A 57,671-nucleotide genomic window follows, 5' to 3' on the forward strand; every position below is an offset into this window, starting at 1 on the left:
CCACTGCTTTCGCATATGTGGTAGTTTTACCGCTTGTTATTTTTGCTGCCAGTGCCTTAATTTGTGCATTGGTTACCTGACAGTTTGCAGTTGCTGAGAGGTATTTCTGTAACTCTGCTGGCACTACAGTGCTCGCAGTACTTTGAGAAATTGTGCTCCATGGAGCCACTGTTACATAGCTTGGTAATCGATTGTTTGTTTTCTGGAAGTTCAGTATCTTGGAAAACATGTAAATCATAGAGTTATAATTTAATTTACCAAGAGTACTGGTTGCGTAGTTTGGTAAAACACCATTTGCATCGATGAAGGAATTAACTCTTTTAGCAAGATCAAGATAACTTGCTTTAGTTATACTCCCACTTTTAATGCTTTCTGTTGGTTCTGTTGGGGTATTTACGTTTTTGAGTGTTATTGGAGTTGTTGCTCCGCTGTTTACCTGTAGTAATCCTGCAGTAAGTAGCTTCAAGAAATCAGGCATTTGTACCTGAGTTGTACCAATAGTCACATAATTTGGAAGTCTGTGATTGGTTTCAATGTATGATTTAACTCTGGCTGCAGCGTCTTTAATCTGATCAACAGTAAAACTGGTTGAAGTCACTGTTTGATCAGCACTTGCAGTTTTTACTTCTCCAGCAGCAGCTTCTTGTTTTTGAGTACTGTTAGCATCGTTTACTGTATTTGGAGATGTATTCACTGAATTTTGATTGTTACTATCTGCATTTGAAACTGCATTTTGTGTATTTGTTTCTGTACTTGCCGAATTTTGGCTGTTTGAACATTCACTTGATGTAAAATTTATATTCTGTTTAGTTTGATTAGTTTTGATACTTGCTGTAGAAGTACATTTATTGTTTACTGTTTTTACTTCTTTATCGGCTGAATTTTGCGTTTTAGCCGATTTATTTACATTATATACATTATCTATTTCTATATTGGCTTTTTTTTCCACAGTACTATTATAATCAGTCTGTGTTTGTGTAGTCCCATCATCTACTGCGCTTACGCCAGCTATACCAGACAGAGATAGACTGGATATTAATAGGACTGCAAAAAGCAATTTCCTCGTAATTATACCGCCTCCGATTCCCAATTTTCGAAAAACTCAGTCAGAGTTTTACTATGGGCTGGCACTAATTAATACACTATACCATATAAATCTTTTGGTTTTAATTCAAAAAAAGGGCGCTAAATGGACTCTTTTTTTGATTTAGGACAAGCTATGAGGTTATTGAAATATGATTTTTTGGATGAGTCCTTTTAGTTAGTATTTTTAACAAATCAGCTTATGTAAAATCTTATTTAGCAAAAAAGAGCATTTACATTACTTTTGTAATGTAACTATTATAAGTATAATCATTAAATAAAACATTTCAACGTTTTATTTGAGTTAAAATCAGTTATTTGGGATTTTAAAAATTTTAATTAACTTTATTAATTAAGCAGCGATTATTATGTTTGGAATGATTGTAATTAGAATATTTATCAATTGTATGATATAGTTTAATTATTCTTTTTATTCTTTTAATATACCAATTTCTAATTAAATAAAAGAATACAAAATTAAAAATTTTAAAAATTAAAAAAGAAGTAGGGCGAAAAGTTGGGAATCAGATTAAATTTATTAAACCTATTCCTTTTGCATAATTTCTTGCTTCTTTAATTTCTTCAGGATCAGGATATTTAGCGATCTCTTTGCATTCTGCTGCCCTGTAAACAGGCCTGTACTGGCCCATAATATTTACAACTGTATTCTCCCCCAAATTATCCTTTATCCACTTTAAAATAGGCTTTGAGCAGCATTCTACGTGATTTGGAAGTACAAGATGCCTTATAATCATATCTCCAGATTCTTTTGCCATTTTATGATTTCTTGTCACAATGTTCCAGTAATCAGGAACCCCTGAAAGCCTTTGTGCGCAATCAGATGGTCCATATTTGAAATCGCTTAAATAGAGGTCAGCAAAGCCATCAAGAAGTTTCATAGTATCTTTGCTCATATAAAAATTGCTGTTCCAGACTACAGGGACGTTTTCTTTGCTTAGATTCATTGTTTTTAGAATATATAATAAATTAGGTGTTGGATCGCCCCCAACAAAGTTTACATTCCTTGAACCTTCCTTCCGTCTTAAATCAATTATTTTTGCCAGTTTTCCTTCTTCAATTTCCATCCCTTTATTGGCAGACTGGCTGATATCCCAGTTCTGGCAGTAGATACATTCAAAGTTGCACCCGGCAAAGAATATGGTATGGCTGGGAACAAGTGGGGCTTCTTCTCCCATATGCATGAACTCAGACGCTATTTTTGGTTTTGAAACATTACATACTCCTATGTCAACGTTTCTGTTAATATAACATCTTATTTCACAAAAATAGCAGTTTTCAAAGATTTTTTCAGCAATTTTAACTTTTAAATCAAGATATGAAAAATCAGGCTTTTTAAGGTCTTTTAAAACTAATTTGTTATACTTTTCATTGAATTTTTCCCTTATATTCTCATGAGCTACCCATAGATCTTCATTTTTATCTACTTCCATCATCTTGGCGACTTTTGACCTTGAAAGTCTGGTATTTAACATGATTTCTAAATAAGTTGAAAGTTCTTTTGCTACCAGATTACTTCCAGTGATATTCAGGGGATCTGGACGATCTATTCTCCACATGTATATAAATTTGGTTTTACTACTATACAATTTTTAAGTATGCACAATATTAAAAACTCAAAATTAATTTTATCAGCACTTTAGAATAAAATCAGATGTTGATTTTTGAAAGTTATTTAAGAAAAAATTGTTAAAAAAAAGAATTTGTTATCCTACAACCCTTAAACTTCTTGCTATGATGCGAGGAATAACAAATGGTCCCATTTGACGTATTTCTCCAGAAGTTCCCGATGCATCTTTCATCAGATTAAATATATTTCCAGATAGCATTGCTTTTTTAACAGGAGTAGTAATTTCTCCATTTTCTATTTTAAAAGCGTTATTTGCTTCTACTGAAAAATCACCGGAAATTGGGTTGGCAGTGTGCGCTCCAAGAACATCTGTTACAATTATTCCATCCTTAATTTCAGAAGTATCAATCAAGTCATTGAATTCTAAAATAAAATTACTTAAGCCCACAGCAGGCATATCTGCAAAAGAAGCTCGCATGCCGTTACCTGTACTTTGAGCATTCACTTTTCTTGCAGTATATATGTCATAAAGGAAATTTTTAAGAATTCCATCCTCAATAACCGGTGTTTTTTGACTTGCGGTTCCTTCTCCGTCACTTATTGAGGAACTAAGCCCTCTTTCGTATGTTCCATCATCATAAATGCTTAAGGAAGGTGTTACGACTTCATTACCAATTTCATTTGCAAAAATGGATCTTCCCCTTTGCACATTATCTGCATTTACGGCGTTAACAAAAGTTCCAAGAAGACCTGAAGCTGCATGGTGATCTAATAAGACATCCATATCTCTGGTTTCTACTGGCTGGCCGTTTAATGAATTTTTTGCAATATTGGAAGCATTCTCTGCAATCCATACTGGATCTATATCGTAATTTCTTGAGGATTTTCCCTCATAAGCAGTAGATATTTCTCCATTTTCTTCAGCATTCACAGCAATAAAGCCAGAAAACATGGAGGATTTGTCCATACATTCAACATCATTAGAATTTAAGATTAAACTTTCTCCATAGCCTGCAGAAAACCCTCCAGAAGTTGGTTCGCATTTTGCATCTTCAACTGTATTTATCATTGTTTTTGCAAATTCTATAAAGTCTTCAATCTGGAGCGACTCAACTTTTTTATCATAAATCCCTCTGACGCTACTATACTTTGATTTTTGGGCAAAATTGAAGTTTTCATCAGCTACATTGGATTTTGCATTAAATATGGCATTTTCAACGGTTTCTTCGATTTTATCGGTATTTGTAGTGTAAGAAAATCCCATCTTTCCTTCAATAATTACTCTTACACTAATTCCATAGGTAAATGTTTCTTTTGCGAATTTAATTTCATTATTTTGAATATCTACATCAATATTTTTTTCTCTTTCCACATATACTTCAGCAGAATCAGAATTTTTTAATGCAAGATTCAATGCATCATATCCAATATTCTTCATTTAAAACCTCCAAAATCCCTCAAAAATTCAAAGAATTTTTGGGAGCATATAAAATTTACAATTTTGTGGCCGAGGGACTCTCGAAATTCGTAGAATTAGGAGCACAAACACTTTGTGTTTATAAGCTCAATTTCCTCAGGTTAGAAAAATGCCTTTATTTTTCTAAATTCATAGATTTCCTTCAACCTCCAATTTATACAAAGAACACTTTACTATAAAATAAATTTCTCTATTGCTTCCGCGGCCCCATCACCATATGGTTTCTTGGTTATATAATCAGTATTTTCTTTGAGCTCTTCATCTGCATTGGCAACGGCTACTTTAAACCCTGCAACTTCAAGAAATTCTAGATCGTTTTCGCTGTCACCAATTGCCATTATTTCATCGAGCGTAATTCCCATATCTCTGGCAACGATTTTCAGTGATTTTCCCTTGTTAACCTCAGGATCTGTAAGGTGTATTGCAAATTTAGTATCGTAGACTTCAACATCGAAGTTTTTAACGGTTTCTTTTACAATATTAACGTCAATGTTCCTTACTATTGCAATTTCTGACATTCTAATATTTGAAAATTCAGTTTTTTCTACATGATGTTTTGATTTAAGAAAGTCATATGCAGGTTTGCATTTTTCAATGTCTCCAAGAATTAAATTTTTTTTTCTTGTTTGAATGAATCCACCATTTTCACTTACAATTCCACCGGAAGTACCTACCATCACCGCCACCATCTTGGCTGCGCAGAGCACATTTCCGGTCACTAAAATGACAGGATAACCTTTATCTTCTGCTTTTCTGATGGCCTTTATTGCATTTATGCATATCTTCCTATTTTTGTCGGTAATTGTACCATCTATATCTACCGCAATTGCCTTCATTAACAACATTACTCCTAAAAATTTAAACTTTCATTCATCTGTAATATAAGATCATTGATTTTTTTGGTAAAAAAGCATAATTACTAAATTTATATTGAACTTTTTCCTCTAAAATGATGTTTTAAAGGTATTTTTAAAAAGTTGAGCCATAGCGATAAGCAATATTACATGTTCCTTCTTTACTTACCATACATGCCCCAATTGGATTCATTGGATTGCACTGAGTTTTAAATAGAGCACATTCTTCCGGTCTTGCAACACCTCTCAAAATTGGGCCGCATATACATCCTGTAGGAACCTTTTCGCCCTGTTCTACTTGAATATCAAATCTTTCTCTGGCATTAGTGCTTGAAAATTCATCTCTTATTTCATAGGTCGAATCCGGAATCTCAGGGAAACCTCTCCATTCTTTATCTTTAATATAAAATACTTCATCCATGAGCTCTTGAGCTTTAACATTACCCTCTTCTTTTACAGCCCTCTTATATTCATTTTGAACTACGGCTTTTCCCTCATCAAGCTGTTTTAATATCATGTATATTGAAATTAATATGTCAAAGGGATTGAATCCTGCTACAACTTGTGGAATACCATACTTTTGTGAAAATTCTTCATAAGGCTTTGTTCCAATTATTGTTGAAACGTGTCCTGGTTCTATAAGGGCATTCAAATTTACTTCACCAGATTCAATCAGAAATTTCAATGCAGGGGGAATTAATCTATGACAGGATAGGAATGACAGGTTTTCAGGTGGGCCTGCAACTATTTCAGATGCTGTGGTAGGTGCGGTGGTTTCAAAGCCTGCAGCCATGAATACAACTTCATTGTCAATTTTTTCAGCTATTTCGACTGCGTTATTCACGCCATAAACTATTCGCACGTCTGCTCCTTCTGCCTTGGCATCAGCTAATGTCCCTGTTGTTCCTGGAACTCTAAGCATATCTCCAAATGTTGCAATAGTAACTCCTTCTCTTGCAAGATATAAACATTCATCTACTTCTATGGAAGGCACACAGCAGACTGGACAGCCAGGGCCGGCCACTACTTCTACTTCTTTTGGAATTAGTGATCTTATTCCATGCTGCATTATTGTGTGTTCATGGGATCCGCATACATGCATTATTTTTACGGGTCTTGCAATGTTTTCAATGCGTTCAACTATTTCTTTGGATAGGTTTTTCATCATGTCACCTTGAATAATTCAATGTATTAACGATTCTTTTATTACATAATTGGAATTTGGATGTATCTGATAATTTTATATTTGAGAAATTTTTATTTTAGTAAGATATTGTCTGTTGCATTTTAAATAATTGCTGTTTATATTTTTATTATATTTTAATGAATGCCTTAATTATTTTAAAGGAAGATTTAGCTATCCTAATCAATATTAAATTGAATTTAAAGCATATTTAGGTTTTAAATTTGAATATGTTCATTATTCATTATCTTTTCTGTTTTTAAAAATATTATTGACACATTATGGTGGGTGCAGTTGATTGACAATCACTGAAATAAATTAAAATTGTATTTTTATTTTTTTGCATAGAATTCCCATATCATGAATTAAAACATTTATATGGTGTGAATTATAATTATCACTATCTTTATTTGGTATATTGATTGTATCTTCATAGTAATACCATCAAAAGATTTATTATTATTATTGACTAAATTAATATCAATGTACTTAAATTATTTGGAATATTGGGATTATTGAGTTAATTTAATGCTTAAAAAGATAGATTTAAATAATAATAAAATCGTGGTTCATTATATGAATTTATTAAAAAAATGACATCAAAATAGTTTACTTGGTAAAAATAAGCGTTACAGTTAAATATCTTTATTATAAATCTATTTTAAAAGTCATTATTAAAATAAATCATAATAACCTTTAAGATTATATTAATATCGGTAGGTAATATGAAAATTGCAGTGGTTGGATTAGGAACTGAAGGCAGAAATGCCGTTAAATCTCTTATTAATTATGGATATAAAGTTTACGCTTCTGATATGCAAAAAAACATGGAATTGAACTGTAATGTGGCTGTAGATGTTGATTTTGGGTATCATGATTTTGAAAAAATAAATTCTGCAGACGCAGTGGTTTTAAGTCCGAGTTTATGGGGCAGTAAAATCGGAGAAAAATTAAGATCAAGTAAAAAATTCTTATCTGATATTTTAGCAGATCATAAAACTGTTTTTACAATAGGCGTTACAGGTACCAATGGTAAAACAACAACATGCTTTATGATAAAAGAGATACTTGAAAAAGCAGGTCTCAACGTCCTTGTTGGTGGAAATGCAGGTGGAGGATTTCAGGGGTATACAAAACTTATATTAGAATCTTCAAAACAAAAATACGACGTTATTGTAGTAGAAGTATGTGATATGACCCTTGATTTTTGTTCATATGCATTTGATTTTGATCTCGTGGTTGTAACTAACATGGGAATGGATCATATGGACTTCCATAATTCCATTGATAATTATAAAGCCTCTCTGGGCAAATTTATAGAGGGAAAAATAGCAGTATTAAATGAAAAGGATAAAATTTTGTCAAAAATGGGAGATTACCCTCTTCAAACCTTCTTTTTTGGGAATGGACATAGAGATCTTAAATTATTCGGCGAATTTAATCTACAAAATGCTGCAGCCGCAGCAACAGTTGCAAATATTTTAGAAATTCCAGAAGACGCAATTAACGACGCACTGGAAAATTTCAAGGGAGTGAAAGGAAGGACAGCAACTATAGACATTTCTGGATGTAATTTTGTAGTTGGAAAAACCGATAATCTAAATGCAGCATCAGCAGTTTTTAATGAGCTGGACTTTGATGTAGCAATTATCGGCACACCAAGAGAAAATGAAATATGCCGATTTGACATTTTAGGAGAAGTTGCAAGGGCAGATCCGGATATTGTAGTACTTTTCCCCGGTCTTGAGGATACAACAGGTATTGCATTTAAAAAATTAAAAGATGAAGGTTATACTGGTGAGATAAAGATAATAAAAGACACTGATTCTGTACTTAATTTTGCATTGGAATGCAGTGAGATATATAAGAACATTTTCATAGGTGGAAATGGTCAGAGTAAACTCATAGAGATGCAAAAAGCACTAAAAAGGATATCAAAAGATGATAATGTCATTAGAAATAAAAAAGTACTCATTGTTGGTGCTGGAAATGCAGGAAGACCTGCAGCACATCTTTTAAATCATTTAGGTAATGAAGTCATTATTTCGGATATTAAAGAATTCGAAGAACTTCCAAAAAAAGCCAAAAGAAAGATTGAAGATTTAATGCAGAAAGGAGTTGCTGTAGAACTTGGTTCTCATATGAATGAACACGCAATGTGGGCAGATGTAGTTTTCATTTCTCCAAGTGTGCCTAAAAATTCTGAAATCAGGAAATTTATCGGTGAATGTGAAGAAAACTATGAAATAGACGAAATAAATACAAGAGATATAGGAAAAATGATTAATTCCCTGATAAAAATTCCTATGATAGGTATAGCTGGAACAGATGGAAAAACCACCACCACAAATATGGCCAATTACACTTTATCTGATAGGTATGACACACTACTTTTCTCTTCCCTGGAGGATTCCCTGGTTATTGAAGGTCTGGTGGATTTTGTAGTGGAAAATAAAATGAAAAGTAAGGATTTTGCAGTATTTGAACTTCCACACGGCACAATAAGAATGGTAGATGGTTTAGAGATATGCATAGGTATTTTAACCAATCTTACACCAGACCATATGGATGAATTTAATTCATATGAAGAATATGTGGAAAGAAATGTATCTATAAAGGATTTACTCCATAAAAACGGGGTTTTAATCGCTAATGGGGATGACCCAATTATAAGTAGATTATCTCCTAAATTTAATGAAGAAGTAATATATTATGGACTTAATGAGCCAAGAGAAATTGTTAATGAAGGTAGAACTTATTCTCACAAATATAATATAAACTATGATATTTTAGCTGAAAATATAAAGCTTAAAGGACTTTATGGCTCTGAATTCACCATTAAAACTCAAAAAATACCCACCATAATATGTAAAAACTGCGGTCAAATGTGCTGTGACTGTGATAATTTTGAAAGAGTATACCGGGAACCATGCACAGTAGACATAAAACTTAAAGTACCGGGAATGTGCAATATAGAAAATGCTTTAGCGGTTTTTGCTACAGATATTGCTTTAGGGTTTGATATAGGATATATAAAGAATAAAATAGAGAGTTTCCCTGGAGTAAATGGACGTTTTGAAAAAATTGATACAGTTAATGAGGTAAACATATTTATGGATGCTGCACATAACCCTGAGGCCATGGAACGCCTTTTTGAGGGTATGGAGCTTGAAGGAAAGTTGATAATATCCATAGATAATCCTGATACTCTTACAATTCGTGATAAATATAAAATAGGCGAAATACTTGGAAAATATGCAGATATAGTAATTGCAAGTGCAAAAAACGAAACAACAGAAGAAATAAATGAAAAAGCTGCTGAAGAAGTGGTTAAAGGAGCTGCAGAAACAGAAACACATAAAACAACCAGCGTGGTAGATTCAATAGTTAAAGCCTTAAAGATTGCAGACAAAAAAGATACCATAATCCATATTGGTCCTGGTGTTGTTAATGCCTATGAAAAAGTGAAATCAGACATTAAAGAAGGCATAGCCACTTATAAGAAAGAAACAGCTTAAAATTCACTGTCCGATTAAAATGAAGTCTAATTTTATTAAGAAGAAAAATCCAAGAGTTATTGTCATCGGCGGCTGTGGAACTGTAGGCAGCTTAATGGCAAGGGTTTTAAAAGATAACGGTGCAGATGTGATTGTATCAGATCTTTCAACCGATAGTCCTCAAATAGAAACCCTTAAAAAAGAAGGAATATCTCTTAATCTTGGGGAGCACAATGAAGATCTTTTAAAAGATGCAGATATCATCGTTCTGGCTCCAAGTTTACTAAATAATTCTAACTTAATTGAAAAAATAAAAAATTCCACTAAAGCCCCCATAATAAGTGTTGATGAAGTTCTGAGCATATGCGATGTTAATAAGCCTGTTGTTGGGATAACTGGAACAAATGGAAAGACAACAACAACATGGATGCTTAAACATATCCTAAAGGGCGCAGGACAGAAAATTCCAGAACATAAACTCAATATACAGGGAAATACAGATTTAATACCGCCTCTTCAAGCAAGACTAGATGGAGATATCGCTGTTTTAGAGATAGGTACCTTTGGAAACCCTAATGAAATAAAAAAATCAGCAATGAACTCTCAAGTTGATATAGGGATTATAACCAATATATCTCAGGACCATTTAAGTAATTCAGGTAAATTTTCGGATTATATCAAATGTAAGGGCGAAATGATCGAATCCGCTGATTTATTGATTTTTAATGCTGATGATCCTGTAGTTGCGTGTCTTGGAAAAAAACCCGAAAATAGCTTATTTTTTGGTATAGATGATTTGAATATTGATATTAATGCATATCCTGAAGAAAGAAATTGTCCAGTATGTAAGAATGATTTAAAATATCTAAAGCATTATCTGGGTCATCTTGGTATATATGAATGTGATTGTGGTTTTAAACGTCCACCTCTCCATGTTAGAGCTCGTGATATTAAAGATGATCAATTTACACTGGTTATGGGTTCAAATAAAGCCAAAATTAAACTGAAAAATAGAGGTATTCACAACATCTATAATGCCCTTGCTGCAGCATGTGGGGCAATGGCTTTAAATGTTGATTTTGATAATATTGTAAGGGGTATTGAAAGTTTTGAAGGGGTTAACGGTAGATTTCAGGAGTTTAATATGGGTAAAAGGGTTATAGTTGATTTTGCCCATAATCCTGCAGGTGTTAAAGCCATAATCCAGGCATTGCGTCTTGAAAAATCGGTAAATTCAAAACTAATTGTTGTTAATACCATATCTTCGGAAAGTGGGATTAATGGAGATATTGAAATAGCAAATATATTAAAAGATGTTGATGTTATAGTAGTAGCATCCAATGCAAGTAGAAAGGCATTAATGGAGATTGAAACTGATTCTCAGGTGATTTTAACAGATTTAAGTAAAAAAAATTCTAAAATTGGAACACTTGGGGCAAGCAGGGAACAGGTTAAAGAAAGTTTGGAAAAAGCCATTGAAGTGGCTGATAAAGATGATATAATATTAGTGATCGGAGAAGGGGGAGTTAAATATTCTGCAGAAATTCTTGGAAAATTCAAAAATTAGCATCGTTGTTCTTTTTTTAGTGGCACTGGCCATGTATCCATTTGGAAATGCAATAGAAGATTATTACCCGCAGCAGGGTCCAACAGAAATCACCTCGATGAATGTAGGAGACACAGTACTGGCAGGAACTACGGTTGTAGATGGGAAAAAAATCAGAAAAGTACCTATACTTTATGACCCCGGATATCTTAGAGATTATATTGAAGATATGAGATTCATTGACTTTTTCGATGCAATAATAACTGGAACAGTTAAAACTCCAATTGGAAGAATTACATCAGGAAGTATTTCAAAAAGTGGAGTTGCACAGGGTTTTAATGGTCCGGGAATTTTAGAAGTTAAAGGGGGGAAATTGACTGTAACTCCACCGGGAACTTTTGTTTATGGAAAAAAAATACCTTATATGTTTGGAATTAAAACAAAAGACGGTCTGGAAATTGTAGAAGGAAATAGAACCATAAAAATAGTGCCATATGACCAGATAAGTAATGATACAATTCCTCATGATTATGTAAATGTAAACAACGTTAAAAAATGGTACAACAATGCTGAAGTGGGTAAAAGTATAACTCTGGGTTATGCTATTGCTAATTTCAACGATGGAAGGAATACAGTTGCACCAGAAGATATAGAAACTTTATTTGGAAGTAGAATAATAGATTATATGAAAAATTACCCCTCAGGATCGCCAATACTTGTATATATGGGACCTGTTACTGAAAAAGTCAGTGGAAGTAATGGAGATTCACTTGGATCTTTTCCTGAGTACAATGATGCAATAAGGGAGCAAAATTCACGAGCATTTGTAGATGCATGGGATGGAACCATAATTCCGCCACATTCTACTTCTTCAGGTAAAGAAACTGTAGGGTTTGGAAGATCTATTGACCCCCATGCTCCTGGAGGATGGGCTTCTCATGGTGTTTGCCCTGCAGCAAGAGCATTAAGAGGTGCAGTATCTGAAGCAGGATTTGGACTTCCAACTGGCCTTACATGGGGAGAATATGCAGTACTATTTGGATTTAATCCTGCAGTGGATGTGAAGGTCACAAATACCAAGGACTATCCGGTTAAAATAGTAATGTGGACAAGCGGATCAGGTCCTGGCATGAGCATACATGCAGAAGTCATAGAATACATACCTCAATAGGAAATTTATTTTCCTTTTTATTTTTCTCTTAAATACATTTTGAGTGATTGGAATGGTTTCAGCAGTTATAACAGCAGCGGGCAAAAACAGACGAATGAGAGAAGATTTTAAAGCCCGTGGAATGGAGATACGACATAAATTACTCCTTGATTTGCATGGAATGCCTGTAATACTTCAAACTCTAAAAAACACTCTTAATGCTAATGTAGAAGATTGTGTTATTGTTTTAGGGCATTTCAGCGATGAAATAACCGTAGTGATTGATGAATTTGATGATGAAAGAGTTAGGGTGGTTAAAAATCCTGAAAATAATGTTGAATTATCTGAATCTCTATTGAATGGAGTAAATAAAATTAAATCGGATTACTGTCTTTGTGTTGCTGCAGATCAACCCACAATATCAGCTGAAACACTTAGAAATTTAATCAAAGGGGTTTTTGAAAGCAAAGATCCAGAAAACACGGTTTCGATTCTTGCAAGGGGAAAAACAGGATATCTGGATTCTGCTAAGGGCCTGGGAATGCCATTTGCATGCCATAAAAACATTCTAATGAAATATTTGGTTGGAAAAGAGGATAATTTAAATCCTATTTTGCGGGAAATGGTTAATGATGGAATTATTTTATATGGAGTTCAATCTTTAAACGATCTGGAGCTAATAAATATCAACAGATATGATGATTATCTGAAAATTGTAAGAGAAAGTGATTTATAAAATAAAAACAGGAGAATTAACTTAAAATAAAAAATAAATAAGGGGAGTTTTTAGAATTTCTTGTTTTCAGTTTCCTCTTCAAGGAGATCTAAACGGTCTTCTACTTCTTCAATTGCTTTTCCAAGTCTTCCGATGATTTTAACGGTATCTAATACCCATTTTGCTACTAATTGATCGTTAAATTCTCCCCTTTCCACATAATCTGCCATCTTCTTTTCCAGATCATTGACTTCATCTATAACTTCATATATTTTTGATTGCACCATCTATAATCACTCCTTTAGATTTAATAATGTGTTGAAGAAGGTTTTATTTCATGGATATAAGTGCTGTTACAACGCATCCTATATTTTCGCCGTTCATTCCCACAATTACTTCATCTTCTTTTATATCAGCATACTGCCTTGAACCACTGCATCCAAGGGTAATATTTGCGGTATTGTTAACAAAGGGACCGGCCACAGCGTCGGCACATAAGGATTGAATTCCTGAAAAACTTGCTTCTACCCTACCACCACGAGTGTAAACCATTGCCTGAGCAAGTTTAAGTGCCTGAGCAGGGTTACAGATAACTACAATCACATCAGGATCAAATTTAATGTTTTCTAAGGGTGCATAGATGATAGCTTTCATCATAGGATCAATTTTAGGGATACTTTCCATTGTACGCTTTGCAGAGCCGAGACTTGAGAATCTACCCAGGCTCTGATAAAATTCACCAGTTTTTATCTTTTCTGGGGTTTCCATAAGACCAATTGCAGATGCCCCGCCTTTACACATCTGTTCTTCAGCGGTTGCATAAAATGTTTCTCCCTGCGCTGCTTTTTGAACCATCTCACAGTGCCTTATGTTTTCTTTTATTTTTTCAATCTCTTTGGGTATGTCTTCTTCTCTTAAAATAAATTTTATTGCTACGGGGGATTTACTTAAGCCGAGTCTTTCTTTAAGTTCCCTTGAAACCATATCATATCCTTCTACTTCGCAAGTGCCTTCTACCATGATTTTTCACCGTTTTTATTATATTGTTTAAATTATTTAATTTTATTCAAAATTAAATAAAAATTCACTTGGAAAAGGTATAAAAAGTCTTAAAAAACTAAAATTATAAAATTAAATGTTAAAAATAAAAAATTTAGATATTTTAAACAGATCTAACGCCTTCAACAAGCTCTTCTATCTTATTTTTAATATCAGAACAGTCTTCAACGACGGTACCTGTTACAACAATATCTGCTCCAGCTTTTGCAACACTGGCTGCTGTCTCACCATCACGTATTCCCCCGCCAACAATTACAACCAAATTGGTCATTTTTTTGACTGCTGCAATCATTTCCTCGGGAATATGATTTGCTGCACCAGAACCGGCTTCAAGATAGATTAATTTCATTCCAAGGCATTCTGCAGCCATTGCATAGGCAACAGCAATATCTGGTTTGCTTCTAGGTATTAACTTTGCATCTCCAACCCATCCAACAGTTCCTCCTGGCTCAACAACAATATAACCCATTGGTAAAGTTTCAATCCCTATTTTTTTAATGTTCGGAGCGCCTAATGCTTGTGCGCCAATTATCCAGTAGGGATTTGTTGAGTTTAGAAGACTCATGAAAAAAATCGCATCAGCATGTTTGCTTACGCCAGTGATGTTACCTGGAAAAAGAATAATTGGAACATCAATATTCTCCTGCAATGCTTTTGCAGTTGAATCAAGCTCATCAGACTGTGTGGTAGATCCACCGAGCATTATTCCATCAGTACCTCCAGAAACAGCTTCCTGTGCGATTTTAACTGCCTTTTCAGGACTTTGCTCTTCAGGATCTAAAAGTGTTAAGTGTATTTTGTGGTCTTTTAATGTATTTTTAATGTAATTTTCAACCTTCATTTTATCACAGGATAGAAAAAATCATTATTATAAACGTTATAAATATAAAGGGGGAGGTTAAACCTCCAAAATATTATTTAGAGGATTTATCTATCCTCTTGGTTCTTTAGCTTTCGGTCTTAGACCCTTGTAACCACATTTCCTGCATGTTTTTGCAGTAGGGGGGTTTCTTGCGTTACATTTTAAGCATATTTTGATATTGAATATTCTATTTTCTGCTTCTTCAAATCTAGCCATATAATAGCCTCCTTATATAATTATTTAACTTAATTTTATACAGTTTAGAATATATATCACTCTAAAAATTCATTTTGAATTTCTACAACTTCTAAACTGCTTTTAGCTTTAGAGTATGCTTCTAATAGCTCTTCATTGAGCTTTAGAAAATGAGGGCCCCATTTGAACTGGGACATAATGTCAATAGCAATATCTTTAAACCCAATTATATAAAAACTTGCTGCAATTGCCTCAGCAGTTGATAGTATGCATGGCTTTCCATAATTGGTTGGATTTGCAGCTATAAGAAAAGGCAATGATCTGCTATTTTTCCCTGTTTTTAACCTAAAAGGGACTTTATCCAGCCTTTTCCATGAACAATCAAGCCCTACAAGTCCTTTTTCAATAATTGTCTCTCTATCTTCAACAGATAATGCTTTTTGAGAATATGGATCCAGTACAATTGCACCGGTAGGTACTTGATTTAATTTTGTAACTACTTTAACTTTTCCCTTTTTTCCAAGTTTAACTGTGGTGCATTTCTTACGATCACATTCTTCTGCATGATATACAACAATTCTCATTTCTAAAACACATTAAAATTTTTTTGGATCATTTTCAAATTATTTAAAAAGAACAATATTTTTTTTAAATCATCATATATTAAAATTTATCCATTAATAAAAAAAGATTAGGAAAAAGCTATGTATAAAATTTTATTTTTTAATATATGATTTTTAATAAATAAGCTTGAAATCGAGCTTTAAAGTGTAGATCGCTCATGATCAACTATTTTTGATACTGCAATTTTAGGATCCTTAATATTCTCTAAATCATAATATTTTCCACCTGAAGCTAAGGCTAACTCCATATTGGTATCCCTACCAAATTTTACGGTTTTTTCAAAATTTACAACTATTGTTGTTATATCATTTTCTTTCAGGCTTTCTGCAATCTTAACAGCATCCTGGGTAGGTCCTTCTTTGAATCCCACATTAGGCATACCATCTGTTAAAATCACCATCATAGGAACATATTCATTGGTGAATTTCTCTTTTTTCAGTAATTCAAGTCCTTTTTTAAGCCCAGATGCCAGGGGAGTTGTACCTCCAACCCTAATATTGTCCACATGTTCTTTGAATGATGTTGCCCGTCTGGTTGTTGGAATTATAACCTCTGCATCGTGGCCTTTAAACCCAACAACACTTAACTTATCTTTATGTCTTGCGGTATCATCAATTAACTGATTTAAAATGCCTTTAACTTTATTTGCTTTTCGATCAGAGAACATGGATCCGCTTATATCTACTACAAGAGCTATTGATGCTCTTGCACCATGTTTTCTTACTTTTTCGCGCAGATGTTCATTTTCAACTTTTATACTGCCCTCTGATTTAACTGCCGCAGCCCTTAATGTTGCATCTATTGCTATATCACGAGAAACCTTTTTAGGAACCTTACTTTTTATGTACTTGCCTTTTTGGGTCTTAGAATCAACTCTTTTTCCATATAATCTGTTTTTAGTTTTGCCTTTCATTTTAAGGAGCTTTTTTATATCAATCTCCTCTGCATCGGTTTCTACGATGTTTTCCTCTTCTTCAAGGCTTTTAAGCATCATCCCTTTTTTCCCTTCTTCCTGATTATCGGGCTGTTCAATAGGAGTTCGAGCGCTTCCAGTCTTTTGTTCTTCCTCAAGTTGATTTTCTTCTTGAGGGTCCTCTCCGTTATCTGGATTCAAATCACCATTACCATTTTGTTCTTGTTCAGATGATGAATCTTCCTTATCATCATTTTTTTCCTTTTCTTCTTCCTCAATATCTGAAACCGCTTTTTCCAGCATTTCTTTGATTTTGTCCTGACCATATGATTTTGGAAGTCTTTCTCCAAGGACAAGTAGCATTGCTTCCTCTAAATCATCATAATTGACTTCATTACGATTATTGTAAGCTGCAATGGTTTTAGCGGTTTTTAAAATAGCAATGTCTGCCCGATGTCCGTCGACCCCTATATTAACACAGACCAGCGCTATGGCTTTCATAATGTCTGAAGATACTTTTACATCTTCAAGCAGATTTCTGGCACTTAAAATATTTTCCAGTATTTTATTTTGTTCAGATTTAAATTTCTCTACAAATCCTGCAGGATTCCTTTCAAACTCTTCTCTACGTGCCATTATTTCTATACGGTCTTCAATTTCCATGATACTATGCACTATGATATGAAGACCAATCCGATCCGAAAGCTGAGGTCTAAGCTCCCCTTCTGCAGGGTTCATAGTTCCAACAAGTATAAATTTGGATGGATGGGATAATGAAATTCCCTCTCTTTCTACAATGTTCACACCATAAGCAGCAGCATCCAGCAGAACATCCACAATGTTATCATCCAGAAGGTTTATTTCGTCGATATAAAGTATGTTCCTATTGGCCTCTGCAAGTATCCCTGGTTCCAGGGCCTTTGTACCTTCTTTAAGAGCTTTTTCAATGTTTATTGATCCAACAACACGATCCTCAGTTGAACCCAGGGGAAGCTCCACCACTCTCATTTTTTTTTCTTCAACCTTCATATCTTCAGATATACATGCATCACATAGTGATCCTTCATCATCAGGATCACAGTTAAATGGACAGCCTTTAACAACTTTTATAGATGGTAAAAGGTCAGCAAGCGCCCTTACTGCTGTGGTTTTGCCTGTTCCTTTGTCTCCTTTAATAAGGACTCCACCAATACTTGGATTTATTGCATTTAATATTAATGCTTTTTTAATGTTTTCTTGACCTACAATTGCTGAAAAAGGAAAAATAAGGTTTTTCAATAGTCTCACCGTTTATTGCTCTAAAATTATTTTTTTAATCTGTAAACTAGGATTTTTTAGTTAATATATATAATGAAATTACATCCATAAATATATTGTCAATATTATTATTTCTACATAGTTTTAATAATATTTTAGAAATAATTGAAAAATGAATAACCTAAAGAATAAATAATACCAATTACATAAGCTCAACTGGTGATATAATATGTGTACTGTTGGAGGACCAATGGCTGACATTAAAATGAAGAAACTTAAAACAAAAAGATACAGATGCATGGATTGTGGAAACGAGTTTAAAGGAATTGGAAGAAAAGTAGTTTGCCCTGCATGTCAGTCAGAGAACGTAGAAGCATTAGAATAACTCCAGATGAGATTTTATTTTTAATTGGAAATTCTGGAGAACTTGGCATTGTGAAAGCCGGAAATAAAAAACAGATTTTCATAGGGATGCCGAATAAAGAAGAGATAGTAGTATTTCTTGAACCTGAAGATTTAATTGCAGTTTCTTCCTTTGATTCGGGTGAAAAAGCCGAAAAAGGAATTCGATGCATGATTTATCTTCTAAGAGAATTAAATGCCCCAATTACTGTTCTTCCAGAAAATCACCCAACTTCAAACAGACTTCCAATGGTTGTAGCCACAGGAGACCATGTTCGTCTGAACTGTAATATAGTTCCAGGAACCCATCCGGAGCAGGATATATTATGTGCATGCGAAGATCTTTCTGGCCTTGAGATATCAGCCTCAAATGAAGGTGTTAATATTGATGGGGTCATTAAGGATTTTAAAGTTGAAAAATTTTGAATTTAATTGCCAGATCTCCTTAGATTTCTGGTAAACATTAGTTTAATATAATAAAAAAAGGTTTAAGTGTATAATATGCTGATCTATGATTTTTATCAGATTTTTGGACAGATAGTGTTCATTGCAGGTATTTCGATTTTAATACTGCTATCAGTGACGCTTATTCTTGGAAGAATGCTTATAAGGCAGGAAAGGCTTATTTTTCCCAGACTTCTTCTATTTACAATAGATGTGTTTTATGGATTATTCAAAAAATTTGCCGGAAATGTAGGGGTTGATGAAAAAATTGTAGATCAAATTGGCGTTGAAGTTAGAAATAAAGTCAATGAAAAATCTTTTGATAAAATAGATGATAAAGATAAAGTTTTAATCCTTCCGCACTGCCTGAGAAGTCCAAAATGCGAAGCAAAGCTGGATTCTACTGGTCTTCATTGTACTGACTGCAATCGATGCGTAATAGGCGTTTTAAAGAATAAAGCAGAGTACAAAGGTTATAATGTATTTATCATTCCGGGATCAACATTTTTAAAGAAAATTGTCAAAGAAAATGAGTTTAAAGCAGTTTTGGGCGTAGCCTGTTACCAGGATCTGAATCTGGCAATGATGAAACTTTCAAAATTCCACTGTCAGGGAGTACCACTCTTAAAGGATGGTTGTGTCTGTACAAAGGTTGATACAAAAGCTGTTCTTGATAAAATGGGTATTGAAACTTCACAGAACATTAAAATCCCTCAGAGCAATGTTTCATGTGCTAAAGAACGTTCTAATCGTAAATTACTTTAAATTTTTACTTAGTAAAATTTTAAGGTTCGAAAAACCAAGGTTTATCTCAACTTTAAAAATTCAAAATTTTTAATGTTCAGAAATCTTTCAAAACTGTAGATTTTTCTAAATTTAATTATAAGATTTAGAATTTATGGTGCAAAAACATTCCAGAAACCATGGAAGAGAAATGATCCGTAAACTTTACCCGTTTTTAAACGTATATACCCTACAATAGTGCCTAATAACAATCCGATCATTATTTTACTTATAATTAGGGGCATTAAAGTGAATTCTTTTGGGTGAATCAAAAATACATCCATATAACCAATATGCCATAGTCCAAAGGATAATGTGATGATAATCCATGTAATTATACATGAATTTTTTGTTTTTAGGGAATTTTGAACATTATTCCATAGATATCCTCTAAATAAAAGCTCTTCAAATGCAGGTACAACAATTCCAAATATCAAACTTATAATAAGAACATCAAATTTAGCACCCATAATAATTGGCAAAAATATAAAAATGGGAAGTGCTACTAACCCTGTAAAGTATATTAGCATTGTTTTCTTGTTAACATCATCTAAATTTAAGCTTAAATCTCTTAATGATGGTCTAAATATTCCTAAAAGCAATAATCCAACTATTAAAAATGATATTCCATTTAAAATCTGAAATAATAGAATATCTTGTCCCGGTTTAAGTAAGTACCATAATCCATCCATTACAAACACTCTCAAAAGCTGTATGGCTGTTAATACAACTATTATTTTAGCTAAAAGTTTTAAAAATGATTTATAATTGTATGAGTTCTTGAAAATTTCCATAAAAATGTCTCCAATGATATATTTTTTCTAATTTTATGGGAGGTCTATTTTTCAGTGGTTATAATAACAGACTTAAAATCCATGCTAACCAGCCTAAAGCACCGATAGCATACACAATGTATATTGTCCACTTGACGCTTTTGTTTATAAAGAACATTTTAATTCTTCTCTTTCCCTTAATTATTAGAATAACAAGCGCTAAAATAGATATTCGGAATCCCCATAAAAAATAAGGTGTTTCTATCGTTTTTTCTAAGGTAAGAAGTTCATTTTCAAAGAATTGTCCAAATAAAATAACAAATAAAATGAACCATCCAACCAGTGCTAAAATAAATGAAGCAATATATAATCTTGTTTTGAAATAATCTTTCCAATCTCTATTTTTAATTTTAGTCATATGATTGCCTCATAAAAAGTTCATTCTTGGTCTTCTTTGTAAATGAAAATGTCTTCTATTTGTACATTGAAAAATTCTGCTATTTTAAATGCCAGAACTAAAGACGGGTCATATTTGTCTTTTTCTATTGCGATAATAGTTTGTCTGGTGACTCCAAGTATTTTAGCAAGATCTTCTTGAGTTAAGTTTTGCATGGCTCGATATACCTTGAGATTATTTTTCATAAATATCAATAACCATATTTTTTATTGTAATATCCATAGAAGATGTAATATAAGGTCAACAAGGCAACAGATGCATAGGAAAGAGTATAACCAGCCTGGGTAAAATCTGGATATTCATTTCGTAGTGTAATGAAAAATAATCCTATAATGGCTATAGAGATAGAAAAAAGCACCATTGCCATTCGAGATGCTTTTTCACTTATTTTAATTATTCTTTCATCTTCTAAAGTTTCATCAGTATTCTTTTTATAAATATAGGAGGCCATAGCGCCAATTACAATAGCTAAGATAGCGGGAATTATTTCTCCCATTGTAACAGATAATCCTACTACTATTCCAACAAATATAGCGATAATTACTCTTAAAATCTTATAGTTTTTCATTATATCACCTTAAATTTGGTTAATATTTTCTACTGTAATATGATCTAGATACAAAGTATAGTACAAAGCAGAAAAATGCCAGTACAAATAGAGTATATCCTGCCTGTAAAAATTGGGGATAAACGTTCCTTAAAGCAACTATAATTATCCCTGCATAGATCATAACAGCTATAAGAATTCCTAAAGTCATTGTAGAGGCTTTTTCGTTAATTAATTGAGTTCTTTCATCTTCAACAATAACAGTACTATCTCCTCTAAATATTTCTTCTAAATTATCTCTATTTATGTATAAAACAACTCCCTCTGCACTCAAAAGTATAATGGCGAGTATTATAACATAAATATTCCCTAATATCAATCCTGCAAGCCATAAACCAGTAATAAAGACAGATAGAATCTTTATAAATAAACCTGACTCAAATATTGATAGTATTTTCATTACTGTTCCCGAATTTGGATTCATATTATTCACCTCAAAAACCCTCAAACGCTTCGCGTTTGGGTATGTAAAAACCTTTAGTTTTTATGGCCACAAAACCTTCGGTTTTGTAGGCATCGAAAATTGTAAATTTCCGAAAGTTTTTTATTCTTTGTAGTCGGAAAAAGCCTTGCTTTTTCCTCATCTTCATTCATTTATTATATTTTTAGATGATCTCCATAATGTCACATTTGAAGCGAAAATGGTGATAATTAACTGTAAAAATGGAGATATGAATATCATAAGGAGTATCCAGCCAATAAAACTTATTTTGGGGTCATAAAGAATTAATGGAATCCCAAAATTAATAAAATCTGCATAGGGATTTAGAAGCATTGTACTTATAGGTCCCCAGATGATTAGCATTAGTATAAATGTAAAGGTGGATGTAATAAATGCATATTTTAAAATTATGGTTAAAAGAGTCTCTAAATTTTGTTCATTATTTTTTAATCTTTTTGCTATGTACCATCCAACTGGAAATCCAAATAACACGCAAAAAAATGGGATACCCATTCCTACTCCAACAAAAAATAGGTTTAGAATGATATAGATAGCAAAAACGGCTTTTTTATTGATATTAAAAATATTGTTCATTTTCTTCCTCAAGTAAAATATACTTTACATAATGTTATATAAACTTTACTATATGTTAATGTATTTTTACTTTCAACTTAAAAATTAATTGAAGTGAATTGAAAATTGCAATATAAAAGACTAATTTGAACTAAATCTTAATAATAAAAAAATATATCTAAATAAATAAAATAATTTAACTTTATGTGTTATAATAGTAAATATTTTATATATAATGATAAATATTTCATATATTAATATTATAAAACATATTTAAATGGATATTATTAAGATTAAATGAAGATTCTTGATAAATTTCTATTTAATTTATTAAAATAGGAAGGAAAAAAAATGAGAAAGTATTATTTGGATAATTTACGTTGGTTAATAATTTTGATTCTATTCCCGTATCACACATTATTATTGTATACTCCACTAGGTTCATACATCATAAATGCTGGTAATTATCTTTTTGCCAATATCTTTATTTTATCGTTTTCTATTTGGTTTATGCAACTGTTATTTGCGATAGCAGGAATTGCTACATTTTATTCATTAAAAAAAAGGACTCCCAAGTTATATATTAAAGAAAGAGTATCAAAACTCCTAATTCCAATGATTTCGGGTGTTGTTTTTGTAGTATCAGTCTCAGTATATTTTGGTTTTCTTTATAATGGTTATACAGCAGGATTCCTTACAATGTGGTGGAACTTTATTACCAACTGGTTTACTTATTTTGCAGAAGGTATAGGTCTTGGTCCATTGTGGTTTTTATTGTACCTTTTTATAATTTCTCTTGTTGCACTTCCAATTATTATGAAATATAAAAATGGAGAATGGAGAATTCCACTGGAAAAAGTAACAGTACCTAAATTGTTATTACTCTTTATACCATTAGCTATTGGAAATTTTTTCCTGAATTTTTATCCTGAAAAAAGCTTGGTTCAGTTTTTCCTGTTATTTTTATTTGGATACTTCTTCCTATCTGATGATGGTATTCAGGAAAAGCTGGAAGATAAAAGATGGCCTTTATTCATATCATTTATTGGTTTAATGAGCATATATCTATCTTTTTATATAATGAATTCAGCAGGAGGATCTGCAGCACCTACAGCGAGCAATGTAAGTTTAGTTTCAATTTTAATCCCATCATTGTTTACTAACTTTATTTTATGGATTGGAATATTGGGTATAATGGGAATGGGTAAGCATTATTTGGAATTTAAAAATTCAATCACTCTATATCTTTCAGCAGCATCATTCCCCATATATATTTTCCATATTGCATGGATTAATATCCTGGCATATTACATTATTGGGTTTATACCAAATATGATAGTTCTACAAATAATTCTAATTATGGGGATAAGTTTTGTACTAACAATTCTTACAATTGAAATTGTAAGAAGAATAAAGGTAATTCGATCCATTTTTGGTATCAAAGGCTGAAACCGCGCTGTTAAATAGTATAATACAATTAAAGGGTAATAGTCATTTAAAAATTAAATGATTATTTCCATAGTTTACAAATACCATAGTTTATATAAAGATAACAAATGTCTGCTTTATAGATCTAAATGAGTGAATTTTAATTTTTATGATGGAGAATAATGGTAGGACTTATGGAATTGATTTTTAAGAATAATGAAATCTTTGCGTGGAAAAAATTTTATCTTGCTGAACATCGCAGTTAAATAATAAACTTCTCAACATTCATTAAGTGCTATTTTCGTTACCTGCTATGAATCAACCGCATGCACTCACATTTACGGCCTAAATAATGCTTTTAATTCTTTAAATAGTTATATACAGTTTAAACACCGGAAATAACACCAAAACATAGAGACAATATATTTAATTAAATATAAATTCAGTGATAAATAAAAAAATTATGATAAATCATGCCCACTAAAATTATGATTGTTGAAGATGAAGCTATTACAGCAGCAGATATTAAAAGTACATTGAAAAGCATGGGTTTTGAAGTAGTTTCAACTGCTTTTGAAGGAAAAGAAGCTATTCAAAAAGCAAAAGAACTTAAACCAGACTTAATACTTATGGATATATTTCTTAGAGGAGAATTAGATGGTATTGAAGCTGCCCGTAAAATAATGACTTTTTCTGATATTCCTATTATTTATTTAACCGCTCTTTCCGATAAAAAAACCTTAAAAAGAGCTAAACTAACAAAACCATATGGATTTCTCACCAAACCCTTTAGTCAGGATGTAATTGTAAACACAATAGAAACCGCTCTTTATAAGCACGAACTTGATAAAAAATTAAAAGAAAGTGAAGAAAAGTTTCAGTTAATGTATCAGGATGCTCCATTGCCATATCAATCTTTAGATGAATCAGGATTTATCACTGAAGTTAATCAAGCATGGCTTGATACTCTGGGATATTCAAGAGATGAAGTTATTGGAAAATGGTTTGTTGATTTCTTAAAAACTAATAATGCTGAAAAATTTCTGGAAAATTTTCCAAAATTTAAAGCTAAAGGAGAAATTTGTAATATAGAATTTGAAATGAAACACAAAAATGGCTCTATTATAATTGCAGAATTTAATGGTAAAATAAGTCACGACGAAAGGGGCAATTTTCAAAGAACCCACTGTATATTTCAGGATATTACAAAGCAGAAAGAAGCAGAAAAAAAAATTAAAGAGAGCAACGAACGTTATAGGCAGTTTTTCAATAATCCCCTCCTGGGTTTTGCCCTATGCAAAATATTCACTGATGAAAATGGAGAACCAGTGGATTTTGTTTACTTGGAAGTTAATAACGCATTTGAAAATTTAACAGGGCTTAAAAGAAAGGAAGTTTTAAATAAAAAAGTCACAGATGTCCTTGTCCCTGAAGAAGTTGCTGATATAATTAAAATTTATGGAAAAGTGGCTCTAACCGGTGAATCAACTATTTTTGAATATCCCATACCTTCTTTAGACAAATATTTTGAAATCTCTGCCTTTTCACCCAGAAATAAACATTTTATAGCATTTTTCACGGATATTACTAAACGTAAAAAAGTTGAAGAGGAATTAAAAAAATCTCGAGATAATTTTGAAGAACAAGTCAAAGCACGTACATTAGATCTTCAAATTGAAAGAGATAAGCTAAATACTATTCTTAACACCACGAAAAATAGGATATGTGTTGTAAATAGTAATTATGAATTGGACTATATTAATCCTGCAATGGAAAAAGATTTTGGAATAAATAAAGGACAGAATTGTTATGAATATTTTTATAATAAGACTGATATCTGCGCGGGATGCAAAATTCAAAAAGCTTTTGAAGGCAACGTCGTCGAATGGAAACAGCATTTATTAAGGTTAGACAAAGTTTATGATGTATTGGCTGCACCTATACTTAACACTAATGGCTCTAATTCTGTATTGGTGATATTAAATGATATTACAAAGCATGAAAAGACTAAAGAACAATTAAAAGAAGCTGTACAAGAATTAAAGCATTCTAATGAGGAACTGCAGAGTTTTGCCTATATTACAAGTCATGATTTACAGGAACCATTAAGAACTATGGCCAGTTATGCGGGTCTCCTGAAACAGCGCTATGAAGGTAAATTTGATAAGGATGCTGATGATTTCCTTGATTATATGATTAAAGGTGCTTCAAGAATGAAAGAAATGATTCAGGGACTGCTTGATTATTCTCGTTTAGGAACACAGGGAAGAGAATTCAGGAAATTTAGCAGTGAAGAGGCACTTAATAATGCTTTATCTAATCTTCATCCTCCAATTGAAGAGTGTCACGCCGAAATAACTCACGATAAACTTCCATTAATAATAGCAGATCCTGACCAGATTACATGCGTATTTGAGAACCTCATTGGTAATGCATTGAAATTCCGAAGGGAAGGAAAAAAACCTAAAATTCATATTTCAGCAAGAAAAATAGATGATGAATTCATTTTTAGTGTTCATGATAATGGAATAGGAATAGAAGAACAATATATAGACAAAATCTTTGAAATATTTAAACGATTACATGCTATTGATGAGTATAAAGGTGCTGGAATTGGACTTGCAATCGTTAAAAGGATTATAGCTCGTCATGGTGGTAGGGTATGGGTTGAATCAGATTTAAGTAAAGGTTCTACTTTTTATTTTACTATTCCAGTTGAACTTATTGAAAAAGAGGATAGAATTACATAAAATCTGAAAATTAATTGATTATCTATTTTTACATTAAATTATAGGGTATTGGTGAAATGCTAATGATTTACCTTTTAGTGGCCCATAAAATCGGATAGATATTTAAGAGGGCCGAAATCCACAGATAATGTGTCATGTAATGATATTGGGTCTAAATAACTTATTTTTACCTATTTAAATTAGTGAAAACCTTAATCTTAATCTTTATTCTTTTTATGTCGTTTGATTATTTTGAACTGACCTCAAATGTGCCATATAGCTCTGCTTTCTCTTGTTTTAACCATCTGCATATACAGGATCATGGGAAGTCATTTCCCGGCCTATTGGACAATTAAATAGTTTGAAATCTTTCTTTTTCATATATCTCATCGGTTTATTTCTTATAGTTCTCCATTTAAATTATAAAATATATAATAAATATGTAATTTTGAAAAATTAAAGAATGTTAGGAGGGAGACTCTTATGAAAAAAGTTATCATGCTATCTGCAAGCCCAAGACCAAGTGGAAATACTTACCAGGTCCTTGAAGAATGCGCAAAAATCATAGAAGATGAAGGATTAGAAGTAGAAATAATCCCATTTGTGGGAAAAAACATCAGATCATGTATTGCATGTGGAAGATGTGGAGAATTGGGTGAATGCTCCCAAAAAGATGGATTAAATGAGATCATATCAAAAATTAGAGAAGCTGATGGATTCATTGTAGGATCACCAGTCTACTTTGGAACAGCACGTGGAGATATAATGTCTGCATTACAGAGGATAGGGATGGTATCAAGAGCTTCTGATAATTTCTTATCATGGAAAGTTGGGGGTCCTATTGCCGTTGCAAGAAGAGGAGGACATACAGCTACAATTCAGGAGATGTTGATGTTCTTCTTTATTAACGATATGATTGTTCCGGGCTCAACTTACTGGAATATGGTCTTTGGACATTCACCAGGACAGGTACAGGATGATGATGAGGGAATGGAGACTATCAGGCGCTTCGGCTACAATGTAGCAACTTTAATTAAGAAAATAAGCGAATAATCAGGGATAACATAAAAATCCTTTTTTTTAATTATTTTTACCTATGCAGATATGGCAAAAGAACAGCTTTATAAAAAGTTTGCAAGGTATTATGATAAAATATATGAAAAAACAGATTACCAAAAAGAAGCATAATTTATAAAATGGGCAATTAAAACATTTAAAAGTAATCCTGGCAACGAACTTCTTGATGTAATCTGTGGAACAGGAGAACGTGCTTATTTTCCCAAAAAATGAACTTAAAATCATTAATTGATATGAGGAAATGTTAAAAATAGCAAGGGAAAAATTACCGGATATTCCTTTTATTAAATGCTATATGAAAAAAATGGATTTGGGCGTAATTCGATGTGTTAATCTGCATGTTCAGTGCAATAAATTACAATACAACTCTTGAAGAGTAAAAAATTACTCTAAATAAGTTTTACAATCATTTAAAAGATGACGTGTCCTTATTTTCGATATGGTTTAAATAAAGAAAACTGGATTGAAGGAATTGTAAGTGTGGATACTGTAGTTGACAATGACTTTAAACTGACAAACATGAAGGGTTTTCCGCGTCAAAATGATAAATTTTGACAGCTTGCGTGGATATGACAATCCCATTTAGAAAAAGATGTATTTAATTCAAGCTTTGTGTACTTGGTAAAAGAAGAGGGAGTTCTTGATTCGAGATTAATGAGCACAAATTAGGTGTTTTTGGAATGGGAGATGTCATTAACTTGGTTGAGGAACATGTTTTTGAAGTCTTTATTTCTTCGGATTTTATAGATGAAGAGTGGCAAGTAGGAACCTGTTTTTGTTTGTGTGAAATAAGAAAAATATTTCAATTATTTATGATATATCAAAACAGGGATTACTATGAAAATAGCTGTTGCAACATCCAATGATAAAGATGTCGAACATTTTGGGAAAGCGCAGGAATTCATGATCTATGAATTTGATGAAGAAAAAGTTGATTTTATTGAAAAAAGGGAATCACCTAAAATTAAGGGTGAAAAACATCAATGGAAAAAATCTCTAAATGTTATAGAAGACTGTGAAGTTGTTATATGTGCTCAAGCAGGGTTGAAAGGTAAATTTGGTCTTAAAAATGCAGGGATTAAACTTGTTGAAGATCAAGGAAGTGTGGATGAAGTTATAGAAAGATATGTCAATCATTACAAGTTTATGAAAAAACCTCTATTTTGATTTAAACAATGATATTGTATAATGAACCTTAAAATCTTAATTTAAACTTTAATTTTAATATACCATAACAGATAAGATGTAATAATTCTTATTTCTTTATTTATATCTACATTATAACTAAATTTTTGTTTTATACTCATTTAATGTCCCTAATTACATATTATTTCTAATTAAATGATTTTTACAGCTTACAGAAAGTATTATATTATTTTTTAGTCTTATTAATTTATAATTAACTCTGAAATTGCAAATAATTATATAATTGAATGATGTTATTAGTAACTATAATGGCATAAGGGAGGTTTAAAGTGAAACTAATTAATTATGTTTTAATTATATTTTTAGTCCTAGGGATTTTAGGTTTTTCAGGCATTGCTTTTGCACAGGATAGCATAAACTCTTCTGAAAGTATGCTGGATGTTAATCCCTCTGATGCTCTGGTTCAGGGGTTTGTTCCTGTACTTAAAGGTGGAAAGATATCTGGCGATGACATTGAAGCATTTATGGCTATGCCTCTGGAAGATAAAATATTCGTTATTGCAATAGGTTTAGCATTGCTCATGTTTATAATCTGGTACACTTTAAAAGGCAAATATACGAGGCTTAGTTTAAGAATACCAATTATTTTTGCCTGGCTTTTACTGATATTTGTACCATTATACTGGCTTGGAAATATGATGTATTTTATTGTTGCAGTTATGGCCATATTGGTTGTTTTAATGACAACGTGGTACCATGAACATGGCAGACACATGAGTAAAACTCGTCTAATAGGAGTTATAGGGGGAGTGTGTTTGCTGCTGGTTTTAGTGGTAGGTCTACCAGTATATTATTATTTCACTGCATCAGAAGATATTGCTGAAATAACAGTAGCTTCTAAAAATGCAAATTTGGAAATAGTTGACTATAAAGTTTATAGAAACACTTTTACAGGTTCAGATGTAAAATTTGAGGGTTATGTAAAAAATAGTGGAAGTAAAGCTGTAGAGTTTGTCCAGATAAATGTAACTGGATATGATGTGGCAGGAAACATTGTTACAAATAAAACTACTTTTGTGGATGATAATACATTACTGGCAGGTAGTACTTCGCCCTTTGGTGAACTCTCATCATATTATGGAGGATATTTGGAAGACCCTCAACAAAAGATAGTACGCATTAAATTAGAGGCATTTACAGATTTTTAGAGCTTTTTAAGCTCTGATTTTTAATTTTTATTTTAAAAAGGAAAAACAAGGAGGATAGGAGGTTAATCATGAAAAAAAGTATATTGGCCATAATAATGCTGTTAGTTGTTTCTATAAGTATATCTGGCTGTATAAGTTTAGATGATGGTGATTCTACATCATCAGATGATCAATCCAGTGTTAATCAGCAATCCAGTTCGGATAAAACAACAACTAAAAGTTCCAGTTCAAGTTCATCTAAGAGAACCCAGTCAAATACAAAGACATGCACAGAATGTGGTGGAAATGGTATCTGCTGGGGGTGTGGAGGAGACGGAGAAACTTCTCCAGATGGATATGAAATCTATGAGTGCATAGTATGTGAAGGAAGTGGCATTTGCCCTGCATGTTCTGGAACAGGAAGGATGTATACAAGTCAAAACGGGTAATACACATTATTTTCTATTTTTTAATTTAACAAAGCAAAAAAGTATTGTGTAACCACGCAATTTTATTGGAATCTGGGAGCTGGTTATATTATGAAAAATGGCATTTTAGTAGTTTTTGTAGCCATTATAGTGGCATCTTTAAGCATATCTGGATGTATAAGTTTAGGGGATGATACAAATACTTCAACTGTAAGCGATCAGCCTGATGATCAGAATACTGGTTCATCAAGTAAAAGTTCAAGCACTAAAAAAAGTTCTTCTTCAAGTTCCACTAAACAGAGCACTCAGTCACATACAGCAACATGCGATGAATGCGGTGGAAGCGGCATATGTTCAAGTTGTGGAGGTACTGGAACAAGGCCGGTATTAGAAGTAACTGGGGACGATTATGAGTGCATAAAATGTGGGGGAAATGGTGTTTGTCCTGCATGTGCTGGAACTGGTAGAATGTATACCGATCAAAACGGATAATTAATACCAATTATTATTTTTTTGGAAAACTTTTAAAATTGAAGGAAATGCTAAGCTTGCAAAAATTGAAAATTTTTGTGCTCCGAAATCTTCGATTTGACAACATTTTCTGAACAATAAAAAATAAATCATAGATTTTTAAAGTTGAGAAAAACTTCGGTTTTTCGAACCTTAAAATTTATCAATAGATAAATTTTAAAGTATAAATAGCAGCGATTACTAAACAATAGATATACCTTTGGGCGGATTTTTAAATTTAATTTAAACTAAAATTTTTAATTTAACATTGATGAAACTTAACTTTTAATCAGTGTTTAAATTTATTGAATTCTTCAATATATTTATAAACCATAAATTAGATTGTATAATAAGTAATTTTTAAATTAAGTTTCATTAATTTAATGGTTTTATGGAGCTTCTATTGGAGGTTCTTTTTTGCTTTTAAAATTAAAGGCAGTATTCTTGATAAAAATGAATTAGGAACTATATTAAATTGATAAAGGTGATTAAATATGGCTAAAGCAAGACGTAGAAGAGTAAGAGATACGTGGAAAGAGAAAAAATGGTATAAGATTATGACTCCAACAGAATTTGGAGATGCTGAAATAGGAACAACTCCTTCAAGGGATCCTGATATGCTCTTAAAAAGAAGGGTTGAATCATCAATGAGAGAATTAACAGGTGATTTCTCCAAACAATATGTTAAACTCTACTTCCAGATAAACAATGTTGCAGGAGATACAGCAAACACCAAGTTTGTTGGGCATCATGTAACAACAGATTATGTTAGAAGCATGATCAGAAGAGGAACAAGTAGAATAGATGCAATTACAGATGTTAAAACCAAAGAAGGTTACACAGTTAATGTTCATATCCTTGCTATAACTGTTAAAAGGGCAAAATCATCCCAGCAGAAATTTATAAGAGAAACCATGGGCAGATTAATCGAAGAAGCAGTAGAAGGAAAGACTTTTCCAGAACTTGTTGAAGCAGTAGTGTCTGGAAAAATGGCATCAAGCATATATCACGAAACAAAGAAGATATATCCTTTAAAGAGAGTTGAAATTATTAAAACTCGAGTAGTAGAAGAACCAAAATAGTCAGCTACTAAAAAACTTTCATGTCTGGGAGATAAATGATAATCTGGGAATATGTGATCCTTGTAGTGATCATAGGGCTTGTAACTTACATTAGAGGGGCCCTTGATCTTTATGGATCCATTTTCATGATTATAATGGGCATAATAATTATTTTTACAGCCGGAATTAACTGGCTTCTTTTAATATTTGTTTTTCTGCTTCTCAGTTTACTGTGCACAAAATATAAACATCAATACAAGAAAGAAATCGGCGTTTATGAAGGAACAAGAAGTATAAAGAACGTAATTTCAAATGGTATAGTTCCTTTTGTCATGGCAGCGTTTGGTAATTACGCAGGTTTTGTTGGTTCTATAGCTGTTGCTACTGCAGATACTTTAGCAAGCGAAGTAGGGGTTGTTGATAAAGCTCCCCGTCTTATAACTAATTTTAAAAAAGTCGCTCCAGGAACAGATGGTGGAGTTTCTCCACTTGGATCTGCAGCAGGTGTTGTTGGGGCGGGAATTATAGGAGTTTTTGCCTATCTTTTGGGAATAGCTCCTGATCCTTTTAAAGCAATAGAAATTGCAGTTATTTCAGGAACTCTGGGATGTTTTATTGATAGTATTCTGGGAGCTCTGTTAGAATCAAGAAATTATATTACTAATGAACATGTAAATCTTTTTGCAACAATATCTGGGGCAATTTTAGGAAATGCTATGGTACTAATGTTATAATAAAATGATGAATGAATCTTTTAGTCAGGTGATAATGTGAAAGGAATCATAATGATAATAGATGGGATGGCGGACCGTCCACTAAAGGAGCTTGGATACAGAACTCCTCTCGAAGCTGCAGACACACCAAATATGGATAAATTAGCTGAAATGGGCATAAATGGGATTATGGATCCGATAAGTCCAGGAATAAGGGCAGGAAGTGATACCTCACATATTTCAATACTTGGATATGACCCATATGAAGTTTATACTGGTAGAGGTCCATTTGAAGCAGCAGGAATTGGTGTGGAGGTCATAGCCGGCGATATAGCATTCAGATGTAATTTTTCAACTCAAAATGAAAAAGGCATTATCACAGATAGGAGAGCCGGAAGAATCAGAGAAGGAACAGAAGAGATAGCTGAATCCATTAATTCCATGAAATTAGAAGGTTTTGAAGATGTTGAAATAATTTTTAAAGAATCTACAGGTCACAGAGCAGTACTTGTACTTAGAGGAAGAGGATTGTCTGATAAAGTGTCTGATTCTGATCCAAAACATGATGGAAAACCCCCTAAGAAAGTTATTCCTCTGGATAATTCTCCGGAAGCAGTTAAAACTGCCAATATTCTAAATAAATTCGTTGAAAAGTCCTATGATATTTTAAAGGATCATCCAGTTAACATTAAAAGAATAAATAAAGGAGAAAATCCAGCAAATGTAATATTACCAAGAGGTGTTGGGGCAGTCCCAAATGTTCCACCATTTAATGAGAAATATGGACTCAAATCTGCATGTATAGCAGAAACTGGTCTTATAAAAGGAATTGGGAAAATAGCTGGAATGGATTTGATCGATGTTGAAGGGGCAACTGGCGGAATAGATACAGACCTTGAAAGCATTACTAAAGGCATTTTAGATACAGCAAATAGCAATGATTATGATTTTATCCTTATTAACATAGATGGAGCAGATGAAGCTGGCCACGATGGAGAAATGAGAGAAAAATTAAAATTTATTGAGAAAGTAGACTCGGTAATAGGCGAAATAATGAAAATAGATGATATTTACTTTATTTTAACCGCAGATCACGCAACACCAATTTCTATAATGGATCATACCGGAGATCCAGTGCCCATTATAATAAAAGGACCTGAAATTAGAGTTGATGAGGTCAATAAGTTCAATGAAAGAGCAGCAGCATCCGGAGGTCTCTGCAGAATAAGAGGGGCGGATGTGATGAATATTTTAATGGATCTGATGAATAAATCTGAAAAATTTGGAGCTTAAAAATAGAACACGGTGCATAATATGGATGAAATGGTTCCAAAGCTATTCGGTACATCTGGTATCAGGGGCAAAATAGACGAAGAAATAACTTTGGATTTAATAACTGATATTGGAATGGCAGCAGCCACATATGTTGGTGGTAAAGGCCGTAAAATAGTAATAGGGTATGATACAAGAACTTCAAATAAAATGGTCGAAAATGCGATAACTGCAGGGATTGTTAAATGTGGATCTGATGTAATACGTCTGGGAATAGTTCCAACACCTCTTGTTGGATATGCAGCCATGAAACTAAAAGCAGATCTTGGAATTATGATAACAGCATCCCATAATCCTCCAGAATATAATGGAATTAAGCTATGGAATCCTACAGGAATGGCCTACACCCAGGATCAGGAAAGAACAATAGAAAAAATAGTTCATGAAAAAAGCTTTCAAAAGGCTTCCTGGGAAAATATAGGTAATATTGAAGATAACGACAGCATTATTCATGATTATATGAATGATTTGCTTAATAATGTGGAAATAACTGGAAATCTCAGGGTAATTGTAGATTGTGCAAATGGTGCTGGTTCATATGTATCTCCAATGGTAATTAGGAAGGCTGGCTGTGAAGTTATAACTTTGAATTGTCAGCCAGACGGATATTTCCCGGGCAGAATGCCCGAACCATCACCTGCAAATCTTTCTGAACTTATGAAAGTTGTTAAGGCAACAGGTGCAGATCTTGGAATTGCACATGATGGAGATGCAGATAGAATGGTTGCAATCGATGAAAATGGAATTATGGCGGATTTTGACAAACTTTTAGCCCTTATATCCAGTAAAATTGGCGGAAAAATTGTTACAACTGTTGATGCATCATTTGGTATTGATAAATGCATGGAAAAAGTAGGTGGGGAAGTTATACGTACCAAAGTTGGGGATGTACATGTTGCGGAAGTAATAGTAGAATCTAATGCCTCATTTGGAGGAGAACCTTCAGGCACATGGTTACATCCTGATTTCTGCATGTGTCCTGATGGAATACTTTCAGCTCTTAAAATTATAGAAATTGTAGAAAAAAATGGGCCACTTTCTAAGCTTCTTGATGAAATACCAAGCTATCCTACAATAAGGGAAAAAATAAAATGTGAAAACATACAGAAAACATTGATAATGGAAAAAGTTAAGGAAGAGCTTCCAGATTATTTTGATGATGTAAGTGATGTGAACTTCATAGATGGAGTTAGAATATCAATGAAAGATGGAAGCTGGGTTCTAATAAGGCCCTCAGGCACAGAAGCATACATTAGAATTACTTTAGAGGGTAAAAATATGGAAAAAGCTGAAAAAATCAGAGATATATCCAGAAGGTTCATAGAGGGAATTTTATGAAGGGAGTATTGCTTACAGCAGGTGAAGGCACAAGAATGCGCCCATTGACTTTAACAAGACCAAAAACAATGTTGCGGGTTGGTGGAAAACCAATACTCCAATACAATTTAGAAGCACTCAGGGATGCCGGTATTAAAGACATAATAATGGTTGTAGGTTACAAAAAAGAAGTAATTATGGATTATTTTGGTGATGGCTCGTCATTTGGAGTTAATGTTACGTATGTAACTCAAGAGGAAAGGCTTGGAACTGCACATGCTATAAATTATGTTAAAGATGAAATTAATAATGCATTTGTAGTGTTAAATGGTGATATAATAGTTGATTCAATACTTATTCGTAAATTAGTTGCAAAATTTGAAGCTAATAATGCATCATCGGTTCTCATGCTAACTGAAGTTGAAGATCCTTCCTCATTTGGAGTTGTGGAGATAGAAGACGATAAAATCAGGAATATTGTTGAAAAACCCGCTCTTGAAGAAGCACCAAGCAATCTTATTAATGCCGGCATATATCTTTTTGATAAAGTCATTTTTGATGCTATCAGCAAGACAGAAAAGTCTGAAAGAGGAGAATATGAAATAACAGATTCTCTTAAGATACAGATGAGTGAAGATAAGGCAGTTTTAGGTCTTAAATCTGACAGTAAATGGATAGATGTTGGAAGGCCATGGGAACTTCTAAATGTAAATGAACACTTTATAAATGAAATAGAAGAGAAAATCGAGGGTGAAATTGAAGAAGGAGTTACTATCCACGGCCCAATAGTTCTGGGAAAGAACAGCATTATCAGATCTGGAACTTACATATTCGGACCAGTTTATATTGGAGAAGGCTGTGATATAGGCCCTAATTCTTATTTACGTAAATTTACTTATCTTGGAAATAATGTAAATGTAGGAAATGCAGTTGAAATTAAAAATTCAATTATAATGGATGGAACAAATGTTAACCACCTTTCATACGTTGGAGATTCAGTAATTGGCGAAAACTGTAACATTGCTGCTGGAACCAATATTGCAAATCTACGTTTTGATAACCAGAATGTTAAAATGAACATTAAAGGAGAAATTTGTGATTGTGGAGTGAGAAAGCTTGGTTCCATATTTGGGGACAATGTTAAAACAGGTATAAACTCAAGTTTTAATCCTGGCGTGAAAGTGGGTATAAACTCAGCGATAGGCTCTGGAACAATAATTTATAAAGATATCCCTTCTGATACACTTGTTCTGGTAGTACAAGAACATATGATTAAAAAAAAACAATAAATAATTTATTTTTAACCAGTAATCTCTTTATTTAGGAAAAAAATTATTTAAAAAGTTTGATTTGCTGAATTTATTGATTCTGATAATATATTTTAATTCTGGATTTCAATTAATTTATGGAGAATTAAAATGAGTAAAATAGACGAAAGCGTTAAAATATTTGAAGGTGCAAAGATAATAGGGAAAGTTGAAATTGATGCAGAATCTTCAGTATGGTATAATGCTGTTTTAAGGGGAGATATGGAGACAATAACCATTGGAAAGCATTCAAATGTTCAGGAAAACTGTGTAATACATTCATCTAAGGGCCATCCGGTTAAATTAGGGGACTATGTTTCTGTAGGGCATGCTGCAGTCCTGCATGGATGTGAAATAGGAGAAAATACCTTGGTTGGAATAAATTCTACAGTATTAAATGGGGCAAAAATAGGAAAAAACAGCATAATTGGGGCAGGAGCAGTAGTTACAGAAGGAAAAGAATTCAAAGAAGGTAGTTTAATTATTGGTATTCCTGCTAAAGCCGTAAGAAGACTTAAAACTGAAGAGATAGAATCTGTAAAAGATAATGCCCGTAGATATGTAAAATTAGCTCAAAAGAAGTGAAAAAATGGTAAGAGTGAAAAAAATTGTAAAAGAACTTGATCCCTACGTCCCTGGAAGATCAATTGATGAAATAGCCAGCAAATATAATATTAATCCCGAAAACATCATTAAACTTGGTTCAAATGAGAATCCTATAGGTGTTTCCAGAAAAGCAGTTGAAGCTTTGAAACAAAATCTGGAATCTATCCACCAATATCCAGAATCGAATTTAGAAGTTTTAAAAAGTAAAATTGCATCGTATGCTGGTGTAAATGCTCCTAATATAATTATTGGTGGGGATGGAGCAGACGAAATCCTTGATGTGCTTGGAAAAGCTTTAATCGAGCCAGGAGACGAATTTATAGTGCCAATACCATCATATATGTATTATGAATTTACCCTGAAAATTCATGGTGGAGTTCCTGTATATGCAAAATGGGATGTGGATGAAAACAGGCTTGATGTGGGGTCTGTAATTGATTCAATATCTGATAAAACAAAAATAATCTTTTTATGTACTCCAAATAACCCTACAGGAGGATTAATAGATAAAAATGACATTAGAAGGGTTTTAGAAAGTACAGATGCCCTTGTTGTAGTTGATGAAGCATACTTTGAATTTTCTGAAGTTGATAATATTGATTTACTGGATGAATATGATAATTTATTAATTTTAAGGACATTTTCAAAGGTTTTTGGGCTTGCAGGGATGAGAATAGGTTATGCAATTTCTAATCATGAGTTTATAGAGCTTTTACACAGGGTTAAACCAGTTTTTAGCCTTACAAAACTTTCCTATGTTGCAGCATCCGCTACACTGGATGATAAAGAATATATAAACAAATCCATAGAAATTGGAATTCAAAGCAGAGAATATCTGTATGAAAACATGTCTAAATTTGATAATATCCATGTTTATCCATCTAAAGCTAATTATTTACTTGTTGATGTTAGAAAGACAGGAATGAGTTCTGGAGAATTTGCAGAAGAACTCTTAAAAAGAGGAGTTATTGTTAGGGATTGTAAATCTTTTAAAGGACTGGATGATTACTGGATAAGGGTTAGTGTTGGAACGCTGGAAGAAGATAGAAAATTTATCGAAATACTGAAAAGCATGATTGAATGATACCATTTAATATAATTTAGTAAAATATAATATTCAGATAATTTAAGGTTGATTTTAGATGATAATAGGAGATATGATTATATCCTCTCTGGAATTCCCTGGAAAAGTATCACTGGTAATTTTTACAGGAGGATGTATTTTAAAATGTCCTTATTGCCATAATCCAGAAATTATTAATGGTGGAAAATCATTAGAAATGGATGAAATTATAAAAAAAATTGATAGTTCAATGGGATTTATTGATAGTGTTGTTATAACTGGCGGCGAGCCCCTTATTCAACACGAAGATGTAAAATACATTCTTGAATATTCTAAATCGAAAGGATTGAAAACAAAACTTGATACAAATGGATTTTTTGTATATGAATTAAAAGATGTAATGGATTTGCTGGACTATGTAGCTCTGGACATTAAAGCACCATTTGATAAATACAAAAAAATTATAGGATCTGCTATTGGAGATGAAGTAAAAAAAAGCATGGAAGCATGCATAAAAGCAGAGGTTTACCTTGAATGTAGGACTACATTTGTACCTTATTTAATGGAAATAGAAGACATCATTGAAATTGCCAAAAATATAGATGCAGATATATATACCTTACAACAATTTCGTGATAAAAAAGTACTGGATGAAAGATTATACGGTACTCACAATCCTTCAAGGGGGGAATTAAGAGAAATTGCTGAAAAAATAAAGCCATTTCTCAAACGTATCAGGATAAAAACCGCTGAATTTGGCGATGAAACCATTAAATAAAATAAATAGTAAAATTAAATTTAATAATTGCTCCTAAATAAAAGGAGGTCATAAATGCCTATACTGTTATTTGGAAGTCGTCATCTTGAGCTTATAACAGGTAAAAAAACCACAACTATCCGAAAGCTATGGAAAAAACCATTATCAAAGGGTGACCGCCTTCACTGCTACTGGAACTTATTATCTAAAGAGCGTGAAAAACTTTTTGAAGCTGAAGTAATTGATGTGGAGATAGCAAAATTTAAAGACATCATTAAAGACGATGACCTTGCAAGAGAAGAAGGTTTTCAAAATGCTTCAGAACTGAAAGATGAATTCAGGAGACTCTATCCTGAAGATACTAATGATGATTCGCTTTTTCAGATAATAAGATTTAGAAAATACCCTGTTGATGAATGGGAAGGGGAAAAAATAGATGAAAAGGCAATGATTACTAAAAGAGCCGATATATTATTTGATTCAGGCAGGTTTAATGATTCAGTATTGTGTTACACTGCTGCATTAAAACATGATCCTGAAGATGTTTATTTATTAAATAAAAAGGGAGATAACTTATCTCGTTTAGGTAAATTCAACGAGGCCATAGAATGTTATGACAAAGCACTAAAAAGGGATTCTGAAAATGAATTCATCTGGAATAATAAGGCAATAGCTCTTTTAAACTCAAATAGGCCAGAAGAAGCATTAAAATATAATACAAAGGCATTAAAATTAAATGAAGATAATGTGCTTGTACTGTATTGGAGAGGATTTATTTTAGAGATGTTGGAACGATTTGATGATGCATTGGAATGTTATAATCGAATTTTAGAGCTCGAACCAGATAATCATGAAGTTTGGAATGCCAAAGGTAATATTTTATCTCACTTAGAAAGAACAGAAGAAGCACTTGAAGCATATGATAAAGCATTGGAATTATGTCTTGATACAGTTCCTGACGCTTCTACATGGAATCGTAAAGGAAATGCACTTTTAGAGCTTGGAAGGTTTGAAGAAGCCATAAAATGTTATAATGAATCTCTGAAATTAAATCCTCAAAATGATATTTTCTATAGCAATAAGGGAGTAGCTCTTATGGAATTGGGGAAATTTGAAAAGGCTGTGGACTGTTTCAACAGGGCTCTATTACTGAATCCAGCAAATGAAGATGCAAAAGTTCTAAAAGATGAATGTCTGGAGAATTATTGATTTTAATTTCTTTAAATATGTGAATTTTAAGTTTCTCATGAGGATTGTTCATTTTAATGTATTAAGATATTCAACAGTCCGAAATTACTGGTTGATTCCTCGAATTAACTGCATAGACTATTCAAATTATTCAAAAATTTAAAAAGGATAACTGTAGAATTATACCCTTTTAAATTTACCTTTAGGTTTGCCTTCTACTCCTTCCATTCCTTCTCCGGGTTCGCGAAATTCTTCCCCTTCACCTTCTTCGCCACTGGCTTTACTTTCTGCTTCTTTTGCTTTTTCTTTAACTTCGCCAGCTTTACTTTCACCAGTTTTTGCCATTTTCTGGAGATATTCTGCTGCTACATCTTTACCACCTACTCCTACGGCAATTCCTATTGCAATTGCTAAACCCGCTGCTAGTCCCCATGCTAATGGCACTAAGAATGTATAAATGATCTGAGTGTCGATCTGTAGCTGATCAAGTGCTATTACAATTACAACTAATGAGAGTAGAGCTTGTAATCCCATGGTAATTATATTTGCAAATGCAACTTTCTGTCTTGAAAGCATACTTTTCATCCAATCCATGATGTAGTTTATTCCTATTAAACCAACTACTAGTATCAGGATACCTGCGATTAAGTTTGGTATGTATAAAACTATTTGATTTACAAAGTTAGTGAATACGGGTATGTTCAAAACACTTACAGCGGCCATTATGAAAATCAGATATATAAACCATCTTACAACAGCACTAAACAAACCCGAAAATGTCATACCTGTGCCAGCTAGAGCCTCTCCAGCACCTGTTTTGCTAACAGCTTGATCAATGTTGGCTCTTTCAAATAATTTCTTTGCAACACTCCCCGCGATACGCCCTATAATCCATCCAATTATGAGGATTATAATTGCAGCGATTATCACGGGTATAAATGTTAATACTTCGTTTGCAGTATTCATAATTGGTGTTGTTATCACTGTTACATAATCAACCATAATATTTTACCTCCATTTTTATGATGGTTTATTGTATGTAGAAAGTTCTATAAAAATATAATACAAATTATTTAAAAAGTATTAATAAATGTGAGTTAAAAAATTCAAATTATTTTATTTGGGACTTTAGAATTTGTTTTTTATTTATTAATCAGATTTTAGATAAATAAGGAAATAATTGGATATGTGGTGGGAAGAATCTACATTTTCAATTTAGTTTCATTAATCTTCATATAAAATGAAAAATTAGAAATCCTATTAAACTATTTAACTATATGAAGTCTAAGTAAAATTGATAAAAAACATAATGTATAACTATCGTTATATGAATATGAAAATAGAAATTAAACGATAATAACGTTATAATAAGCGGAGGAATAGGATGTTACATGGAACAGAAGTATTAAAGAAAGGATTTGCCAAAATGACAAAAGGTGGAGTCATTATGGACGTTGTAAATGCTGAACAAGCAGAAATAGCTGAAAATGCTGGTGCTGTTTCAGTAATGGCACTCGAAAAAGTACCTGCAGATATAAGAACTGCTGGAGGCGTTGCCAGAATGGCTGATCCTTCAAAGGTCATTGAGATAATGGATGCTGTTTCAATACCTGTCATGGCAAAGGTAAGGATAGGCCATTTTGTTGAAGCTCAAATACTGGAATCACTTGGAGTGGACATGATTGATGAAAGTGAAGTTTTAACACCTGCAGATGAAAAATATCATGTTGATAAAAAGAAATTCACAATACCATTTGTTTGCGGAGCACGAAATCTTGGCGAAGCATTAAGAAGGATAGATGAAGGAGCAGCTATGATACGTACCAAAGGAGAAGCGGGTACAGGAAATATTGTTGAAGCTGTAAGACACATGAGAATGATAATGGGTGGTATTAGAGAAATCCAGAATAAAACTGAAGAAGAATTATGGGGAGTTGCAAGAAAAATTGAAGCTCCATTCGAACTTGTAAAAGAAACAGCTAATTTGGGCAAGTTACCTGTTGTAAACTTTGCTGCTGGAGGGGTGGCAACACCTGCAGATGCTGCATTGATGATGCAGCTTGGAGCAGACGGCGTTTTTGTTGGTTCTGGAATATTTAAATCAGAAAATCCTGAAATAGTTGCTAAAGCAATTGTTGAAGCAACTGCAAATTATGAAGATGCTGAAGTCCTTGCTAAAGTTTCAAGGGACCTTGGAAAAGCAATGCCGGGTCTTGATATGGCTGAAATTCCAGAAGAAGAAAGACTTCAATCAAGAGGATGGTAACATTATATAGAGGTAAGTAACCTCTATTTTATTTTTTAAACCCCCTCCAATTATGTTAATAAATTTAAAAATAAATGAATAGGGGGAGTTTATTCAACCTTATTTGATACTCCACCAGCACCACCTATATTTTCGCCTGTCTGGGCATCAATCAAAATTTCTCCAACCTGATTACCATTTAAAATAACAGGCACTATATATGTGGATTTTCCATCGGTATTTATTAATACCGGCTCACCAGCAGTTGCACCAGGTTCTTCTATATATTTCGCTGCTGTCTTTTTAGCTTCTTCTGCAGATATATTTGCTGTTGTATTCTGAGTATCATTTACACCTGTATTTTGTCCGGAAGTTTGATAATTGGTACTGTTCGTATTTTGATTATTATCAATACATCCTGAAATGCCCACAAGTACAATTACAATTGCTAAGAGGCTAATGACTGATATATTTTTCATTTATATTCTCCTTTCGGTTATATTTTTAAATTAACTTGCATTGCTAATAAATTTTTTTAAAAAAATGTTGGATTAAAAATAAAATAAAAAAGAATAATTAAATATACCCGTCTCCATTACAGTTAGGGCAGGTTATTGAACCGGTTCCATCACAAACGCGGCATGTTAGACCTTCAGTTGATCCTCCCTGGACAATTCCAGTACCTGCACAAGTTGTTCCTCCAGTAACTGTATTATAACACATCACTCTACCTGTTCCGCCGCATTCTGAACAAATTCCGGAATCACCTGATTTAGAGGAAGTCCTTGTTGAGGATTTGGTGTTTGTATTGTCCTGATAATCTTGATTATTTGAAGAAGATACCGTATTTGTAGAACTATCAGAAGAATCTGTATCTATACATCCAGATATGCTAACAAAAATAACTAAAAACGAAATTATACCTATAATAAGTTTATTTTTCATAATTATCCCCCTTTATGCAATAAAACTTATTCTAAACATCACTATTAATAAATTTTTCTTTAATAACTTTAAAATTAAAATAATTACATTTCTAAAGTGTTTTTAGCATAATAAAATGAATTATATAAATATTTACTAAAATAGAATGAATTTAAGACAAATAGAAATTTAATAAAAAAAATTAGAAAAAGGAAAAAAGGGATATTCAAGAAAATCTGCTTTATACAGCTCCTTCTCCTCTTTCACCGGTTCTAATCCTTACCACTTCTTCAACTGGGGAAATGAAGATTTTACCATCTCCAATATCCCCTGTTTGGGCTGTATTTACTATTGTTTCAATGACATTTTCAACATTTTCATCTTTTACAATAATTTCAAGCTTTGTTTTTGGTAAGAGATCAATTCTGTAATCGCTGCCCCTGTAACTTTCTGTAACACCAAGCTGTCGCCCACGACCTTTAACTTCTGTAACTGTTAATCCATGGCATTCAATTTCTTCAAGCGCAGCTTTTACATTTTCTAATTTATCTGGCCTTATTATAGCAACTATCTCTTTCATTTTTTCACATCCTCATATTTATATTCTGTAACCAGATTCCTCGTGGAGATTTGTATCAAGGCCTTCTATTTCTTCTTTAGGTTCTACTCTGAGTCCAATGGTTATGTCTATTATTTTACCAAGTATTAATGTCACAAAAAATGAATAAGCTGCAACAACTACTACAGCAATTATTTGAGTAACTAACTGGCCAGGGTTACCATACAAAAGGCCGGTTCCTAACTCGTTAATGAATGGCGCTGCAAAGATACCTGTAGCGAGTGCTCCCCATAATCCAGATACTCCGTGAATACCAACTACATCCAGAGCATCGTCGTATCCTAAACGTGGTTTTAACCATGCAATTGCGAAATATGAGAATACTGAAGTTATAAGACCAATGATTACCGCTGCTTGAACGGTTACAAAACCTGCTGCGGGAGTTATAGCAACTAAACCTGCGATTGCTCCAGATATTGCACCAAGTAGGGTAGGTTTACCTGTTTTTAAGTAGTCTATTATTACCCATGATATCATGGCCGCAGCGGCTGCAGTGTTAGTGGCTATAAATGCTGATCCTGCAAGTCCACCAGCGGTTAAAGCAGATCCGGCGTTGAATCCGAACCAACCAAACCATAATAATCCTGCACCAATTACTGAATATCCAAGCTGATGTGGGAGTAATTTGGTATCTTTTCTTCTTCCTAGTAGAAGTACTAAAGCCAGTGCTGCAACACCTGAGCTTATATGTACAACTGTACCTCCTGCAAAGTCAAGTGCTCCCAGTTGTGCAAGGAATCCTCCACCCCATACCCAGTGAGCTACTGGTACATAGACAAGTGTTAACCATACTGGTACAAATGCGAGCCATGCTGAGAATTTCATTCGCTCAACTACAGCACCAGATATAAGTGCTACTGTAATAGCTGCAAATGTCATTTGGAATGCAATATATACTGTTGTGGGTATTGTAGGTGCAAGTGTTGCAAGTGAATCTACTGCAATTCCACTAAACAATAGGTTTGCAGGATTTCCAATCAATCCCATCAACATGTCTTCACCAAAAGCAAATTGGTAACCATATAGTACCCATATGATGCTAGTTATAGCGAAGGCAATGATGGATAAAAACATTGTATTTAAAACATTTACTTTTTTTGTAAGACCTCCATAGAACAATGCTACTCCAGGAATGGTCATCAACATTACAAGGGCTGTTGATATCAGCATCCATGCTGTATCTCCAGAGTTAAGAATAGGATCCGCCATATATTTTCCTCCTTTGTTTATTAAATCTTTTTAATAGCTTTAATATGTTTTTTATGTCTTTTGTAAAGTTATTTTAATTTACATTTTCAATCGTCGGATAACGGAAACATACTTCCGATATATAAAACTTGATTTTGATCCTTATAAAGGTTTCGATCATGACGATTTGAAATATAAAAAAAATTAAAAAATTATAAAAAAGCCTTCAAAAGCTTAAATTAACTTATTTTAAAGATTAAAAGGATTAAGAAGGAACTAAATAGCTCCTTCACCACGTTCACCTGTTCGTATCCTAATTACGTTCTCAACTGGAGATATAAATATTTTCCCATCTCCAATATCTCCGGTTTTGGCATTATCAATTATAGTTTGAACTATAGTTTCTACAGCGCTATCAGTTGCTACTATTTCAATCTCAGTTTTAGGTAAGAGATCTATTCTGTAATCATGGCCCCTGTAACTTTCTGTAATACCAAGCTGTCTCCCACGTCCTTTAACTTCTCTTACTGTCATCCCTTGGCATCCTGCTTCTTCAAGAGCATTTTTCACGGACTCCAATTTATCAGGTCTAATGATAGCGATTATCTTTTTCATTTTTACACATCCTAAGAATTTAATAGTTCTAATGAATTATTTCATGCTTTGATCATTTATAAATGTCTAAGATAACCTGTAACCGGATTCCTCGTGGAGATTAATGTCAAGACCCTGTACTTCATGATCATCTCTAACTCTTAATCCAATGATTATATCAATTATTTTTGCAATTACAAGAGTCATTATAAACGCGTAAATTCCAACAATAACAATTGCCAAAAGCTGAATGCCAATTAGATTGAAATTTCCAAACAAAATGCCCCCTGTGGTGATACTGTTAATAAGTGGGCTTGCAAATATGCCTATTGCAATTGTCCCGATTATACCGCAGACTCCGTGGATACCAAATACATCTAATGCATCATCATATCCTAAACGTGGTTTTAACCATGAAACTGCTGTATATGAACATATCGCTGCAACAAAACCAATAATTATGGCTGCCGTAATGTTTACATATCCTGCTGCTGGTGTTATTGATGCTAAACCTGCAATTGCTCCAGATAATGCACCCAGTAGGGTAGGTTTACCTGTTTTAATTTTATCCATAAGCATCCATGCAAGCATACCCACTGCTGCAGATGTATTGGTTACAATCATTGCAGAAACCGCTAAATCTCCAGCGGTTAAAGCAGATCCGGCGTTGAATCCGAACCAACCAAACCATAATAATCCTGCACCAATTACTGAGTAACCTAAGTGATGTGGAAGTAGTTTAGCGTCTTTTCTAGCTCCAAGAATAAGTACAAGTGCTAATGCTGCTATACCGCTTGTTAAGTGCACAACAATACCTCCTGCAAAGTCAAGTGCTCCCAGTTGTGCAAGGAATCCTCCACCCCATACCCAGTGAGCTACTGGTACATAGACAAGTGTTAACCATACTGGTACAAATGCGAGCCATGCTGAGAATTTCATTCGCTCAACTACAGCACCAGATATAAGTGCTACTGTAATAGCTGCAAATGTCATCTGGAATATTGCATAAAGGCCTGTAGGTATTGTTGGGGCCAATGTTGCAAGTGTTTTTGATTCTAACACTCCGTTAAAGAATGGATTTGCAAGATTTCCTATTATTCCTCCTAAATCTGCCCCAAATGCAAGGTCAAATCCATATATAAACCATAGTATACTTACTACTGCAAATGTGACAAAAGAAAGGAACATAGTATTTAAAACGTTTTCTCTTCTTATAAGCCCTCCATAAAAGAGCGCCACACCAGGAATTGTCATTAAAATTACTAAAGCTGTTGATATCAGCATCCATGCTGTATCTCCGCTTTCGAGAACCATATTATTTTCCTCCGTTATTTAAGTATTTTATAAATTTTAAACAGAAATATGTTTCATACTTCCGTAGGAAAAAGGCTAAAGGAAACCTATTTCCGATATTGGTTCTTTCAAGCGCGATATATAACTTTTGTGGTATATTTAATCTATTAAAAAAAATAATCCCGGAGATATTATGTAAAATACAATAATATCTAATGCTAAAATTAAACATTTCAAAATAAATTTAAAAGAAATAGAAACTCAGGTTAATATTTAACAGCATTCAAAAATCGTAGATTTTTAATGCCCGGACACAGAGTGACCGACTGGAGTTTCCAAACCAGCCATTTTAACACCGGTTAAAAGTGATGATTCAACAGTTAATGCTCTTAAATCATCTTTTTCAAGCTTTTGAAGATCAGTATTTCCTGCCTGCTGTGTTAACATACATGCTTCTTCAGTCATAGCTTCTATATATCTTGCAACTCTTTTACCGCTTTCAATGTAATCTAAACGTCTTCTAAGCTGTGGATTTTGTGTTGCTATTCCTTTTCTGCATGTCCCAGTATAACAAGTCTGACATACTCTGCATCCAATTGAAACCAATGCAGAAGTAGCTATATAGACTGCATCAGCACCTAAAGCAATTGCCTTTGCAACATCAGCACCACTTCTTATACCTCCGCCAGCTACAAGACTTACTTCTTCACGTAGATTAACGTGTTTTAAAGCTTCATCAGCCTCTACAATTGCTGCTATAGTTGGAACACCAGAATGCTCTATAACCACATCAGGTCCAGCACCTGTTCCACCCTGCATACCATCAACAACAATTATGTCAGCTCCAGCTTTTGCTGCAATTTTTACATCGTCACTGACCCTACCTGAAGTGAATTTAACAATAATTGGCACTTTCCAATCAGTTATTTCCCTTAACTGATCAATTTTCATGCTTAAATCTTCAGGTCCGACAATATCCATGTGTCTTGCAGGGCTTAAAGCATCAGCTCCTTCTTCAATTTTCCTGATTTTAGAAACTTCTGCCGTTACCTTTTCACCTAAAAGGTGTCCACCCATACCTGATTTTGCACCCTGACCAATTTTAATCTCTACTGCTTCTGAATTGTTCAGATAATCAGCGGAAACACCAAACCGTCCTGAAGCATACTGTGCTATAAGCTTTGAGGCATATTTTCTCTCTTCTGGAAGCATTCCACCTTCACCAGTATTTGTAGCTGTACCTGCAAGTGTTGCGCCCATTGCAAGTGCTATTTTTGCTTCTTTACTCAGTGCTCCAAATGACATTGCACCAATCATTATTGGGGTGTCAAGTTCAAGTGGATTTTCAGCATATCTTGTTCCAAGGGTTACTTTTGTGTTACATGGTTCCCTGTATTTGTCAATTGGAGGCCTTGAAACCTGTGCAGGCATAATTACAAGATCATCAAATGTTGGAATTATTCTTGTTGCTCCGCAGCCTCTTACTTTATAACGGCCTTCTGCAGACTTTCTGTTGATTTCCACAAGATCTGAAAATGACCAGACGTTTCGTTTATCTTCAACGACTGCATTTATCTCTATCGCATTGTTTGGACACATTTCTTCACATATTCTGCATCCAACACAGTTTTCATGGTTTATAGGGTAGGGTTCGTCATCTATAATCTCATAAACTCCATGAGGGCAGTTATTGAAACAGGAATAACAGTTTTTACAGAGTTCTTCATCTCTGTTGTCGCACATGTACCAGCAGCAACCAGGTCTGTCAAAGTTTCTTCTGCAAAGTTCTTTGTTTCTTTCTACTTTAAATGGCATTTAGATTCCCTCCCTTGTTTGTTGGAGCGATTTAAAAATGGGGCATGCAGCGTATTTTGTCCCTGATGCATTCAACACTTCAGCAATGTTATCTGTAAGTTTTGCTTCAGGTTTCCACGGTTCTGAAGTGCTTTTATCTACGACTATCACATCATTAACCATACTGTTTGATAATGCATATGTTAGTAGTGCAGTGACAACTCCTCCGTCCTGTCCTTCTATTTTATTTGCTTTTGCAGATAGTATTTTGATGTATTGTCCAAATGGCTCTCTATCTGATTCAACACTTAGAATTTTGTCCGGAACATATGTTCTTGGACATGCAACATAGCAGATATTACATTCTTCAGGGCAACTACCTTTAATTTGAGGTTTCCTGTCTCTAATTTCAACTATTTCTTCTGGACAAGCATAAACACATGCTCCACAGAGCACACATGCACCTATATCTATTACGTCTCCTTTTAAATCACTAAACTGACAAGAAGACACTTCTTTGACGAATTCATCCTCAGGCATTTGCCTTCTATATAAAACAGGTCTCGCTACATTTTCCCTTTTACTAATTTCAGCTTTATTTTCCTTTTTTTTCTCGTTTGCGAGTTTTTCCATTATTTTAAGCCCGCCTTCACTGATTGGTTTTGTTTCAATGTAATTATCATTTTCTGCAGCTTCAATGAGTTTAAGACCTTCATCTGTCCTAATTATTATTGTTGACCATCCTTCAGGAGAGCCAACTGAACCTACAGATACATCTGATTGTTCTGATGTGAAATCCATGCATATCTGGCAGTTTTTACGCATGCATTTCTTTGCCTTTTCCAGAGGAATTTTAATTACTTCCTCATCTTTTAAATAGAGCCAGAGATGGCCTTTTTCTATTCTGTAATGTTCAATGTCACGCATGTCAATATTGTATTCTTTGAGCATTTCTTTCATATAGGAATAGGAGAAGTTTTCCATACAGAAGAGTCCTATTTTAAGGTCCACTGGGAATTCTTCACCCATATATTTGTTCATTTTAGTTGCTGCAAGGATCTGACACGGTGTTCCAACCATTGCAACTTCATGTGTATTGTTAGTTTGAATAATATCTCCCCCTTACCCTTCCTCTGACTCTTTACTACCATAGAAAGGTCTTTTACTTCTTGGAACTATTTTTTTGAAATTATTATATTTTTCATTATCAAGTTCAAACCCATATGATGGTAATAGCTCTTGAAGTTCCCTTTTATCATCTTCATCTATTTCTTCAATTTTAGCATTTTTACCGAGACTTTTAATGTTTCCAAGGACATATATGGTTCCCCTTATAATTGATTCGCCGGCATCGTCTGATATATCTCCAAGTATGATTATTCGTCCACCCATCATGAAAAGCCCGCTCATAAATCCGGAGTTTCCACCTATTATGATTGTCCCGTTTTTCATTATTTCTCCAGTTCTGGAACCAACATTTCTCCTTACAACGACAGTACCGCCATATATTCCCTGTCCAACACCATCTCCGGCTGCACCATCTATTATAACTTCTCCATCGGTCATATTATCTGCTGGAAACCACCCTGCATTTCCAGTTATGTGTATTTTGGCACCATCTATCATTGTACCTGCAAAATAACCAGCAGAACCGTCAATCACAATTTCGGTGTTATCAGTAAGCCCTGCAACCATGTAATGCATTGCATTTGGGTTTTTAATAATGATCCGGTCATATTCTTTGGCAGCTTGTTTTACTGCGCGATTCAGGTCCCTTGGAACCATTGAATTAGCATCAATCTCTATTTCCCGCATGAAATCACCTTTATTAAATTGTGTATGCCCTTGTTTCTCCCGGCGATATTTGATCTATGTCATGAGTATCCATAACTGCACGGAGAGAAACCTCTTCAGAAGCTATGGCGAAAACTTCATCATTTTCGGCAAGAACACCAGGTCTAAGTCCTAACTGATCTTTAGCTATTCCAACTCCATTTGGAGTCCCTACAATGTATGAATATGGTCCATCCATATCTTTTACTGATTGTTCGAGAGCTTCTTCCAGTTTGTAGCCTTCATGTAGTTTATCTGCTATATAATGAACTATGCATTCGGTATCGTTATTTGTCTCGAAAATATGTCCTTTTCTCTCCAAAGGGTCTCTTATTTTCCAGTAATTAGTAATCTGGCCGTTGTGCACTACAGTTATGTCTGGGGTGATATAACTCTGGAATGGGTGTGCATGATAACGATCCACTATACTTTCAGTTGAAAATCTTGTATGTCCAATTGCATGGGTTCCCATTTTTGAATAAGTATCATATCTGTCTGCAATTTCTTTTACAGAACCGACATCTTTTATCATTTCAAATGAATGACTTCCATTAAGCACAATTACATCTTCTATTTTATCAATATCCATTATTAATGGTTTAAGTTCATCAAATGAATTTAAAGCTATTTTACATCTGTAAATATTGTAATTTTCCACTGATGGGATTATTTCTTCCTTTTTAATTGGTGTAACTGAATTTACAGCTTCTTTAACCTGTTCTAGAAGACCTGATCTTTCTTTTACTTCTATATTTAATAGATATTCGTGTTCTGCTAAACCAAGGCCACCGTATATGGAAAAGCCTGCAGAATCTGGTCCTCTGTGTTGCAGGGCATCAAGCATTCTGGTCATGATGTCTCCTACAGGGTGAAGTTTCCTGTCTTTAAATACGACTCCCGCTATTCCGCACAATTTAATGCCTCCTTTATGAAGTACATGTGGATCCGTGCATCGCCTGTAAGCTCTGGATGGAATGCCGTGGCGATATACTTTCCACTTTTTACTGCAATAATTTTTTCATTATATTTTGAGAGTATATCTACATTTTCCCCTACTTTTTTAATGTAGGGTGCTCTTATAAAAACTCCTTCAAATTTATCGCCAAATATTTCTATTTCGTCCTCAAATGACACTTTTTGCCTTCCAAAAGCGTTTCTTTTAACTTCCATATCAATTAATCCGAGTAAAGGTTGTTCATAATCGGTATTTTTGGCAAGAAGAACCATTCCTGCACATGTTCCCATTACAGGGATTTTTTTATCAACTATTTGTTTATCAATACCTGTTTTCTTCATTAGTTTTCCTATAACTGTGCTTTCTCCACCTGAAATGATTATTGCATCACATTTTGAAACATCTTCGACGGTTTTTACCTTTAAAACCTCGGCTTTGAGATTCATCTCTTTTAATGCCTGTTTGGTGATTTCAAAATGTTCAGAAATATCTCCCTGTAAGTTTAAAATGCCAATTATTGCCATATTCCTTTCCTCTGTTTATGCACTTGTTTGATAGTTTGGGCTGATATTATTTGAAAAATATATTATATAAAGTTACCGGAAATTTACTTCCGAAAAACGCATTTTTTGAAAGATAAGTTTTTTGAACAAATAATTTTATACAATGTTCAAATTTTAATGTGTAGTGGATGTTATAACTGAACACTTATATAAACTTTTTTAATGTAAATATTAAATACAAAAATAATTGGAAATAAGTATTTTTCCAATAACTTAATATAGAACTAAATTTACATTTAATTTATCACGTTAATGAAGATCCTTAAGGAGTGAAAATGAAATGAATGGAAAGACTGTTGGGCTTATTATAATTTTAGTCCTGGCATCAGGTGCAACTGGCTTTATATTTGGATCTCAATTTAATACAAGTAGCTTAGTCTTAAATATAACCAATAAATCTAATGATACTGGGTTTGATAGTGGATTTTATGATAATTCAAATAAAAAGTATAAAAACACCACAACGATTAAAAAGAATAAAACTTCAAATTCAACATCTAATAAGACTATAACTCCAGATGTTAACGATACACTTTAAAAACGATTTATAGGTTAAAACATTTAACCTAATTCACTATTTCTATGATAATTACTCTTCTAAGTAATTCTTAATGACTTCAGTATTTTTTTTAACTTCTTCAGCTGCTTTTAGGAAGGCTTTTCTTTCTTCATCAGACATTTTTATTGGAAGTATCCCTTCTATTCCATCTATTCCAAGTTTAACAGGAACTCCAAGACAAACATCATTTATTCCCTCTATTTCTCCCTCAAGATAGGCGCTAACAGTCAAGATTTTCCTTTCATCGTTTAAAATTGTTGTAATAATATTGGAAATGGCAAAGGCAGGTCCATATTCTGTGGCTCCTTTTTTGCCGATTATGTAGCTTCCTGCATTTTTAACTTTCCCTATGGTTTTTTCTAAGTTGAAAGGCTTGTAACCTGAAAAATAATCGAATGCAGAATAATATTCAAGTGGTATTCCTCCAATTGAAGTTGAACTGATAAGAGGAACCATGTGAGGGCCGTGCTGACCAATAATTCTGGTGTGAATTTCACTTACATGCACTTTAAAGTGTCTTGCCATGTAATTTTTAAATCTCAGTGAATCCAGGTGGTTTCCAAGACCAATAACTTTGTTCTTTTTGAATCCAGAGAATTTTAAAGCTATATAAGTCATAACGTCAACAGGATTGGTTACAACTAAAATTATAGAATCAGGCGCATATCTTGCGATGGATTTAGAATATTCCGCGACTATTCTAGCATTGGCTTCTCCAAGATCTGTTCTTTCCATTCCCGGTTTTCTGGATACACCAGCGCTTAAAACAACCGCATCTGAATTATGTAGTTTTTTTAAATCTGAAGTGGTATTTATTGAAATATCAACTGATTTTGCAGCTAAAGCATCATATATGTCAAGAGATTCTCCTTCAAGTACATCCAGGCTTTTTTCTCTTGATATAAGTACTAATTTATTAACTGAATTTTCTTCTGCTAAACAAAATGCTGCAGCTCTTCCAACATGTCCTGACGCGCCTATTATACTAACCTTCAATGTAAATACCTCATTAAAGAATAAATTGGTTTATTATTTCCTATATATTATTTACTTAACAAGTTATTAAAAGTAATTAAAATCACCATTGGTGGTCTTTAAGCATTTAAACATTATTTTCAGCTGAAGTCTAATATTTTCATAATTTTTTTAAAGAGTTTTCAGATACATGGCGTACAAATCTGCTTTTATCCTTCAAAGCTTCTTTTAGGGGCTCTTCAGCACTTTTATCTCCTAATTCTCCAAGAGAATATGCAGCTCCACTTCTTACAAATCCACTTTCGTCTTTTAAGCATTTTATAAGGGGATTTAGGGCTTTTTTGTCTTTGATTTTTCCAAGAGCCCATGCCGCTCCCCCTCTAACGCGCCAATCATCATCATTTAAAGCTTTAATTAATGGTTCGGATGCATTTTGTCCCATGTTCCCAAGAGCACCTGATGCTGCTCTTCTAACCCATTTATTTGAATCTCTTAAGGAATTTATAAGTGGTTCTATGGCTCTTTTATCCCCAATTTTTCCAAGAACACGTGCAGCTCCTTTCCTAACATTTTTGTCACTGTCATTTAAAGCATCTATTAGATCATTTACGGCAGGTTCTCCTATTTCTTCAAGTAGATCTGAATTTTGGGCCTGTACAAACTCATCATCATCTTTTAAGTTCTGTATTAACCTTTTAACATTTTCTTCTCTTTCCATATTCCCACCTCTTGCCATTTATCATCATTCATTTTATATTTAATTACTTGACAGACAACTTTAATTCCCTAATTAATTTTTTATGTTGATTGCAATGAAATTGTTCCATATAGTTCATTTAATATGAATAAACAGGTTACTATGATTCACATGATAATCTATCCCTTTGCAAGTATTAATATTGTAATTTAATTTAATTATAGTTAATTGTTCTAACATGTTAAAACTTATTTTTTTAATTAAAATTCACCCTTAAAAAGATTAAAACTGATTTAAGTATTAATATAAGTTTATATGTTAAAATAAGTATAAATAGTAGGATATTTTAAATTTAAATATCCAATTTTAGATAAATTAAACTTTACTGATTATCTCTTCATCGGTACATACATCCTCATTATACAGTGTATTCATAAGTTCCAGTGCAGCTGATTCTCCTTCTTTGTACTTTAAATCTCTAAATATTTCAAGGGATTTTTTAAATACTTCATAAATCTTATTTTTACTGCTTAAAATATAGTATACGGCTCCAATTAATAGAAGAGAAAATCCCTGACCTTTTTTATCATCTGTTTTTCTGGCAACCTTGAATGCTTCTTTAAATCTTTTCAATGCACTGTATTGCTTTTGTTCATTCATGAAATAATAACCTGTCACTAAAAATAAAGCCATTTCTTTGGGGCCATTTCCTTCATCACGAGCATCATATATTGATTTTTGTATGTAACCCGTTTCATATTCTTCTTTGGAAATTTCTTTGACTTTATATTTTTTTCGGATTAATTTCAATATTTTTTCAAGCTTTAAATTAACTTTTTCATAATTAAGATGACATTCAACATAATTTTCTGGATTTGATGTTTGTTCGGAGGATTCAACTTCTTCAATTGAGTACTCTTCTGAAATTTCTGCATTTTCTTTACCAGCATTAGCGATTTCAATAGCTTCTTTAATATCCTCAACTTCTCTTATTTTTTCCAGTTCATCTGATTTCAAGGGAGATCTTATTGATGCATACATTTGAAATGATTTTTTGTAATAATCTAAAGCTTTATCCATTTCTTTCATACTCAGATACACATCACCAATTAAATCGAAAACAAATGCCCTTCCTTCGGTATAATTCAATTTATAGTAGGTCCTTTGGGCTTGTTTAAGATATTTAATGGATTCATCATATTTTTCTTCATTAGAACACAGTATACCCATATCTATCAGGATATCTGCCTCGTTTTCTTGATATTTTTTGAGCCTTTTCTTATAGTGTTGAAGAGATCCTTTTTGTTTCAGTTTATCTATTGATCCAATGGACTGAAATATTTCCCACATTTTATGATCCTCGTATTAATTGTTAAACGCCTAACAAACTTTATTTTATTAAAAGTACTATTTTAATTATACGTATAAAAAAGAACTGAAAAATTATTTAATTGATTCTGTTTATATGTTCTTTAGATAAGTTAATATTAATATCATCCTTATTTATAACAAGGATAGTTTCGAATCCTTCTAAAAAAAACATTAAAAGATGTATTTGGTGAGTTGATGCATAATATAACAGTCATACCTGGTGATGGCATTGGAAAAGAAGTTATGGGAGCAGCATTAAATGTTTTAGATTCATTGGATATTAATTTCAATTATACCAATGCCAACGCTGGAAATGAATGCTTTGAAAAAACTGGAACAACGATACCTGATAAAACCATAAAAACGGCAAAAAAAGGCGATGCAACACTTTTTGGGGCTGTTACAACAGTTCCGGGTCAAAAAAGCGCTATTATTACCTTGAGAAAAAAACTTGATTTATATGTTAATATTCGTCCAGTTAAGTCATATCCTGGCGTAAAAAGTCTCTATAATGATCTTAACTTCATAATTTTGAGAGAAAATACAGAAGGGCTTTATTCTGGCATTGAAGAAGAAATAGATGGTGGAGCTACAGCTTTAAGGGTAATTACAAGGAAGGCAAGTGAAAGAATCTGTAAATTCGCCTTCCAGTACGCAAAAAAAACAGGCAGGAGTAAAGTTACAGCAATTCATAAGGCTAATGTTTTGAAAAAAACTGATGGGTTGTTTAAAGACACTTTTTATAAAATAGCTGAAAATTTCAGTGATATCGAGGCTGAAGACCGTTATGTAGATGCTGCTGCCATGTTTTTCGTTATAAAACCCCATATATTTGATGTAATTGTTACTACAAACCTTTTTGGCGATATACTTTCAGATGAAGGCGCAGGACTTGTGGGCGGATTGGGTTTAACTCCTTCTGCAAATATTGGAGAAAATCATGGTTTATTTGAACCAGTACATGGATCTGCACCAAATCTAGCGGGTAAAAATATTGCAAATCCTTCTGCAATGATATTGTCTACAGTAATGATGCTTAATTACCTCAGAGAATATGAAGCGGCGATAAACGTTGAAAATGCTTTAATTCAAGTTTTGAGGGAGGGAAAAGTAGTAACTCCGGATTTAGGGGGGACTGCTTCTACATTAGAAATGGCAGGTGAAGTTAGGAATAAATTAGAATGTAAATAACAATAATTATTATTTTAAATTGATTAAAGGTGATGTTTTAATATATTATAATAATAGAATTAGGGGTATTTTAAAGTTATAATAAATTGTATATAATTTTTTGCTGTTTTTTGAGGATTTAGATGGTTGCTATATATTTTATAATTTAATTAATAAAATAATATATGTCTTATATTAAAAACTTTAAATATGATTCTATAATAAATCATGATAGGGAGTTAGAAGCTACATAGTAAGTTTTATATTGTTACAAAAACATAATTCTATAGAGTTAAGGGTGATATAAACTATGTTAACCTTTTTAAGTCATTTGGACTTAAAATTATTCAAACTAACATATCAAAACTGCCTTTAATGAGTTTTTATAGCATTTTTAAAGATTTTTATGATAATGGAGGTGTTTTTTTATGAAAACTACAATTAGTGTAATTAAAGCAGACGTTGGAAGTGTTGCAGGACATGGATTAGCCCATCCAGCATTACTTGCAAAATGTGAAGAACTTCTTGGAAAGGCTAAGGAAGAGGAATTACTTATAG

The 57,671-nt window shown here is 33.2% G+C and carries 59 protein-coding genes (1 of these 59 running past the window's edge); 27 read left to right on the top strand and 32 right to left on the bottom strand.

Annotated elements, in window-relative coordinates; all coding sequences use genetic code 11:
* The 5 genes from QMD61_02835 to hypD form a co-directional block, all read right to left on the bottom strand.
* On the bottom strand, positions 1 to 1,090 hold a 1,090-nt coding region (locus tag QMD61_02835; GenBank protein ID MDI6723563.1), incomplete at its 3' end, for a pseudomurein-binding repeat-containing protein.
* 517 nt (positions 1,091 to 1,607) lie between these two features.
* Positions 1,608 to 2,660 (bottom strand): radical SAM protein, encoded by a 1,053-nt coding sequence (locus QMD61_02840; protein MDI6723564.1) that lies wholly within the window; start codon positions 2,658 to 2,660, stop codon positions 1,608 to 1,610.
* Positions 2,661 to 2,807: 147 nt separating this feature from the next.
* A complete protein-coding gene (locus QMD61_02845; GenBank protein ID MDI6723565.1) occupies positions 2,808 to 4,109 on the bottom strand; it encodes a TldD/PmbA family protein in 1,302 nt (433 codons plus the stop codon).
* 212 nt (positions 4,110 to 4,321) lie between these two features.
* Positions 4,322 to 4,984: a phosphoglycolate phosphatase gene (locus tag QMD61_02850; GenBank protein MDI6723566.1), complete on the bottom strand. Its 663-nt coding sequence runs from the start codon at positions 4,982 to 4,984 to the stop codon at positions 4,322 to 4,324.
* A gap of 133 nt (positions 4,985 to 5,117) precedes the next feature.
* Positions 5,118 to 6,167: a hydrogenase formation protein HypD gene (hypD, locus tag QMD61_02855; GenBank protein MDI6723567.1), complete on the bottom strand. Its 1,050-nt coding sequence runs from the start codon at positions 6,165 to 6,167 to the stop codon at positions 5,118 to 5,120.
* A gap of 743 nt (positions 6,168 to 6,910) precedes the next feature.
* On the opposite strand from hypD, the gene QMD61_02860 reads away from it, so the two are divergent.
* From QMD61_02860 to QMD61_02875, 4 genes are read left to right on the top strand one after another with little or no spacing between them, the layout of a single operon-like run.
* Positions 6,911 to 9,703 (top strand): Mur ligase family protein, encoded by a 2,793-nt coding sequence (locus tag QMD61_02860; GenBank protein ID MDI6723568.1) that lies wholly within the window; start codon positions 6,911 to 6,913, stop codon positions 9,701 to 9,703.
* A 19-nt stretch (positions 9,704 to 9,722) separates the two neighbouring features.
* Positions 9,723 to 11,249: a Mur ligase family protein gene (locus QMD61_02865; GenBank protein MDI6723569.1), complete on the top strand. Its 1,527-nt coding sequence runs from the start codon at positions 9,723 to 9,725 to the stop codon at positions 11,247 to 11,249.
* Positions 11,230 to 12,399: a hypothetical protein gene (locus QMD61_02870; GenBank protein MDI6723570.1), complete on the top strand. Its 1,170-nt coding sequence runs from the start codon at positions 11,230 to 11,232 to the stop codon at positions 12,397 to 12,399. Before QMD61_02865 ends, QMD61_02870 begins: the two co-directional genes overlap by 20 nt.
* Positions 12,400 to 12,451: 52 nt before the next feature.
* Entirely contained in the window at positions 12,452 to 13,114 is a 663-nt protein-coding gene (locus tag QMD61_02875; protein ID MDI6723571.1) for an NTP transferase domain-containing protein, read from the top strand.
* A gap of 50 nt (positions 13,115 to 13,164) precedes the next feature.
* On the opposite strand, the gene QMD61_02880 is transcribed toward QMD61_02875, so the two are convergent.
* The 6 genes from QMD61_02880 to QMD61_02905 form a co-directional block, all read right to left on the bottom strand.
* A complete protein-coding gene (locus tag QMD61_02880; protein ID MDI6723572.1) occupies positions 13,165 to 13,380 on the bottom strand; it encodes a hypothetical protein in 216 nt (71 codons plus the stop codon).
* A 43-nt stretch (positions 13,381 to 13,423) separates the two neighbouring features.
* On the bottom strand, positions 13,424 to 14,113 hold the full coding sequence (locus QMD61_02885; GenBank protein MDI6723573.1) for a DUF169 domain-containing protein: 690 nt from the start codon (positions 14,111 to 14,113) through the stop codon (positions 13,424 to 13,426).
* A gap of 142 nt (positions 14,114 to 14,255) precedes the next feature.
* Entirely contained in the window at positions 14,256 to 14,993 is a 738-nt protein-coding gene (locus QMD61_02890; GenBank protein ID MDI6723574.1) for a geranylgeranylglyceryl/heptaprenylglyceryl phosphate synthase, read from the bottom strand.
* A 90-nt stretch (positions 14,994 to 15,083) separates the two neighbouring features.
* Positions 15,084 to 15,230, bottom strand: a complete 147-nt coding sequence (locus QMD61_02895; protein ID MDI6723575.1) for a 50S ribosomal protein L40e — start codon at positions 15,228 to 15,230, stop codon at positions 15,084 to 15,086.
* Positions 15,231 to 15,286: 56 nt separating this feature from the next.
* On the bottom strand, positions 15,287 to 15,793 hold the full coding sequence (locus QMD61_02900; protein ID MDI6723576.1) for a DUF367 family protein: 507 nt from the start codon (positions 15,791 to 15,793) through the stop codon (positions 15,287 to 15,289).
* 179 nt (positions 15,794 to 15,972) lie between these two features.
* On the bottom strand, positions 15,973 to 18,033 hold the full coding sequence (locus QMD61_02905; GenBank protein ID MDI6723577.1) for a VWA domain-containing protein: 2,061 nt from the start codon (positions 18,031 to 18,033) through the stop codon (positions 15,973 to 15,975).
* A 199-nt stretch (positions 18,034 to 18,232) separates the two neighbouring features.
* Here QMD61_02905 and QMD61_02910 point away from each other — a divergent pair, with 199 nt between their 5' ends.
* The 3 genes from QMD61_02910 (at position 18,233) to QMD61_02920 (ending at position 19,614) form a co-directional block, all read left to right on the top strand.
* A complete protein-coding gene (locus tag QMD61_02910; protein ID MDI6723578.1) occupies positions 18,233 to 18,388 on the top strand; it encodes a hypothetical protein in 156 nt (51 codons plus the stop codon).
* Positions 18,355 to 18,831, top strand: coding sequence for a hypothetical protein (locus QMD61_02915; GenBank protein MDI6723579.1), 477 nt, complete (start codon positions 18,355 to 18,357; stop codon positions 18,829 to 18,831). The genes QMD61_02910 and QMD61_02915 overlap by 34 nt, the downstream gene beginning before the upstream one ends.
* 75 nt (positions 18,832 to 18,906) lie before the next feature.
* Positions 18,907 to 19,614 carry a DUF116 domain-containing protein gene (locus tag QMD61_02920; protein MDI6723580.1) on the top strand — a complete coding sequence of 236 codons (708 nt, stop codon included), beginning with the start codon at positions 18,907 to 18,909 and terminating at the stop codon, positions 19,612 to 19,614.
* A gap of 131 nt (positions 19,615 to 19,745) precedes the next feature.
* On the opposite strand, the gene QMD61_02925 is transcribed toward QMD61_02920, so the two are convergent.
* The 6 genes from QMD61_02925 to QMD61_02950 form a co-directional block, all read right to left on the bottom strand.
* Positions 19,746 to 20,426, bottom strand: a complete 681-nt coding sequence (locus tag QMD61_02925) for a CPBP family intramembrane metalloprotease (GenBank protein ID MDI6723581.1) — start codon at positions 20,424 to 20,426, stop codon at positions 19,746 to 19,748.
* A gap of 58 nt (positions 20,427 to 20,484) precedes the next feature.
* Entirely contained in the window at positions 20,485 to 20,823 is a 339-nt protein-coding gene (locus QMD61_02930; GenBank protein MDI6723582.1) for a hypothetical protein, read from the bottom strand.
* 20 nt (positions 20,824 to 20,843) lie between these two features.
* Positions 20,844 to 21,047: a helix-turn-helix transcriptional regulator gene (locus QMD61_02935; protein ID MDI6723583.1), complete on the bottom strand. Its 204-nt coding sequence runs from the start codon at positions 21,045 to 21,047 to the stop codon at positions 20,844 to 20,846.
* Between the two features lie 5 nt (positions 21,048 to 21,052).
* Positions 21,053 to 21,430 carry a DUF2178 domain-containing protein gene (locus QMD61_02940; protein MDI6723584.1) on the bottom strand — a complete coding sequence of 126 codons (378 nt, stop codon included), beginning with the start codon at positions 21,428 to 21,430 and terminating at the stop codon, positions 21,053 to 21,055.
* A 19-nt stretch (positions 21,431 to 21,449) separates the two neighbouring features.
* Positions 21,450 to 21,893 carry a DUF2178 domain-containing protein gene (locus tag QMD61_02945; protein MDI6723585.1) on the bottom strand — a complete coding sequence of 148 codons (444 nt, stop codon included), beginning with the start codon at positions 21,891 to 21,893 and terminating at the stop codon, positions 21,450 to 21,452.
* Between the two features lie 162 nt (positions 21,894 to 22,055).
* Entirely contained in the window at positions 22,056 to 22,505 is a 450-nt protein-coding gene (locus tag QMD61_02950; GenBank protein MDI6723586.1) for a hypothetical protein, read from the bottom strand.
* A gap of 330 nt (positions 22,506 to 22,835) precedes the next feature.
* On the opposite strand from QMD61_02950, the gene QMD61_02955 reads away from it, so the two are divergent.
* The 16 genes from QMD61_02955 (at position 22,836) to QMD61_03030 (ending at position 40,354) form a co-directional block, all read left to right on the top strand.
* Entirely contained in the window at positions 22,836 to 23,933 is a 1,098-nt protein-coding gene (locus QMD61_02955) for an acyltransferase family protein (GenBank protein MDI6723587.1), read from the top strand.
* Between the two features lie 452 nt (positions 23,934 to 24,385).
* Positions 24,386 to 26,662 (top strand): PAS domain S-box protein, encoded by a 2,277-nt coding sequence (locus tag QMD61_02960; protein ID MDI6723588.1) that lies wholly within the window; start codon positions 24,386 to 24,388, stop codon positions 26,660 to 26,662.
* Between the two features lie 462 nt (positions 26,663 to 27,124).
* Positions 27,125 to 27,694 (top strand): flavodoxin family protein, encoded by a 570-nt coding sequence (locus tag QMD61_02965; protein ID MDI6723589.1) that lies wholly within the window; start codon positions 27,125 to 27,127, stop codon positions 27,692 to 27,694.
* Positions 27,695 to 28,555: 861 nt separating this feature from the next.
* Positions 28,556 to 28,885: a NifB/NifX family molybdenum-iron cluster-binding protein gene (locus tag QMD61_02970; protein ID MDI6723590.1), complete on the top strand. Its 330-nt coding sequence runs from the start codon at positions 28,556 to 28,558 to the stop codon at positions 28,883 to 28,885.
* A gap of 308 nt (positions 28,886 to 29,193) precedes the next feature.
* Positions 29,194 to 30,072, top strand: coding sequence for a hypothetical protein (locus QMD61_02975; protein MDI6723591.1), 879 nt, complete (start codon positions 29,194 to 29,196; stop codon positions 30,070 to 30,072).
* A 68-nt stretch (positions 30,073 to 30,140) separates the two neighbouring features.
* The gene (locus QMD61_02980) at positions 30,141 to 30,500 is read left to right on the top strand and encodes a hypothetical protein (GenBank protein ID MDI6723592.1); all 360 of its coding nucleotides are present in this window, start codon (positions 30,141 to 30,143) and stop codon (positions 30,498 to 30,500) included.
* Between the two features lie 90 nt (positions 30,501 to 30,590).
* Entirely contained in the window at positions 30,591 to 30,971 is a 381-nt protein-coding gene (locus tag QMD61_02985) for a hypothetical protein (GenBank protein ID MDI6723593.1), read from the top strand.
* 512 nt (positions 30,972 to 31,483) lie between these two features.
* Complete coding sequence (locus QMD61_02990) at positions 31,484 to 32,071, top strand: 30S ribosomal protein S3ae (protein ID MDI6723594.1); 588 nt, start codon at positions 31,484 to 31,486, stop codon at positions 32,069 to 32,071.
* Positions 32,072 to 32,106: 35 nt separating this feature from the next.
* The gene (locus QMD61_02995; protein ID MDI6723595.1) at positions 32,107 to 32,784 is read left to right on the top strand and encodes a TIGR00297 family protein; all 678 of its coding nucleotides are present in this window, start codon (positions 32,107 to 32,109) and stop codon (positions 32,782 to 32,784) included.
* 36 nt (positions 32,785 to 32,820) lie between these two features.
* Positions 32,821 to 34,056: a 2,3-bisphosphoglycerate-independent phosphoglycerate mutase gene (locus QMD61_03000; GenBank protein MDI6723596.1), complete on the top strand. Its 1,236-nt coding sequence runs from the start codon at positions 32,821 to 32,823 to the stop codon at positions 34,054 to 34,056.
* A 21-nt stretch (positions 34,057 to 34,077) separates the two neighbouring features.
* Complete coding sequence (gene glmM / locus QMD61_03005; GenBank protein ID MDI6723597.1) at positions 34,078 to 35,433, top strand: phosphoglucosamine mutase; 1,356 nt, start codon at positions 34,078 to 34,080, stop codon at positions 35,431 to 35,433.
* Positions 35,430 to 36,701: a sugar phosphate nucleotidyltransferase gene (locus tag QMD61_03010; GenBank protein MDI6723598.1), complete on the top strand. Its 1,272-nt coding sequence runs from the start codon at positions 35,430 to 35,432 to the stop codon at positions 36,699 to 36,701. Before glmM ends, QMD61_03010 begins: the two co-directional genes overlap by 4 nt.
* A 129-nt stretch (positions 36,702 to 36,830) precedes the next feature.
* Positions 36,831 to 37,304 (top strand): gamma carbonic anhydrase family protein, encoded by a 474-nt coding sequence (locus QMD61_03015; protein ID MDI6723599.1) that lies wholly within the window; start codon positions 36,831 to 36,833, stop codon positions 37,302 to 37,304.
* Positions 37,305 to 37,308: 4 nt separating this feature from the next.
* Positions 37,309 to 38,409, top strand: coding sequence for a histidinol-phosphate transaminase (gene hisC / locus QMD61_03020; GenBank protein ID MDI6723600.1), 1,101 nt, complete (start codon positions 37,309 to 37,311; stop codon positions 38,407 to 38,409).
* Positions 38,410 to 38,467: 58 nt separating this feature from the next.
* A complete protein-coding gene (locus QMD61_03025; protein ID MDI6723601.1) occupies positions 38,468 to 39,166 on the top strand; it encodes an anaerobic ribonucleoside-triphosphate reductase activating protein in 699 nt (232 codons plus the stop codon).
* 54 nt (positions 39,167 to 39,220) lie between these two features.
* Positions 39,221 to 40,354 carry a tetratricopeptide repeat protein gene (locus QMD61_03030; GenBank protein MDI6723602.1) on the top strand — a complete coding sequence of 378 codons (1,134 nt, stop codon included), beginning with the start codon at positions 39,221 to 39,223 and terminating at the stop codon, positions 40,352 to 40,354.
* 159 nt (positions 40,355 to 40,513) lie between these two features.
* Here the strand turns inward: QMD61_03030 and QMD61_03035 are convergent, their stop codons facing one another.
* Positions 40,514 to 41,335 carry a hypothetical protein gene (locus tag QMD61_03035; GenBank protein ID MDI6723603.1) on the bottom strand — a complete coding sequence of 274 codons (822 nt, stop codon included), beginning with the start codon at positions 41,333 to 41,335 and terminating at the stop codon, positions 40,514 to 40,516.
* A 382-nt stretch (positions 41,336 to 41,717) separates the two neighbouring features.
* Between QMD61_03035 and pdxS the strand changes: the two genes are divergently transcribed.
* Positions 41,718 to 42,599, top strand: a complete 882-nt coding sequence (gene pdxS / locus QMD61_03040; GenBank protein MDI6723604.1) for a pyridoxal 5'-phosphate synthase lyase subunit PdxS — start codon at positions 41,718 to 41,720, stop codon at positions 42,597 to 42,599.
* Positions 42,600 to 42,688: 89 nt separating this feature from the next.
* Here pdxS and QMD61_03045 read toward each other — a convergent pair whose 3' ends face one another.
* The 11 genes from QMD61_03045 to pdxT form a co-directional block, all read right to left on the bottom strand.
* Complete coding sequence (locus QMD61_03045; GenBank protein ID MDI6723605.1) at positions 42,689 to 43,057, bottom strand: PepSY domain-containing protein; 369 nt, start codon at positions 43,055 to 43,057, stop codon at positions 42,689 to 42,691.
* Between the two features lie 97 nt (positions 43,058 to 43,154).
* Complete coding sequence (locus tag QMD61_03050) at positions 43,155 to 43,523, bottom strand: hypothetical protein (protein MDI6723606.1); 369 nt, start codon at positions 43,521 to 43,523, stop codon at positions 43,155 to 43,157.
* A gap of 220 nt (positions 43,524 to 43,743) precedes the next feature.
* Positions 43,744 to 44,082, bottom strand: a complete 339-nt coding sequence (locus tag QMD61_03055; GenBank protein MDI6723607.1) for a P-II family nitrogen regulator — start codon at positions 44,080 to 44,082, stop codon at positions 43,744 to 43,746.
* Between the two features lie 18 nt (positions 44,083 to 44,100).
* The gene (locus QMD61_03060) at positions 44,101 to 45,330 is read right to left on the bottom strand and encodes an ammonium transporter (protein MDI6723608.1); all 1,230 of its coding nucleotides are present in this window, start codon (positions 45,328 to 45,330) and stop codon (positions 44,101 to 44,103) included.
* Between the two features lie 255 nt (positions 45,331 to 45,585).
* Complete coding sequence (locus tag QMD61_03065; protein MDI6723609.1) at positions 45,586 to 45,924, bottom strand: P-II family nitrogen regulator; 339 nt, start codon at positions 45,922 to 45,924, stop codon at positions 45,586 to 45,588.
* A gap of 66 nt (positions 45,925 to 45,990) precedes the next feature.
* A complete protein-coding gene (locus tag QMD61_03070) occupies positions 45,991 to 47,217 on the bottom strand; it encodes an ammonium transporter (GenBank protein MDI6723610.1) in 1,227 nt (408 codons plus the stop codon).
* A 279-nt stretch (positions 47,218 to 47,496) separates the two neighbouring features.
* Positions 47,497 to 49,011, bottom strand: coding sequence for a glutamate synthase-related protein (locus tag QMD61_03075; protein ID MDI6723611.1), 1,515 nt, complete (start codon positions 49,009 to 49,011; stop codon positions 47,497 to 47,499).
* Positions 49,012 to 50,070 carry a Coenzyme F420 hydrogenase/dehydrogenase, beta subunit C-terminal domain gene (locus QMD61_03080; protein ID MDI6723612.1) on the bottom strand — a complete coding sequence of 353 codons (1,059 nt, stop codon included), beginning with the start codon at positions 50,068 to 50,070 and terminating at the stop codon, positions 49,012 to 49,014.
* 42 nt (positions 50,071 to 50,112) lie between these two features.
* On the bottom strand, positions 50,113 to 50,805 hold the full coding sequence (locus QMD61_03085; protein MDI6723613.1) for a GXGXG domain-containing protein: 693 nt from the start codon (positions 50,803 to 50,805) through the stop codon (positions 50,113 to 50,115).
* A 13-nt stretch (positions 50,806 to 50,818) separates the two neighbouring features.
* Positions 50,819 to 51,736, bottom strand: a complete 918-nt coding sequence (locus QMD61_03090) for a glutamine amidotransferase (GenBank protein MDI6723614.1) — start codon at positions 51,734 to 51,736, stop codon at positions 50,819 to 50,821.
* Positions 51,724 to 52,302, bottom strand: coding sequence for a pyridoxal 5'-phosphate synthase glutaminase subunit PdxT (pdxT, locus tag QMD61_03095; protein MDI6723615.1), 579 nt, complete (start codon positions 52,300 to 52,302; stop codon positions 51,724 to 51,726). Before pdxT ends, QMD61_03090 begins: the two co-directional genes overlap by 13 nt.
* A 319-nt stretch (positions 52,303 to 52,621) precedes the next feature.
* On the opposite strand from pdxT, the gene QMD61_03100 reads away from it, so the two are divergent.
* Positions 52,622 to 52,879, top strand: a complete 258-nt coding sequence (locus QMD61_03100; protein MDI6723616.1) for a hypothetical protein — start codon at positions 52,622 to 52,624, stop codon at positions 52,877 to 52,879.
* A 51-nt stretch (positions 52,880 to 52,930) separates the two neighbouring features.
* Here QMD61_03100 and QMD61_03105 read toward each other — a convergent pair whose 3' ends face one another.
* The 3 genes from QMD61_03105 to QMD61_03115 form a co-directional block, all read right to left on the bottom strand.
* Positions 52,931 to 53,896 (bottom strand): malate dehydrogenase, encoded by a 966-nt coding sequence (locus tag QMD61_03105; protein ID MDI6723617.1) that lies wholly within the window; start codon positions 53,894 to 53,896, stop codon positions 52,931 to 52,933.
* A 139-nt stretch (positions 53,897 to 54,035) separates the two neighbouring features.
* The gene (locus QMD61_03110) at positions 54,036 to 54,593 is read right to left on the bottom strand and encodes a HEAT repeat domain-containing protein (protein ID MDI6723618.1); all 558 of its coding nucleotides are present in this window, start codon (positions 54,591 to 54,593) and stop codon (positions 54,036 to 54,038) included.
* A 354-nt stretch (positions 54,594 to 54,947) separates the two neighbouring features.
* Positions 54,948 to 55,922, bottom strand: a complete 975-nt coding sequence (locus QMD61_03115; protein ID MDI6723619.1) for a tetratricopeptide repeat protein — start codon at positions 55,920 to 55,922, stop codon at positions 54,948 to 54,950.
* A gap of 216 nt (positions 55,923 to 56,138) precedes the next feature.
* Here QMD61_03115 and aksF point away from each other — a divergent pair, with 216 nt between their 5' ends.
* Both aksF and fbp read left to right on the top strand, forming a co-directional pair.
* Positions 56,139 to 57,134, top strand: a complete 996-nt coding sequence (gene aksF / locus QMD61_03120; protein ID MDI6723620.1) for a homoisocitrate dehydrogenase — start codon at positions 56,139 to 56,141, stop codon at positions 57,132 to 57,134.
* A gap of 407 nt (positions 57,135 to 57,541) precedes the next feature.
* Positions 57,542 to 57,671, top strand: the beginning of a protein-coding gene (fbp, locus tag QMD61_03125) for a fructose-1,6-bisphosphate aldolase/phosphatase (GenBank protein ID MDI6723621.1). 968 nt of this gene lie beyond the right edge of the window; 130 of the gene's 1,098 nt are visible here — the first part of the coding sequence; its start codon is at positions 57,542 to 57,544; the stop codon falls past the right edge of the window.

Origin of the sequence: Methanobacterium sp. (assembly GCA_030017655.1) — an archaeon.
Classification (GTDB): Archaea; Methanobacteriota; Methanobacteria; order Methanobacteriales; family Methanobacteriaceae; genus Methanobacterium_D.

Bases quoted from the DNA above. Each gene is read 5' to 3' on its own strand.
- QMD61_02995 (MDI6723595.1), top strand. From the start codon at position 32,107: ATGATAATCTGGGAATATGTGATCCTTGTAGTGATCATAGGGCTTGTA.
- QMD61_03025 (MDI6723601.1), top strand. From the start codon at position 38,468: ATGATAATAGGAGATATGATTATATCCTCTCTGGAATTCCCTGGAAAA.
- QMD61_02965 (MDI6723589.1), top strand. From the start codon at position 27,125: ATGAAAAAAGTTATCATGCTATCTGCAAGCCCAAGACCAAGTGGAAAT.
- QMD61_03065 (MDI6723609.1), bottom strand. From the start codon at position 45,924: ATGAAAAAGATAATCGCTATCATTAGACCTGATAAATTGGAGTCCGTG.
- QMD61_02875 (MDI6723571.1), top strand. From the start codon at position 12,452: ATGGTTTCAGCAGTTATAACAGCAGCGGGCAAAAACAGACGAATGAGA.
- QMD61_03045 (MDI6723605.1), bottom strand. From the start codon at position 43,057: ATGAAAAATATATCAGTCATTAGCCTCTTAGCAATTGTAATTGTACTT.
- QMD61_03050 (MDI6723606.1), bottom strand. From the start codon at position 43,523: ATGAAAAATAAACTTATTATAGGTATAATTTCGTTTTTAGTTATTTTT.
- QMD61_02935 (MDI6723583.1), bottom strand. From the start codon at position 21,047: ATGAAAAATAATCTCAAGGTATATCGAGCCATGCAAAACTTAACTCAA.
- QMD61_03060 (MDI6723608.1), bottom strand. From the start codon at position 45,330: ATGGCGGATCCTATTCTTAACTCTGGAGATACAGCATGGATGCTGATA.
- QMD61_02940 (MDI6723584.1), bottom strand. From the start codon at position 21,430: ATGAAAAACTATAAGATTTTAAGAGTAATTATCGCTATATTTGTTGGA.
- QMD61_02910 (MDI6723578.1), top strand. From the start codon at position 18,233: ATGTGTACTGTTGGAGGACCAATGGCTGACATTAAAATGAAGAAACTT.
- QMD61_02860 (MDI6723568.1), top strand. From the start codon at position 6,911: ATGAAAATTGCAGTGGTTGGATTAGGAACTGAAGGCAGAAATGCCGTT.
- aksF (MDI6723620.1), top strand. From the start codon at position 56,139: ATGCATAATATAACAGTCATACCTGGTGATGGCATTGGAAAAGAAGTT.
- QMD61_03070 (MDI6723610.1), bottom strand. From the start codon at position 47,217: ATGGTTCTCGAAAGCGGAGATACAGCATGGATGCTGATATCAACAGCT.
- QMD61_02955 (MDI6723587.1), top strand. From the start codon at position 22,836: ATGAGAAAGTATTATTTGGATAATTTACGTTGGTTAATAATTTTGATT.
- glmM (MDI6723597.1), top strand. From the start codon at position 34,078: ATGGATGAAATGGTTCCAAAGCTATTCGGTACATCTGGTATCAGGGGC.
- hypD (MDI6723567.1), bottom strand. From the start codon at position 6,167: ATGAAAAACCTATCCAAAGAAATAGTTGAACGCATTGAAAACATTGCA.
- QMD61_02970 (MDI6723590.1), top strand. From the start codon at position 28,556: ATGAAAATAGCTGTTGCAACATCCAATGATAAAGATGTCGAACATTTT.
- QMD61_02920 (MDI6723580.1), top strand. From the start codon at position 18,907: ATGCTGATCTATGATTTTTATCAGATTTTTGGACAGATAGTGTTCATT.
- QMD61_02850 (MDI6723566.1), bottom strand. From the start codon at position 4,984: ATGAAGGCAATTGCGGTAGATATAGATGGTACAATTACCGACAAAAAT.
- QMD61_02840 (MDI6723564.1), bottom strand. From the start codon at position 2,660: ATGTGGAGAATAGATCGTCCAGATCCCCTGAATATCACTGGAAGTAAT.
- pdxT (MDI6723615.1), bottom strand. From the start codon at position 52,302: ATGGCAATAATTGGCATTTTAAACTTACAGGGAGATATTTCTGAACAT.
- QMD61_02985 (MDI6723593.1), top strand. From the start codon at position 30,591: ATGAAAAATGGCATTTTAGTAGTTTTTGTAGCCATTATAGTGGCATCT.
- QMD61_02845 (MDI6723565.1), bottom strand. From the start codon at position 4,109: ATGAAGAATATTGGATATGATGCATTGAATCTTGCATTAAAAAATTCT.
- QMD61_03100 (MDI6723616.1), top strand. From the start codon at position 52,622: ATGAATGGAAAGACTGTTGGGCTTATTATAATTTTAGTCCTGGCATCA.
- pdxS (MDI6723604.1), top strand. From the start codon at position 41,718: ATGTTACATGGAACAGAAGTATTAAAGAAAGGATTTGCCAAAATGACA.
- QMD61_02950 (MDI6723586.1), bottom strand. From the start codon at position 22,505: ATGAACAATATTTTTAATATCAATAAAAAAGCCGTTTTTGCTATCTAT.
- hisC (MDI6723600.1), top strand. From the start codon at position 37,309: ATGGTAAGAGTGAAAAAAATTGTAAAAGAACTTGATCCCTACGTCCCT.
- QMD61_03030 (MDI6723602.1), top strand. From the start codon at position 39,221: ATGCCTATACTGTTATTTGGAAGTCGTCATCTTGAGCTTATAACAGGT.
- QMD61_02925 (MDI6723581.1), bottom strand. From the start codon at position 20,426: ATGGAAATTTTCAAGAACTCATACAATTATAAATCATTTTTAAAACTT.
- QMD61_03110 (MDI6723618.1), bottom strand. From the start codon at position 54,593: ATGGAAAGAGAAGAAAATGTTAAAAGGTTAATACAGAACTTAAAAGAT.
- QMD61_02980 (MDI6723592.1), top strand. From the start codon at position 30,141: ATGAAAAAAAGTATATTGGCCATAATAATGCTGTTAGTTGTTTCTATA.
- QMD61_02895 (MDI6723575.1), bottom strand. From the start codon at position 15,230: ATGGCTAGATTTGAAGAAGCAGAAAATAGAATATTCAATATCAAAATA.
- QMD61_02990 (MDI6723594.1), top strand. From the start codon at position 31,484: ATGGCTAAAGCAAGACGTAGAAGAGTAAGAGATACGTGGAAAGAGAAA.
- QMD61_02890 (MDI6723574.1), bottom strand. From the start codon at position 14,993: ATGAAGGTTGAAAATTACATTAAAAATACATTAAAAGACCACAAAATA.
- QMD61_03035 (MDI6723603.1), bottom strand. From the start codon at position 41,335: ATGGTTGATTATGTAACAGTGATAACAACACCAATTATGAATACTGCA.
- QMD61_02960 (MDI6723588.1), top strand. From the start codon at position 24,386: ATGCCCACTAAAATTATGATTGTTGAAGATGAAGCTATTACAGCAGCA.
- QMD61_02885 (MDI6723573.1), bottom strand. From the start codon at position 14,113: ATGGTAGAAGGCACTTGCGAAGTAGAAGGATATGATATGGTTTCAAGG.
- QMD61_03010 (MDI6723598.1), top strand. From the start codon at position 35,430: ATGAAGGGAGTATTGCTTACAGCAGGTGAAGGCACAAGAATGCGCCCA.
- QMD61_02915 (MDI6723579.1), top strand. From the start codon at position 18,355: ATGTCAGTCAGAGAACGTAGAAGCATTAGAATAACTCCAGATGAGATT.
- QMD61_03085 (MDI6723613.1), bottom strand. From the start codon at position 50,805: ATGCGGGAAATAGAGATTGATGCTAATTCAATGGTTCCAAGGGACCTG.
- QMD61_02880 (MDI6723572.1), bottom strand. From the start codon at position 13,380: ATGGTGCAATCAAAAATATATGAAGTTATAGATGAAGTCAATGATCTG.
- QMD61_02945 (MDI6723585.1), bottom strand. From the start codon at position 21,893: ATGAATCCAAATTCGGGAACAGTAATGAAAATACTATCAATATTTGAG.
- QMD61_03075 (MDI6723611.1), bottom strand. From the start codon at position 49,011: ATGCCATTTAAAGTAGAAAGAAACAAAGAACTTTGCAGAAGAAACTTT.
- QMD61_03055 (MDI6723607.1), bottom strand. From the start codon at position 44,082: ATGAAAGAGATAGTTGCTATAATAAGGCCAGATAAATTAGAAAATGTA.
- QMD61_03115 (MDI6723619.1), bottom strand. From the start codon at position 55,922: ATGTGGGAAATATTTCAGTCCATTGGATCAATAGATAAACTGAAACAA.
- QMD61_02900 (MDI6723576.1), bottom strand. From the start codon at position 15,793: ATGAGAATTGTTGTATATCATGCAGAAGAATGTGATCGTAAGAAATGC.
- QMD61_02865 (MDI6723569.1), top strand. From the start codon at position 9,723: ATGAAGTCTAATTTTATTAAGAAGAAAAATCCAAGAGTTATTGTCATC.
- QMD61_02930 (MDI6723582.1), bottom strand. From the start codon at position 20,823: ATGACTAAAATTAAAAATAGAGATTGGAAAGATTATTTCAAAACAAGA.
- QMD61_03080 (MDI6723612.1), bottom strand. From the start codon at position 50,070: ATGGTTGGAACACCGTGTCAGATCCTTGCAGCAACTAAAATGAACAAA.
- QMD61_03015 (MDI6723599.1), top strand. From the start codon at position 36,831: ATGAGTAAAATAGACGAAAGCGTTAAAATATTTGAAGGTGCAAAGATA.